The following is a 57671-nucleotide window of genomic DNA, read 5'->3' on the forward strand; positions in this document are numbered from 1 at the left end:
GGCCTTCTTCTTTGCGCGACGATTTGGTTAATGCGGCCCGTCGATGGACGATTAACTCGTGCGCGGACCGTTGCGCGAGCGCCCGGCCCGCGCCAGCGGCGCGGGCGTTCGCCGATGCACGCGCCAGGGGCGCGTAAGCCGCATCGGCTCACCCCATCCCGAACTCGGAAGTGAAACGCATATGCGCCGATGGCAGTGTGGCCTAAGCCATGCAAGAGCAGGTCATCGCCGGGGGCTTCATCCGAAGGCCGGTTCCCGAAAGGGGGCCGGCCTTCTTCTTTGCGCGAAACAATCCCGCTTAGTTAATACCGCCGTGCGGCGGAGTTAATCCCAGCGCGGCACGAACCTATCAACGCGCGAGCGCGAGGCGGACGTCGCGCCTGCGACGGCGTTCCCGATCGCCCCTGTAGGAGCGGCGCGAGCCGCGACCGCGATAACCCGATTACGGCGCCGCTCCATTGCCATCGCGGCTTACGCCGCTCCTACAGGGAGCGATCACGCGTGGGCCTTGGTTGCGCCAGGTGACTTGGATTGCGCCGCCGAGGCCTTGGCGCGGTCGCGGCTCGCGCCGCTCCTACAGGGGAGGGGCGATGGTGCTGCGGCTTGGCTGCTCCCGCGGGGAGGCGACGTCTCAGGCCCAGAAAGCAGCGATCTGCTCGCTACTGTAGCCGCGATCGCCATCACCCGAACTGCGGCGCCGCTCCAGTAACGCCGGCGTGGGCGTTTGTGGCGACCGCAAAGCGGAGGCGACGATCAGGCCGGGCCCATGAACCCACCCCTGTGGGAGCGGCGTAAGCCGCGATCGCCATAGCCCGAACTGCGGCGCCGCTCCATTACGCCGGCATGGGCGTTTGTGGCGACCGCAAAGCGGAGGCGAAGACCAGGCCGGGCCCATGAACCCTCCCCTGTGGGAGCGGCGTAAGCCGCGATCGCCATCACCCGAACTGCGGCGCCGCTCCATTATCGAGATCGCGGCTTACGCCGCTCCCACAGGAAGCGTTTTGGCGCAGGCCGCCGGGGTCTACGCCCGGTGACCCGGGCTGCGCCGCCGGTGCGTTGCCGCGGTCGCGGCTCAAGCCGCTCCTGCAGGGGACAGGCAGAGTTGCGTCGGATGGGGTTGGTACGGTCGCGGCTTGTCACGCCCCTATCCAAAGCCGATCGCGCCGAGGGCTCAACAAAAAGCGGATGGGCTGAAATGTGCGGATCCTGGCGTCTTGCCATCGCGGCTGCATCAATGCGCGCCTGTGAGTACACTCCGCCTGCAGTCGCGCGATCATGCGCGGCGCGCCAGCCGCGGTCGGACTCGACCCGCGGCCATACCGATCCCGGATCGGAACAGGAGAGGTTCCATGAAGTTCACCATCGTCGGCGCGGTCCACCGCTAAGTCCGCACACGTGGCCTGGTTTCAGGCCGCGCCAGGCAGACAGTCCGCAGACAGGGCCTGTTGTGGCCGCTGATCGCGCGCGCTCGTCCGCCGCCTCACTCCCGAATCGTTGATCCGGCGCCACTGGCGCCCGTTCGCCCCCGCGCGTTCGCTCGTGCGCCCGATCCAGGCGTGAGGCCGGGCGCGTGCGGCGGGAGTTTCCAAGTTCAAACAAGGCGCAACGCCATGATGATTTTTCGTTGGTTCGAATCCCTGATCGACCCGTTTCGCCCGGCCCCGGAGGTCATGCCTCCACGCACGGTGGCGGCGTTCTACTGGCATTTCGTACGCCAGGCCTGGCCGGTGTTCGCGGTACTGACCGTAGTCGGCTTCTTCGTCGCGATCGTCGAGGTGGTGATGTTCGACTACCTGGGCAAGGTCGTGGACCTGGTGAATACCGCGCCTCCCGGCCGGTTGTTCGCTCAGCACGGCAGCGAGCTGCTGTGGATGGCGGCGGTGATGCTGATCGCGCGGCCGCTCTTCCTGGGCTTGCACGACTTGCTGCTCAACCAGACCGTGCATCCCAGCATGACCAACCTGGTGCGTTGGCAGACCCACCGCTACATGCTCCGGCAGAGCCTGGGCTTCTTCCAGAACGACTTCGCCGGCCGCGTGGCCAACCGGATCATGCAGACCGGTCCGTCGCTGCGCGAATCGACCACCCAGGCCTTCGACGCGCTGTGGTACGTGGTGGTGTACTCGGCCTCGGCCATCTACCTGTTCGCGCAAGCCGATGCCTGGCTGGTGCTGCCGCTGCTGGCCTGGATCGTGGTCTACGTCGGGCTGCTGCGCTACTTCGTGCCGCGAGTGAAGCTGCGCTCGTGGCGGGCCTCGGACGCGCGTTCCAAACTGATGGGGCGCATCGTCGACGGCTACACCAACATCGCCACGCTCAAGCTGTTCGCGCACTCGCGGCGCGAAGAGGACTACGTGGCCGAGGCGATGCGGGAGCAGACCGGTCGCTCGCGCGAGATGACCCGTATGACCACGTTGATGGGCGTCAGCATCACCGTGGTCAACGGCCTGCTGATCGTCGGTACCTGCGGCCTGGCGCTGTGGCTGTGGCATCGCGGCGCGATCACGGTGGGCGCGATCGCGCTGGCCACCGGCCTGGTGATCCGCATCCACAACATGTCGGGCTGGATCATGTGGACGGTGAACGGCATCTTCGAGGACATCGGCACGGTGCAGGACGGCATCGAGACGATCTCGCGGCCGTTGACGGTGGTCGACCGCGAGGACGCGAAGGCGCTGACGGTCAGCCAGGGAGAGGTGCGTTTCGAGAACGTGCATTTCCACTACGGCCGCGACAGCGGCCTGATCGCCGACCTCGACCTGACGGTGCGGCCGGGCGAGAAAATCGGCCTGGTCGGGCCGTCGGGCGCGGGCAAGTCGACCCTGATGAACATCCTGCTGCGGCTGTACGACCTGGAAGGCGGGCGCATCCTGATCGATGGCCAGGATATCGCCGGCGTGACCCAGGAGAGCCTGCGTTCGCAGATCGGCGTGGTTACCCAGGACACCTCGTTGTTGCATCGCTCGATCCGCGACAATCTGCTGTACGGGCGTCCGGACGCGAGCGAGGCGGAGATGTTGGCGGCCGCGCGCGAGGCGCGTGCGGACGAGTTCATTCCGCGCCTGGTGGATGGCGAGGGGCGTCAGGGCTACGAGGCGCTGGTCGGCGAGCGCGGCGTCAAGCTCTCCGGCGGTCAGCGCCAGCGCGTGGCGATCGCGCGCGTGCTGTTGAAGAACGCGCCGATCCTGATCCTCGATGAGGCCACGTCGGCCTTGGACTCGGAAGCCGAGGCAGCGATCCAGGACAGCCTGGATTCGTTGATGCAGGGCAAGACGGTGATCGCGATCGCGCACCGTCTGTCGACGATCGCGCGCATGGATCGGCTGGTGGTGATGGACCAGGGACGGATCATCGAGACCGGCACGCACGAGGAGCTGATCTCGCACGATGGCTTGTATGCGCGGCTGTGGAAGCGGCAGACGGGCGGCTTTGTGGGGGTGGATGCGTAAGCGCTGAGAGCGGCCCTCGCCCCAACCCCTCTCCCGCGGTGCGGGAGAGGGGCTTAAGCACGGGGCTGCGCCGCCCTTGCTCCCGCTTGCGGGAGCAAGGGATCGGAGGGCGGATGAGGCCGACATTGGATTGGAGTGGCGCGCGTGCGCCGGCCCTCACTCCAACCCTCTCCCGCAAGCGGGAGCGAACGCGCAGGTCCGGAATGTTCAGAACAGCGAGCCCGTGCTCCCGCGCTCGCCATCGCCGGCTTGGCCGCGGCGTTTGCGGACCCAGCCGCCGACGCCCGAGGGCTGGTGCGTGGTCGCGGCGGCCGGTTTCGCCTCGCTGCGTTCGCGCGCCTGACGGTGCGCGGTTTCGGCCATCACGTTGAACTGGCGCAGGCGCTGCAGCCACAGTTCGTCCATGCTGGGGTCGGCGACCAGCGGCGCCGCGCCGAGGTCGGCTTCGGTGGCTTCGTCCGGGATGTGGCCGAAGGGGATGCGCATCGGCGCGGCGCCCTGCGCCAGGGCTTCGTGCATCGCGCCGAAGTACAGGCGGTTGTTGCCGTAGCGCTGATTGATCTGGTCCAGCACCCGGGTCAAGGCCTGGTTGCGATGGCGGTCGGCGAACAGCGCACCGGTCTCGGCGGCGCAGGGCTGCAGGTCGATCAGGGACACGGCCACCGACAGCGGCGGATGCCGTTGCAGGTTCCAGCGTCCGTTGGCGGCGGCGCGCATCAGCGGCGCCATGGTGTCGGCCAGCAACTGCAGCAGGGTCGGGGTGTCGTCGAGCGCGGCGAAGGACAGGCTGCGGTCGTAGCGTTGTTCGCGGCCGACGAAGCGCACGTGCAGGCTCAGGCCGCGCGCCTGGCAGCGCTCCTGGCGCAACCGCATCGCCGCCTTGGCGAGCAGTTTGAACATCACCGAACGCATGCCCTCGGCATTGCGCATCTGCGGGTCGAGCACGTGCGAGTGGCCGACCGAGCCGACCGCCTTGCGCTGGCGCGAGGGCGGTTCGATGCCGCGCAGCTGGGCCCAGAAACGTTCGCCTTCGATGCCGCCCCAGATCGCACGCAGGTGTTCGCGCGGCGCGGCGGTGAGCTGCGCGACCGTGCTCAGGCCGGCCTCATGCAGGCGCTGCAGCATCGACGGTCCGACTCCGCACAGGTCCTGCAGCTGCAGGCCGTGCAGGGCCTGCGGCAGGTCGGCCAGTTCGACCACGGTCAGGCCGTCGACCTTCTCGATGTCGGAGGCGGTCTTGGCCAGGAAGGTGTTGGGCGCGATCCCGATCGAGCAGCGGATCGCCGGGCTCAGGCCGCGCTCGATCAGGGTGCGCTTGATCCGTTGCGCGATCGCGATGGCGTTGTCGCGCTGGCGTTCGCGGCCCATCAGGCGGCAGGCGACCTCGTCGATCGACAAGGGCTTGCCGTCGATCGGAATGCAGTCCTCGATCGCGGCGATCAGCTGGTGATGCAGCTCGACGTAGCGCGCCGGCCGCGCCTGCACGATCGCGATGTCGGGGCAGCGCTCCAGCGCCTCGCGTACCGGCGTGCCGGTCTTGACGCCGTGCAGTTTGGCTTCGCGGCTGGCGGCGATGCAGCAGGTGGTCGCCGCCATCACCGGCACCACGCCGATCGGACGGCCGCGCAGGCGCGGCTCGTCGTATTGCTCGACCGAGGCGAAGTAGGAGTTGAAGTCGACGAACAGGCAGCGCAGGGTCATGGCGGCGGGCCACGCATGGGGATCCAGTATCGCGCTGCGCGACGGGCCAGGGGAGGCCGTCGGCCGGCGACCCGCCGAGCTTGTCGGCGGGCCGTCTCCGGTGTTGAGAATTGCCGTTGAATCAGTGTCTTACAGAACGATCGGCGGCTCGCCGCCGACGATCACCACGTCCGCCGGGCGACGCGCGAACAGGCCGACGCTGACCACGCCCGGGATCTGGTTGATCGCGGTTTCCAGCGCCACCGGGTCGACGATCGCCAGGCCGTGGATGTCGAGGATCCAGTTGCCGTTGTCGGTGACCACGTTCTCGCGCCAGACCGGCTGGGCGCGGGTCATGGCCAGGATCTCGCGCGCGACCAGGCTGCGCGCCATCGGCACCACTTCGACCGGCAGCGGGAACTTGCCGAGCACGTCGACGCGCTTGGCCGGATCGACGATGCAGACGAACTTGGCGCTGGCCTCGGCGATGATCTTCTCGCGGGTGAGCGCGGCGCCGCCGCCCTTGATCAGGCGCTTGTGCGGATCGCATTCGTCGGCGCCGTCGACGTACAGCGCCAGCGGGCCGGTGGCGTTGAGGTCCAGCACCTCGATGCCCAGCGCCTTCAGGCGCGCGGTGCTCTGTTCGGAGCTGGACACGGCGCCCTTGATGCGTTCCTTGTTGCGGCCGAGCGCGTCGATGAAGTAGGCGACCGTGGAACCGGTGCCGACGCCGACGATCATGCCGTCCTCGATGTAGTCGATGGCTTTTTCGCCGGCCAGGCGCTTGGCTTCAGTCATGAGTAGGGATTCGGGATTGGGGATTCGGGATTGGTTAGAGCGGGCGGCGGCGTGAATTTCGAGGATTCGTTCGAGTATCGAGGCGCTTTTGCGAATCCCGAATCTCTAATCGCGAATCCCGGCTCCACTACTCCATCGCCAACAACCGCTTCCATTGCGCCGCCGTCACCGGCAGCACCGACAGGCGGTTGCCGCGCCGGGTCAGGGCGAAGTCCTCGCCGAGTTCGTCGGCGTGGGCCTTGATCTCGTCCAGGGTGATCACGCGCTTGAGCTTGCGGTCGAAGGCGACGTCCACCAGCAGCCAGCGCGGGTCCTCGCGCGTGCTCTTGGGGTCGTGGTAGTCGGACTTGGGATCGAACTGGGTCGGGTCCGGGTAGGCGGGGCTGGCGATGGTGGCCAGGCCGGCGATGCCGGGCACGGCGGTGTTGGAGTGGTAGAACAGCACGCCGTCGCCGACCTTCATGCCGTCGCGCATGTAGTTGCGCGCCTGGTAGTTGCGCACGCCGTTCCAGGGCTCGGTGCGCACGCGCTCCAGGTCGTCGATGGAGAAGGTGTCGGGTTCGGACTTCATCAGCCAGTAGCGGCGGCGTGCGGTCATGGGGGCGTTCACGCGATCAGGGAATGTCGGCAGTCGTAGACGGCGGCGTCGCTGCACACGGCGTCGAGGGCCACGTCCCAGTCGGCGCGGTCGAGCGCGTCGATGCGCTGGACCTCGAACGCGGCGCCGACCAGCCAGGGCGGCGCGGGCTCGCGCTGGCGGAACGCGAAGCTGCGATCGTACCAGCCGCCGCCCATGCCCAGCCGGTGGCCGCGCGGATCGAAGCCGACCAGCGGGGTCACCGCCAGGGCCAGGTCGCGCGGTTCCAGCAGCGAGCTCGCGGCCACGTCGGGTTCGGGGATGCCGTAGCGGTTGCCGACCAGCGGATCGCCCGCGCGCCAGGGCGCGAAGCGCAGGGCGCCGTCGTCGCCGAGCACCGGCAGGCAGTAGATGCAGTCCGGCGGCAGCCGCAGCTGCCAGGCGTGCAGACCGATCTCGCCGTCCAGGGCCCAGTAGCCGGCCACGTAGCCGGTTTGCGGCGCGAACGGAAGGCCCAGCAGGTGCGCGGCCAGGCGCTCGGCGCCGGCGATGCGGTCGGCCGCGCTTAGCGCGCGGCGGCGCTCGCGCAGATCGCGGCGCAGCGCCGCACGGTCAGCCGTCATGCGGCAGGGCTTCCATCTGGGGGCGGCGCGCGCGAGGCGCGCCAAGAAGGAGCGGGCGCCGCGAGGCGCCCGTCCGGGATAAGTAGTCCTCCGCCAATGGCGATGCATGCCAAACGACCTTGAACCCGGGGTTCAAGTGGGGACGCTTGGCTGCCTTCGGGCTTCCCGCTACGAGGCGGACTTGCACTCCGGGCTTCCGCTGCGCCCCCGTGGTCGTCATTAAGGGACAAGGCGAATGTTTGTGCACGCCGTCGCGCACAGCAGAGGACGTGGGCAAAGTATAGCGCGGCGGCGCGCGCGCGCATGTCCGCTCGTCGGTAAGGCTGCGCTGCGATTCATCGAGGCCGTGATCGCGTGCGTGCAAGGCGCATCTCCGGGATTCACGCGCGTCGCTTGCGCGCGTGGGCTTCGCCGTCGCGCGGCGCATGGCGCCAAACGCGGATTCAGCGCGGCGCGGCGTCGAACAGGCCGTCGAGCTTGCGGTGCAGGTCGCCCAGGGTGCGCGCGAGTTCGCGGTCGCGGCTTTCGTTCTCGCCGCGCAGCTGCTGCAGTTCGTGGGCCAGGTTGAGCGCGGCCAGCACGGCCACGCGATCGAGCGCGGCCATGCGGTTGCCGCCGCGGATCTCGCGCATCTTGCTGTCCAGCAGCTTGGCCGCCGACAACAGGCTGTCGCGTTCGGACGGCTCGCAGCCGACCGTGTACTCGCGGTCGAGCAGGCGGATGCTGACGGGTTCGCTGGCGCTCATCGGCGGATGCTCAGGTGTGCTGCTCGAGCGACTTCAGCCGCGCGATCATCGCTTCGACGCGGGTGCGCGCCTGCTCGTTCTTGGCCAGCAGGGCCGAGCGTTCGCCGGCCAGCTGTTCCTGTTGCTGGCGCAGGCTGCGGTTCTCGTCGTGCAGACGGCGCGCGCGCTCGGCCAGCTCGTCGACGCGGTCGGCGAGCGATTGCATTTGGGCGAGCAGTTCGGCGCGGTCCATACGGCCACGATAGGCAGGGAGCCGGGAGCCGGTCAAGCCGGCCGTGGCGCGGATCGCGCCGGCAGGTGAACGGATGCGCCGGAGCGGGGCGGCGGTCTCAGTCCGGAGCGGCCGGGGGCGCTACCACGCCGGGCGTGCGCGCGAGGATGAAGGCCAGGCACTGGTCGACCTCCAGCGGGCGCGCCAGCCAGTAGCCCTGGATCTCGTCGCAGCCGTGTTCGCGCAGGAACTCCATCTGCGCTTCGGACTCGACGCCCTCGGCGACCACGTTCAGGCCCAGCGAATGGGCCATGGTGATGACGGTGCTGGTGATCGCCTCGTCGTCGGGGTCGCGGCCGAGGTCGCCGACGAATTCCTTGTCGATCTTGAGGGTGTTGATCGGCAGGCGCTTGAGGTAGGCCAGGGAGGAGTAGCCGGTGCCGAAATCGTCCACCGCCAGGCCCACGCCGAGGTCGCGGATGGCCTGCAGGGTGGTCGCGGTCTGCACCGCGTTGGCCATGATCACGCTCTCGGTGAGTTCCAGTTCCAGGCGCCAGGCCGGGATTCCGCTTTCGTCCAGGGCGCGTGCGACCGTGCGCGGCAGGTCGCTGCGCAGCAGTTGCAGGGCCGAGACGTTGACCGACATCGAGAGCTGGTCCAGGCCCTGCTGGCGCCAGCGCTCCAGGGTCCGGCAGGCTTCGTGCATCGCCCATTCGCCGATCTCCAGGATCAGCCCGCTTTCCTCGGCCAGGGGGATGAACTGCGCCGGCGAGATATCGCCGTATTCGGCGCTGCGCCAGCGCAGCAGGGCCTCGACGCCGGTGATGCGCTGTTCCGGCAGCGACAGCCGCGGCTGGTACACCAGGCGCAGCTCGCCGCGGTCCAGCACCTTGCGCAGGGCCGCGGAAATGGTCGCGCGGCGGCGGATCTCGACGTCCATGGCCTCGGTGTAGCGCATGTAGGTGCGGCGGCCGGCGGCCTTGGCCTGGTACATCGCGGTGTCGGCGTGCTTGAGCAGGTCGGTCGGGACCTGGGCGTGATCGGGATACAGGCTGATGCCGATCGAGGGCGAGATCGAGACGTCGTGGCGCTCGTCGAAATCCAACGGCGTCTCGAAGGCGCGCATCAGGCGGCGCGCGACCGCTTCGGCGTCCTCGGGGGTGTCGATGTTCTCCAGCACCACGGTGAACTCGTCGCCGCCGAGGCGGGCGACGGTGTGCTCGGCGCCCACCGTTTCCTGCAGGCGGGCGGCGGCGGCGCGCAGGATGCGGTCGCCGGCGGCGTGGCCGAGCGAATCGTTGATGTCCTTGAAGCGGTCCAGGTCCAGGAACAGCACCGCGATGCGGTGGCCCTGGCGGCGCGCGCGCACGATCGCGCGCGACAGCCGCTCCGACAGCAGGGTGCGGTTGGGCAGGCTGGTGAGGGTGTCGTAGTTGGCCAGGTAACGCAGTTCCTGTTCGGCGCGCTTCTGGTCGGTGATGTCGCTGAGCACGGCGACGTAGTGGCTGCGCTGGCCCATGGCGTCCAGCACGGCGCTGCTCTGCAGCCAGCACAGGAATTCGGCGCCGTCCTTGCGCGACTGCCAGATCTCGCCCGACCAGCGCCCGCTGCGCTGCAGTTCGGCGCGCATCTCCTGGTAGAACTCGGGGTCGTGCTGGCGGCTGTCGAGCAGGCTGGCCGAACGTCCGATCACCTCGGCGTCGCCGTAGCCGGTCATGTGGGTGAAGGCGGGATTGATCGAGACGAAGTGGAAGTCGCGGTCGATCACCGCCACCGCCTCGGCCATGCTGCGCAGGACCTCGCTGGAGATGCGGCGGTCGCGTTCGGCGCTGCGGCTGGCGGTGATGTCGCGCGCGGTGCCGGCCACGCGCAGGGCGTGGCCCTTGGGGTCGCGTTCCACCACCCGGCCGCGCGCGCGTATCCAGCTCCAGCCGCCGCTGGGATTGCGGATGCGGTGTTCGGACAGGAACAGCGCGGCGTCGCCGCGCAGGTGCTGCTTGAGCAACTCGAGCACGCGCTGCTGGTCGTCGGCGTGGATCTCGTGGTCGTCGACCACATGGGTCTGGACGCCGATGTCCGGGGTCTGCGCGTGCTGCTCGTCGACGCGCATGCGGTGCATCTCGCGCCGCGACAGGTCGTAGTCCCAGAATTGCTCGCCCGAGGCCCACAGGGCCAGCTTCAGGCGTTCCTCGCGTTCGCGGATCTGGCGGAAATAGCCGCGCTCGCGCTGGCGCGCGCGGTGCCAGCGCCAGCCCGCGCTGGCGAGCAAGGCGATCAGGGCCAGGGCCGCGGCCAGGATCACCATCGGGTGCCGCCACAGCGGCGGGGCGACGTGGATCGGGATCACCAGCTCGCGCGAGTTCCATATCCCGTCGCGGTTGGTGGCCTGGGCGCGGAAGGTGTAGTTGCCGGCGGGCAGGCGGGTGTAGGTGATGTCCTGGCGCATGCCGTTGTCGATCCAGCCGCGATCGAAGCCGTCCATGCGGTAGCGGTAGCGGATGCTGGAATCCGGCGCGAAATCCAGCGCGCCCACCCGCAGGCGCAGGATGCCGGCGGCCGCCGGCACGTCCAGGCGCGCCGGCTGCCACAGGGCGCCGCTGTCGACCGTGGCTTCGGCGCCGATCCAGGCCCCGAGCAGGCGCACCGGCGGGGTATAGCGCGAATCGACCATGCGTGCCGGCGAGAACAGGTTGAGGCCGCGCACGCCGCCGAACACGAAACGGCCGTCGCGCAGCTGGGCGACCGCGCCGCCGTTGAACTCCAGATCCTGCAGGCCGTCGGCCAGGCCGTAGCGGCGCACCCAGCCCGGCGCCACATCGAAGCGCAGGATGCCGGCGTCGGTGCCCAGCCAAAGGCGCCCGCTCGGGCCCTCGGCGATGGTGAACACCACCGGCACCGAGCGTTCGCCCAGGGCCGCGCCCAGCGGATGGACGAAGCGCAGCTCGGCGCCGCGCTCGACCGCGCGGCTGAGCCCGGAATGGCCGCCGATCCAGACCGTGCCGTCTTCGGACTGGTGCAGGGCGCGCACCAGGTTGCCGGGCAGGCTGTTCGGGTCGTCGGTCTGGTGGCGGTAGTGGCGCATGCGCCCGCTGGCGGGCTCCAGCAGGTCCAGGCCGTCGCCGGTGCCCAGCCAGATCCGGCCCAGGCGGTCTTCCAGCAGGGCATGCACCACCGGATGGCTGAGGCCCCGGGGATCGCCTTCGCGGTAGCCGTAGTGGGCGATCGTGCCGCTGGCGGGGTCGTAGCGCAGGGCGCCCGAGCCGGTGCTGCCGAGCCACAGCGTGCCGTCGCGGGCGACCAGCAGGCTGCGCAGCGCGGTCGCGGAGTAGGGCCCCAGGTCGATGCGTTCGAGTTGGCGCGTGGCCGGGTCCAGCCGGCGCAGGCCCTGGCTGGTCGCGACCCATAGCCGGCCGCGGTCGGCGCGGCCGAAGGCCATCACCCGCACGCCCTCCTCGACCAGGCGGGTGTAGTCCTCGAACCGGTCCTGCTGCAGGTCGTAGCGCAACAATCGCGCGTTGTCGCTGCCCAGCCAGAGCGCGCCGCCCTCGTCCTCGATGATGGCGCGCATGCTGTCGTCGGCGGCGGCGTTGCGCGGGCGGCCGCTGTCGATGTCGAGCACGTAGCTGAAACGGGTGCCGCGCGGGTCGGCCAGGGCCACGCCGCGGAAGGTGCCGCCGACCCAGAGCAGGCCGCCGCGGTCGACCATCAGGCTGGCGATGGTGTCCTCGGGCAGGCCGGCGCCGATGCCGGAATCCTCGCGCACCGCCTCGACCCGGCCGCTGTCGGGGTCGTAGCGGCGCAGGCCGTCGCCGAACGTCGACAGCCAGAGGCGATGATCGGGCGCCTCGACGATCGCGCGCACGTCCGTGGAAGGCACCGGCACCACCGCCTTGCCGGACTCGGGCGGCAGGGCGCGGATCAGGCTGCGGCCGTCGCTGTGCAGGCGGAACAGGCCGTCGTTGCGCCCGATCCAGATCTGGCCGCGGTGGTCGCGCAGCAGGCTGGCGACCGGCTGCGGGTCGATCCGCTCGACACTATCGTCCCCGCCGATCCGGTACAGGCCGGCGGCGTTGCCGTACCAGACGTTGCCGTCGAGGTCGGACACCAGCTTTTGCCAGGGCCGTTCGCGCGCGCTGTCGGGCAGCTTCAGCAGGGCCTGGCGGCGGCCGCTGACCGGGTCCATGCGCTCCAGCCCGCGCAGGCTGCCGATCCAGACCCGGCCGCCGCGGTACAGCAGGGCCATGACCTGGCGCGAGGCCTGGGCGCTGCCCGCGGCCGGATAGCGGCGGATGCGGCCGGTGGCCAGGTCCAGCCGGGCCACGTATTCGGAATAGGTGCCGACCCAGAGCGCGCGCTCGCTTTCCAGCGCCAGGGCGGTGACGTAGCTGTCGGGCAGGCTGGCCGGATCGCGCGGATCGTGGCGGTAGGGCACGAAACGCTGGCCGTCGTAGCGGTGCAGGCCGCCCTGGGTGCCGACCCAGACGAAGCCCTGAGTGTCCTGGGCCAGCGCGGTGACCGAGTTCTGGGCCAGGCCGGTCTCGCTGCCCAGGCGGGTGAAGTAGAAGTCCCGGGTCGCGGCTGCGGCCGGCAACACCATGCCCGCCAACGCCAGCAAGGCGCTGAGCAGACCGGCGAAGCGGATAGCGGCGATGGAGGATGGACGCACGGACACCGGGGCGCAGGGCGTGGCAGCACGCAGTGTAGGCAGGCGTCGTCCGCCGCAACAAGCCGCGTCGCGGCGTTGCTAAACTGGCGCAACCCCCACGCAGCCTTCCCCGTGCCCGCCATCGAACTGCCCGATCTGTCCGCCGTCGACGCCCAGAGCCGCCAACTCGCGCTCGCCGCCTCGTCTTCCGAACTCCATGGCGCCCTGTGCGGCTGGCTTGCCGGCGGCGGCGCCTCGCTGCGCGAATGGCCGGCCAAGGTCCTCGCCGACGACGCCATCGCCACGCCGGAGGCCGACAGCGCGCTGGATCGGCTGCGCCTGGCCAGCGCCGCGCAGCTGTCCGACCGCAGTTTCGATTTCGCCCTGCTGCTGCCCGATGCCGACGCCTCGCTGTCCGAGCGCAGCGGCGCGCTGTTCGACTGGTGCCGCGGCTTCCTCGGCGGCTTCGGCCTGGCCGGCGCCTCGGCCAACGCCTTGTCGGTGGAGGGCCGCGAGGCGCTGGGCGATCTGGCCAAGCTCGCCGTCGCCCAACCGCAGGACGACGGCGACGAGGAAGACGAGGAGGCGTTGGTCGAGATCGAGGAGTTCGTGCGCGTCGCCGCGCTGTTGCTGCACGGCGACTGCGTGCTGGCCACGCAGCATCGACAGCGTCTGAACTGACCGAGGCGTCGCGACGATGACTACCGCCGGCATCGCCAGCCAGATTTCCGCCAAGGCCTACGCGCGCCGTCGCAAGCAGCTCATGCGCATGGCCGGCGACGACGCCATCCTGGTGCTGCCGTCGGCCAACGAGCTGATCCGCAGCCGCGACACCCATTACCCGTACCGGCAGGATTCCGACCTGTGGTACCTCACCGGCTTCCCCGAGCCCGAAGCGGTGCTGGTGCTGGTGCCGGGCCGCAAGCACGGCGAAACCCTGCTGTTCTGCCGCGAGCGCGATCTCGAGCGCGAAGGCTGGGACGGCCCGCGCTTCGGTCCCGAGGGCGCGGTCGAGGCCTTCGGCCTGGACGACGCCTATCCGATCGCCGACCTCGACGACATCCTGCCCGGCCTGCTAGAAGGCCGCTCGCGCGTCTATTACCACTTCGGCCGCGATCAGGAGTTCGATCTCAAGCTCATCGGCTGGCTGAACCGGGTGCGCGCGATGGTGCGCCAGGGCGCGCAGCCGCCGCACGAGTTCCTCGAGCTCGGCCACCTGCTCGACGAGATGCGCCTGTTCAAGGACCGCGAAGAGCTCAAGCTGATGCAGCGCGCCGCCGACATCAGCGTGCAGGCGCACGAAGTGGCGATGCGCGCCGCGCGCCCGGGCGTGCGCGAGTACGAACTGCAGGCCGAGCTGGAACGCGTGTTCCGCATGCACGACGCCGAACCGGCCTACGGCAGCATCGTCGGCGCAGGCGCCAACGGCTGCGTGCTGCATTACCGCGCCAACAACGGCCTGGCCCGCGACGGCGACCTGGTCTTGATCGACGCCGGCGCCGAGTACCGCGGCTACGCCGCCGACATCACCCGCACCTTCCCGGTCAACGGCCGCTTCAGCGCGCCGCAGCGCGCGCTGCACGACCTGGTCGGCGCGGCCCAGGCCGCGGCCCTGGCGCAGGCGCGCCCGGGCGTGGCCTACGAGGCCGGCCACAACGCCGCGGTCGAAACCCTGACCGAGGGCCTGCTCAAGCTCGGCCTGCTCAAGGGCAAGCTCGAGAAGAACCTCGCCGACGGCAGTTACCGCCGCTATTACCGCCACAAGACCGGACACTGGCTCGGCCTGGACGTGCACGACGTCGGCGAATACCGGATCGAGGGCGAGTCGCGCCTGCTCGAGCCGGGCATGGTGTTCACCATCGAGCCGGGGCTGTACGTGTCGCAGGACGACACCAGCGTGGATCCGAAGTGGCGCGGGATCGGCATACGCACCGAAGACGATGTGCTGGTCACCAAGGACGGCTATCAGGTGCTGACCGACAAGCTGGCGCGCAGCGCCGACGAGATCGAAGCCTTGATGGCGAAGTGAGGAGGCTGCGCCTTTAGCGCCCTCCGCCGCACGAGGGGAGGTCCCGCGCGTTGGCGACTTCCACCCGCTGCGCGTGCGGGTCACTTTCTCCCGCCCAAGCCCCTTGTAGGAGCGGCGCAAGCGGCGACCGCGAACTCGGGCTGCGTCGTTGGTTTCGGGTGAGCTGGCTTTCTGTGGGAGCGGCGTGAGCCGCGATCGCGAACTCCGGCTACTGCGGTGGTCTGGCGCGCTGGGAGATTCGCTGTGGCTCTCGCTCCGCAGGGCTGCCACGAAGGTCAACGGCTTCCGCCCGCTGCGCGTGCGGGTCACTTTCTCTCCCCCTAGCTCCCTGTAGGAGCGGCGCAAGCCGCGACTGCGAACTCGGGCTGCGTCGTTGGTTTCGGGTGAGCTGGCTTTCTGTGGGAGCGGCGTGAGCCGCGATCGCGAACTTCGGCTACTGCGGTGGCCGGGCGCGCTGGGAGATTCGCTGTGGCTCTCGCTCCGCAGGGCTGGCACGAAGGTCAACGGCTTCCGCCCGCTGCGCGTGCGGGTCACTTTCTCTTGCTGGCCCAAGAGTCCGTCTGGATTCCCTTCGGTCAAAAGTAACCAAAGAGAAGGGTCGGTTGGCCAAACCTCCCCTGCGAGTTCGGTGGTTGCGTCGGGATTTTTCGAATGGACGTCCCTGTCCATTCGAAAAACGGCGCGCGTCCTGCGCGCCGCCCTTCGGGTCTACGGTTGATGGGCGAGTGCGGTGTTACGGATTCCAATGCCGGGGCAACAGCAACAGCAACAGCAACAGCAACGGCAACGAGGGGCGCTCAAGCGAATGGTCGTGCTGTCCAGACGCATGCGCCGGCGCGGTTGTGCCGCAGTTGCGGGCAAGCCTCTCCGGCTTGCTTTGGACTGGCGACCGCGTCGGCGGGGCGGCGCGCCTCAGGCCGCTTCGGCGAATCCGTCGCGGGTGAGGTTGATCGGCGCGCCATCGGTGCAGACCACGTCGTCCTCGATACGGATGCCGCCGTAGGGACGGAACTGCTCGATGCGGTTCCAGTCCACCGCGTCGGCGTGCGGGCCCTGCTTGAGGCCGTCCAGCAGCAGGTCGATGAAGTACACGCCCGGCTCGATCGTCACCGCCATGCCGGCTGCGAGCTCGCGGGTCAGGCGCAGGTAGGGCTGACCCTCGGGCTTGGCGATCGTGCCGCCGCGGTCGGAGGCGGCGAAGCCGGCCACATCGTGCACCTGCAGGCCGATGCCATGGCCGATGCCGTGCGGGAAGAACACGTTGCTGACCCCGGTCTCCAGCGCCGACTCCGGCGAGAGCTTGATCACGCCGAAGTCCTTGAGGATGCCCGACAGGGCCAGGTGGGCGTCGAGGTGGATGCGCTTGTAGTCGTGGCCGGCGCGGACCTGGTCGCACATCGCCAGCTGGGCGGCGTCGACCGCGTCGATCAGGGCCTGGAATTCGCTGCCGGCGTCGGCGGCGTAGGTGCGGGTGATGTCGCAGGCGTAGCCGTGGTGGCTGGCGCCGGCGTCGATCAGGAAGCTGCGCAACTGCGCCGGCGCCTCGCGATCGAGTTCGGTGTAGTGCAGTACCGCGCCGTTCTGGTTCAGGGCGACGATGTTGTTGTACGGCAGTTCGGCGGCGTCCTGGCGCGCGGCCGCGCAATAGGCCAGGTGGATGTCGAACTCGCTGCCGCCGTCGCGGAACGCGGCCTCGGCGGCGCGGTGCGCGCGCACGCCGCGGCGCGTGGCGGCGCGCATCATCTCGATTTCGTAGGGGGTCTTGTAGGCACGGTGAAATTCGAGGTAATCGATCGCCGGCTGCGGGTTGTTGGGCACGTAGGCGCCCAACGCGCTCTGCGGCTCGCCGAGGATGGCGCAACGCGCGGGGTCGGCCGGCAGATGGGCCAGGGCTTCCTCGGGCTTGCGGATCACCACGATGTCGTAGTGCTCGACCCAGTAACCGTTCGGCGCCTGCGGGACCACGTGCCAGTAGTCGAACGGCTGCAGGTAGATCAGCTTGGGTTTGCGCCCCGGCGTGGCGACCAGCCAACTGCCGGGATTGCGGGTCAGCGGCAGCCAGGCCTTGAACTGCGGGTTCACGGCATACGGGTAATCGCGGTCGTCGAACACCTGATAGTGCGAGGTGCCGCTGGGCACGACCAGGTGATCGAGACCGGCGCGCTCCAGGGCCTCGTGGCTGCGGCGTTGGAGCTCGGCGAGGTGGGCGGGGTAAAGGCTCGCTGGATCGTGGCGCATCGTGAACGGTCTCGTGGGGTCGGGTCGTCCCGGGATTTTGACGGATTCCGTCCATCGCCGCTGGCCGTTGCCGCGCGCTCGGGCGTGCGCGGCTTTGCCGGATCGGTCGATGAAGCAAAACCCGTCGCTGCCGCCCGCCGGTCGACGGTATGGACCGGGCCGAGCTACGCCGGCCGGGCACGCCAGTCGCACACAAAATGCTGCGCCGCCGCATCCTGCGTCCTATCGGGAAATCGGGATTTCGCCGGGGAAAAACGCCGGTTCACGCAGTCCCATCGGTGCCCGCGTGCGCGTGTACACGAGCGCTGGCCCGACGGAGTATGCTGCCGGCCTGCGCATACCAACGCGTATGGGGAGGGGACTCGATGGCCGATCCTGCGCCGTCAACGCGCGAACCGGCATCGCTCGCCGACTACGGCGAGGATTGCGCCAGCCAATGGGAGAACATCTCCCTGCAGTACCGCGCCCCGCTGCGCGGCTTCTTCTCCAAGCGAGTCAAGGATCCTGCCGAAGTCGAAGACCTGACCCAGGAGGTGTTCCTGCACCTGGTCCGGCGCGCGCGCGGCGGGCCGATCGAACACGTCAAACAGTACGTATTCCAGATCGCCGCCAACGCGTTGCGCGACTGGGGCCGCCGCCGCCAGGCCCGCGACCAGGACGCGCACGTGTCCTTCGACGAAGAAATTCATCAACCCGCTACGGAAATCTCGCCGGAGCGCGTCTTACTGGGGGAAGAGGCGGTGAAATTGGCTGTCGCCGTCTTACGCGCGCTGCCGCAGCGCACGCGCGACGTGTTCGTGTTGCGCACCATGGAGAAGCGGAAATATATGGAAATTGCGGACATGTTGGGGATTTCCGTGCGCGCCGCCGAGAAGCACATGGCCAAGGCGCTGGCGCAGTTGGGCCGCGCCATGGACACGGAGATGCCGGAATGAGCCGGAGCGTACGAATCCGGGCCTGCGCCACGACCGCACGCACCTGCGCGGCCGGGCCGGGCCGGTCGGGGAGGGGCCTGGCATGAAGTGGAAAACCACCCCCATCGCGAACGGGCCGGGCCCCTTGCCGGACGACATCGACGAAGCGGCCGCGCGCTGGAGCGAAGTGCTGAGCGATGCCGAGCCCGGCGCCGACGACGCCCTGCGCGCCGCCTTCGAGGCCTGGCGCGGCCGCTCGCAGGCGCACGCCGCCGCGTTCCGGCGCGTGGAAACCGCGCGCGCCCTGGCGCAGGCGGTGGCCGATGCGCCCGACATGCTGGCGCTGCGGCGCGAGACCCTGGCGCGCGCTTCGAAATCGCGGCTGTCGTGCGCGGCCCGCACCTACGCTTATTCGATCGCGGCGTCCTTGCTGGTCGTCGCCGTGACCGGGCTGCTGATCCTGCGGCCCGATGCGCCGGGCCGCATGGTCCAGGGCGTGCAGGACGCGATCGCCGGCAATGTCCACGAAACCGGTATCGGCGAGCGCTCGGTGGTGACCCTGGCCGACGGCTCGGTGCTCACCCTGAACACCGATAGCCGGGTCTCCGTGCATTACGAAGGCAAGATGCGCGCGGTGACGCTGGAGCGTGGGCAGGCGCTGTTCAAGGTGGCCAAGGACCGCAGCCGGCCCTTCGTCGTCACCGCGGACGGCCGCCAGGTGACCGCGCTGGGCACCGAGTTCGAAGTGCACATGTCCGAGCGCCTGTTCGAGGTCACTCTGCTGGAAGGCCGCGTCAGCGTGACCCGCGAGCGTTCGCGGCCGGCCGCGATCGCCGCCGCGCCCACCGCGGAGCTGCGGCCGGGCCAGCAGTTCGTGGCCCTGGCCGCGACCGTGCCGCGGGTGCGCGCGGCCGACGTGAAGCGCGCTGTGAGCTGGCGCCACGGCCAGGTCGTGTTCGAGAACGAAAGCCTCGCCGACGCCGTCGCCGAGATCAATCGCTACTCGCGCCACCGCATCGTGCTCGGCGATACCCGCCTGGCCTCATTGAAGATCAGCGGCGCGTTCAACACCGGCGACACCGACACCTTCGTCGACGCCGTGACCGCCTACTTCCCGATCGAGCGCGCCGCGGACAGCAGCGAGGCGATCGTGCTGAAACCGCGGTCGCCCGAGCGCGGCTGAAGCCCGGGATGTCCACCAACCATGCGCGGCGCAGCAATGCGCCGCGCTCGACATCGTGCCCGGCCTGCGCGGGGCGCGGCATGACGATGCGTTCGGCCCTTGCGACGATGTCGACCGACCCCGCGCCGGCGCGATCGCGCGCGCTACGCCGCAGCGCAACATGCGCGATTTTTTGTTGCGATGCAAAACGCGACGCAGGCGAAACACGCGCCATTCGCGGCCGCGATCGCGTGCCGCAGCCGGATCGTGCGGGTACGGGTTCGGGTTTTCGAACGCGCTGCGTCCCTATAGAGACCAGGCCACATGAAGTCGGCCCGCAACCGGAGGGGAATCGATGCGAGTGCGAGACCAGAAGGGACTGTCGAGACGTGTACTCCAACCCTGCGTGCTGCTGTTGGCGCTGTTGCCCTGTCTGACCGCGTATGCGCGCGGCGATGCGGCCACCGCCCGATTCGACATCCCGCAGCAGCGTCTCGACGCCGCCTTGTCGGAATACGCGCGCCAGAGCGGCCAGCAGTTGCTGTACTCGCCCGAACTCGCGGTCGGCAAGACCGGACGCGCGGTGCGCGGCGAGAAGCCGGCGCTGCAGGCCCTGGACGAACTGCTCGCCGGCACCGGTCTCCAGTACTCCACCAGCGCCTCCGGCGCGATCCTCATCAACGGCAGTGCGGGCGGGTCGCCGGCGGCGGGGGACGCCAAACCGGCCGTCGCCCCGGCTCCACCGGGAAACGCAGAGGGGACCGCTGACACGCAGCCGGCAGCGGATTCCCAGGCAGAGCCGCAAACGGCGCCCGAATCCGCCCCCGTCAAAGGGCAGGCGGCGACCAACCTCGACACCATCGTGGTCACCGCGCAGAAGCGGGTCGAGCGCATCCAGGACGTTCCGATCGCGATCACCGCCTTCAGCGGCAGCGACCTGGGCGACCGCAAGATCGAAACCGGCGGCGACCTGGTGACGGCCACGCCGAACGTCAGCTTCAGCAAGACCAACTTCGCCAGCTACAACTTCCAGATCCGCGGCATCGGCACGCAAGCGCTGTCGGTGACCACCGATCCGGCGGTGGCGATCAGCTTCAACAGCACGCCGATGATCCGCAACCGCCTGTTCGAACAGGAGTACTTCGACGTCGACCGGGTCGAAGTGCTGCGCGGGCCGCAGGGCACGCTGTACGGCCGCAATGCCACCGCCGGCGTGGTCAACATGATCCCAAACCTCGCCGATCCCAGCGCTTTCGAGAGCTGGCTCAAGGTCGAGGGCGGCAACTTCGAGAGCAAGCGCTTCAGCGGCATGGTCAACCTGCCGATCAACGACGCGCTGGCCTTCCGTATGGCCGGCGCCTGGACCGATCGCAGCGGCTATATCGAGAACACCGCCACCGGCAAGGACGTGGACGATCGCAGCCTGTGGTCGTCGCGCGCCTCGCTGGTGTTCAAGCCCAGCGAGGCCACCAACCTGAGCCTGGTCTGGGAGCACTTCGACGAGGACGACCGGCGCGCGCGTACCGGCAAACAGCTGTGTCACACCGATCCCGGCGCCACCGACGTCGACGGCACTGCGCCCAACAGCTTCGACCGCAACTTCATGAGCCAGGGCTGCGCGGACGGCTCGCTCTACGACCGCGGCGCTTTCGGTCTGCCCAACGGCGGCAGCCTGCCCTGGGTGCTGGCCAGCGGTACCTTCCCCGGCACGTTGGCATCCGCGCTGGATCCCGACGGCAACTTCGTCGGCCCGATCTACCTGATCACGCCGGGCGTGAACCCCTACGAGGGCCGCACCCAGTCGACCGACCTGCGTCAGATCGAGACCACCTATGACCCACGCTTCCAGGCCAAGAACGATGTCGTCCAGCTCAACTTCGACACCGAGTTCAACGACCTGAAGTTCGTTTCGCAAACTCTGTACACGCGCGACAAGTACTACTCGACCCAGGATTACAACCGCTTCCAGTCCAACGCGGTGTTCACCGACACCGATCCGCTGGTGCAGATCACGCCCAACGGAGACCTGGCGCCGGCCTATCCGCTGGCGCCCAAGGGCGTGCTCTGCGATCCGCAGCTGGGGTGCTCGGACCGCATGCTCGGCGTCGACCTGGTCGATTCCTACAGCAAGCAGTGGTCGCAGGAGTTCCGCCTACAGTCGATGTCGGAAGGGCCATTCAACTTCAGCATCGGCGCCAACTACCTGTACTACTCGGTGGACGAGAGCTACTACGTCTTCAACAACGTCTTCACCGCGATCGCGCGCAACTTCAACAACACCGCCGGCGTCGGCCTCGGTTCCGGCAACACGCCGGTGGATTGCCCGCAGGGCAACGGCGGCGCGACCGTCAACGGCCTGGCCGGCTACCCCTGCGTCTACATCGACCCGAATTCGCTGGACAGCATCAACGGCCAGGGCCATAACTATTTCCGCAGCCGCAACGTCGCCAAGACCAAGTCATCGGCACTGTTCGGCGAGGCCTATTGGCAGATGTCCGACACGGTCAAGCTGACCGCGGGCCTGCGCCTGACCCGCGACATCAAGATCACCACGCCCTATCCGAGCCAGACCCTGCTGTCGGCCACCAAGTCCGGTCCGCCGTACTACTCCTTCGTCGGCGCCGGCTTCGTCAACAGCGGCTATCCGGCCCTGCCCGACGTCCGCCAGACCTGGAACGAGCCGACCGGACGCCTGGTGCTGGACTGGAAGCCCGACCTGGCATTCACCGACAGCACCCTGGTGTACCTGTCGGGCTCGCGCGGCTACAAGGCCGGCGGCACCAACTCGCCGGCGATCGGCGCCGATCCGGAATTCCTGAGCTTCACCCAGCGCGATCTCGAATTCGATCCGGAGTTCGTCAACGCCTTCGAACTGGGCATGAAGAACGTGATGGCCGGCGGCAAGCTCAATCTCAACGCCACCTTGTTCTACAACGACTACCGCGGCTACCAGGTTTCGCAGATCCAGGACCGCGCCACCTTCAACGAGAACTTCGACGCCAAGACCTGGGGCGCGGAGATCGAATTCGCCTGGCGGCCGACGCAGTCTTTCGCGCTCAGCGGCAACGTCGGCTTCCTGCGCACGCGCCTGAATGACAACCAGTACTCGATCGACGTGATGAACCGCACCCAGGGCAATCCCGACTGGGTGGTGCTGCGGCCGTGGGTGCAGCAGGCCTCCAACTGCATCGCGCCGCGCGACAAGGTCGCGCAGGTCATGAACATCATCTACGCCGGCGGCGACGTCACCTCCAACGCCGGCATCATCCTCAACAGCTTCTGTTCGCTGAACTATCCGGTCGCGGTGGGCGGCTTCACGCCAGGCGGCTCCTGGGGCGATGCGTTCGGCTTCTTCTACGATCCGCGCACCGATGCGCCCAACGGCGGCCAGGGGTTCTCGGCCGATGTCGGCGGCCACGAACTGCCGAACGCGCCGCACATCACCGCCAGCCTGAGCCCGCAGTACACCTTCTTCACCGCCCATGGCGACTTCACCGTGCGCGCCGACCTGTACTACCAGGGTAAGAGCTGGGCACGCATCTACCAGGACGAGATCGACCGCCTGCACGACTGGGGCAACGTCAATCTGTCTTTGACCTGGGAGAAGCCGGAAGCCGATCTGACCGTACAGCTATATGTCAAGAATCTGCTCGACGGCGAGGCGATCACAGGTACCTTCCTCAACAGCGACGACAGCGGCCTGACCGCGAACGTGTTCACCCAGGACCCTCGCATCATCGGCATCTCGTTGCGCAAGGGCTTCTATTGAAGCCGGATACGCGATTCACCCGGCGCGGGTCCCCTCGATGCGCGCAGGAAGCTCCCAAGCCCCCCGGAGTCGTCAGCGCGAACCGGTAGGGAGTGTCGCCACGACACGCGCGGTTCCTCGTGGCAAACCCGCCTGGCGCATCGCGCGCCAGGCGATTCCGGTAGTACTCGTACAAGGAGAGTTGAATACCATGAAGCTTAAGTCAGCCATCCTCGCGGCATGCGTTGCGGCAGGCGCGTTCTGCTCCACTTCCGCTTTCGCCGGTTGGGAAATCTACGACGCCGGCACCGGCACCTGGGGCGACGGTACGGTCACCCTGTCGGGCCCGACCTCGGCCACCGTCAACGGTATTCCGGCGCCGTGCACCGCCAATTTCACCCTCACCGTGACCGGCGGCGTGGCCGTGGTCTCGGCCGCGACCTTCACCGGCAGCTCGACCTGCACCAACATCACCTCCACCGCCGCAACCCCGCCGCATTGGTCAGTTTCCGGCACGGCCTCGGGCACCTCGGTGGCCACCACCGTCGGCGGCATCAGCATCACCATTCTGGGCAAGACCTGCACCGGCAGCGTCGGCGGCACGCTGACCAACGCGCACCCCTACACGGCGCCGGTGCCGCCGAACACGACCCACAACTCGTTTACGTTCCCGGTCACCAGCCTGCCGGTCACCGGCGGCGGTACTTGCACGGTCAAGTCGAACCCGGCGCTGACGTCGAGCAAGCCCATCCAGCTGACGCCCTGAATGCGGAAGGCCGTGCGATCAGATTTCCGGTGCAGGTCGTAACGCGGTTGCCGCGTCGGTAGCCGATCGCGTCCAGGTACGGGCCATCCCCGCCGCCACGAGCACGGACCGCTCAAAGCATGGATCGCTTTAAGCGGCGCGGGATGCGCCCACCGCCGTCCACGCCTCGCGTAGATGGCGGACGGACGTATCGCTTCGATTCCAACAGCTGCCGTCGACAGCGCCGCGAACCCCACCCCTGGTTCGCGGCGCATCGGGGTCATGGTCGCAACGGCCGTCCCATCCAAACCAGGAGTTCCATCATGTTCAAGACGACGCTTTCCGTGGCTTTCGCCACGGCCTTAGCCGGAATCGCCGTCACGTCTGCCGCCTCCGCGGCGGTACCCACCGGTCCTTACGCGATCTTCAAATACTGCCCGTACAACAATCCGCAAGTCGGCGCCTGCGTGGTCAACAACACCACCTCCGGCACGCTCGCGATCGGCTCGACCACCCTGCCGATCACCCAGCCGATCGTGCTGCAGGGCGGCGTGATCGACACCGGCCCCTCGCCGCTATTCGACGCGGTCGGTGCGGCGACGCTGTCGTCTCCGCCGGCGAAGGTGCCCGGCGGCCTGCTCGGCATCACCAACCCGCTGCCGGAATGGCCATTGCCGCTGTGGGTCGCGTTCTGGAACATCGTCGGTACGGTCAACGACGTGACCGCGACCATGGAGCCGGTCGACACCATCCAGACCAACTTCGGCAATGCACTGTTCCCGCCGGACGACGGCAGCGACCCCACCGCCGCGGCGCTGAAGGTGCGCGTGCGCCTGCAGAACCCCTTCCTCGGCAACGGCTGCTATATCGGCTCGGCGCAGGATCCGATCACGATCAGGTTGCAGGCCGGCACCACCGCGCCGCCGCTGCCGAACCTGCCGATTTCCGGCAATCCGGGTACCTACGATTTCGAGACCACCGATCCGGACAACGGTTACAGCGTGCTGCACATCAGCGGAAATACCTTGGTCGACAACTCGTTCGCTGTGCCGGCTGCGAAGGGCTGCGGCAACATCGCGCTGGGCTTGCCTATCATCACCCAGCTGCTGGACACCCTGGTTTCGGGCGCGGTGAATCTGAAGGTGGGCCTGCCCTCGGTCTCGGGCAAGAACACCGCGATCATGAGCGGCAACGCCCACATCGCCGGTACGCCGTCGGTGCTGTCCAGCGTTCAATAAGGTGACCGATACGCGCGGCAACGGTTCCCACGCAGGGCGGCTCGAAAGAACCGCCCTGCGCTATCATCGCGGCATGAATCGTGGGGTCCTGTGGGTGGCGTTGATCGCGACGGCCATGGCCGTTGGTGCGTATTGCTTCGAACGTTTCCGCGATCACGGCGGCGCCATGGCGAATCCGGCGCAGGCCGCGACCCGGCACGCCGCGGCGGGCGCGCCGGCCGCCGGACGCTCGGATGAGGCGGCGGCGCAGCCGGTATCGGCCTTGCCGGGCGCCGCCGCGATACCCTTGAGGGACGCCTACGCGCAGTTGCGCGCGCGCGCCGAAGCCGGCGACGTCGCCGCTGCGACCCGTTTGTACCGCAATGTTGGTTTCTGCAGCCGCCTGCCCGCGCTGGACGCGATGCTGACGCGCACGGCAGACGAACTGCTGGCCGAGAAGCCTGCCGCGATGAGCGCGCAGCAGCTGCGCGACTACAAGATCCAGCTCGACGCCATCGAAGAGCGCAAGCCGGTCATGCAACGCTTCCACGAGCTTTGCGGCGGCGCCAGCGAGGACATGCTCGCCAGTCTGGTCCCCAGCATCCAGCGCGCCGCCGAGCTCGGCGATGTCGATGCGCGCGCCTGTTACCTCAAGCAGGGGCCCAACCTGGACCCGCGAAGTTTCGCGACGCGGCCGGAACTGTTGGACGGCTATCGCCGCAGCGTCAAGTCCCTGATCGACTCGGGCATGGCGGCGGGGGACTGGAAAGTGGTCGATATCGTGCGCAACGCCTCGCGAGTGGGCTCGGAGAGCCTGCTGTCCGGGCTGCTCGGTTCCGACCCCGCGCTGCACTACCGCTATCTCAAGCTGTACCGGCTCGGCATGGGCGCGCGCGAGGGCGCCCGCCTGGATCTGCAACTGGATGCCGCGGCCGCATCGCTGTCGCCGGCGCAGCGCATGGACGCCGACGTCTGGGCGCAGACCGCCCTGCACAAGCATTTCAGCGGCCACTCGGCGCAGGACGCGCCCGAGGGCTGGGACCCTTGCGGGTTCTCCTACGAATGAATCCTTCCATCGGCGCTGCGGCGGCGACTCCGTCCAGATCTTCGACATGAGCAAATATCGATTCCTACTCTTGGTTTGCCTGGCGCTGACCGCCGTCGTCGCGGCCTATCTGTTCGGCCGCAAGGACGGCGCGGCGGGGCCCGGCGTTTCGATGGCGGGCGCACGCGCGGCCGAGTTCGCCGGGCCGGCGCCAGGCAGCGAACTGCCGATCGTGGCCAAGGCAGCGATCGACTTCGACCGCGGCGCCTCGATGCCGCCGCTGGGCACGCCGCTGAAGAACGTTTACGCGCGCTTGCAGGCGCAGGCGAACGCCGGCGACGGTAGGGCCGCGGCGCGCCTGTTGCGCGACCTCAACCGCTGCAGCCGCCTGCGCGCGACCGAGTGGTCGACCATGCGCGCGGCCGCCGACCTCACCGAGCACAAGACCGAGAACTTGAACGCGGCGCAGCTGCGCACCTATCAGACCCTGCTGGAGTCCGCCGAAATCCGTCAGCGCGAACTCCAGGAGGAGCGCACGATGTGCGAAGGCGTGGGCGACGAGATCCTCGACACCTTGAACGCGAACCTGGCCCAGGCCGCGCGGCTGGGCGACGCCGACGCGCGCGCCTGCTATCTGAGTCGCGGGCCGCTGTACGACCAGCGCGGCCTGCTCAAGCAACCGGGGGCGCTCGGCGCCTACCGCCGCGAGGCCGCGACCTTGATCGAGACCGGTCTGGCGGCCGGCGACTGGCGCGTCGTCGACCTGCTGCAGAGCGCTTACGAACCGGGCGCACAAAGTCTGCTGGCCGGCCTGGTCGGCGCCGACGTCTATCATCACTACCGTTATCTCAAGCTCTATCGTCTCGGCGCGGAGAATTTCCGCACGCCCCAGCTCGACCGTCAACTCGCTCTGGTCGCGACCAATCTGAGCCCGGCGCAGCGCACGCAGGCCGACGAATGGGCGCAAACCACGCTGCGCGAGAACTTCAACGGCGACTCCACCGCCGGTACGCCGCAGGGCTGGGACGCCTGCGCGGCCTTCGGCGGCTGATCCGCCCCTGCGACGACCAAGCCTGTGCGTCGCGCAAGGCGAGGCACAGGCCCTTCGCAGGGCCGAAGCAGGCGAGGCCAACCTAGAATCCGGCCGCGATGCCATTTCAGCCGGTTGCGCCGAGGTGGCGACGCCGCGCGTAGCGCTGCCTACGTCACAAAATCCGATATCCGCGACAGCGCGATGCGCACGCGGGCCATCGCCGATGGCCGCTCGTATCGCCCGGATTTCGTAAGGGTTCTTGTAGACGTGCGGAAACGCGGGGCAGTGCGCTCGGGCTTCGTGAACGCAACGTCGAAGCTCGCCGAGGTGGGCGGGGTATAGGATCGCTGGATCGTGGGACATCATGGAGGGTCTCTTGGGGACATCCAGGGATTCAGAGCACGCCTCTTCGTCCTCGCTGGCCGGCCCGGTGGGCGGCGGTCGCCGCTTTACCGGCGAAGCCGAGCCCACGCCCGGCAGCGTGCCCGAGCGGATCGCGCCGTTGGGAATCCCGGCCTGGGCCTGGAGCCTGCTCGCGCTGGCGTTCGGCGTCGGCCTGACCCTGTGGCTGGGCGGCGCGCAGCAGCGCCGCGTGGTCGACGACCGCACCGCCGCGCTCGACAGCAGCGCCGAGCGCGGCTACCACGCCATCGTCGATCGCCTGCAGGCCTGCGAACTGCTGTTGCGCTCGGTCCAGACCCTGTTCCTGACCTCGGACACGATCACCGCCGAGGAGTACGCCAATCTGTACGCCAACGTGCGCCCGCGCGAGCGCTTCCCCAGTCTGCAGGCGATGGCCTATTCGCGCCGCGAGCCGCGCGTGGACGGCGATCACTACATCACCGACCTGGTCGCGCCGCTGGCCGGCAACGAGCGCCTGATCGGGCTGGACGTGAACCTGCAGCCGACCAACCTGGTCGGCGTGCTGAACTCGCGCGACAGCGATCAGGTCGTGCTGTCGGCGCCGTTCCGTCTGGCCCAGCAGGGCGAAGCCGACCCGCGCCGCGACGGCGTGACCATGCGCCTGCCGGTATTCACGACCGGTCCGCCGCCGGCCACGCCCGAGCAGCGCCGCGCACGCATGCGCGGCTCGATCGCGATCTCGTTCCATGCCGGGCGGCTGATCGAAGGCAGTTTGGGCGAGGACGCACGTCGCGAGCTGCAGGTCGAAGTCAGCGACGTCACCGACGGCGCGGTCGGATTGTTCGCGACCGGCCCGGCGCCGGCGACGCCCACCGGCTATCGCTTCGAGCGCGAGCTCGACTACGGCGGCCGCCGTTGGCGGGTGCGCATGCACGCCCTGCAACCGATCGCGGACGCGGCCAGCGAACGCAATTGGATCCTGCTGCCCGGGCTGCTCGCCAGCGTGCTGCTGGCCTTGCTGGTGTGGTCGGTCGCGCGCACGCGCCGGCTCGCGCTGGAACTGGGCTCGCGCATGAGCCGGCGCTACCGCGAAAGCGAGGAGCGCTTCCGCGCCCTCAACGAATTGCTGCCGGCGCTGGTGCTGCTGGCGCGCCGCGACGACGGCCGCATTTCCTACGCCAATCAGGCCTCGCGCGCGCGCCTGGGCGAGACCGTGTATGAAGTGCCGTTGCCGGAACTGTTCGAGGACGAGCTGTTGCGCGACAAGCTGCGCGCGGCCGATCTGGTCGACTGCGCCAACGCCGAGGCCATGCTGCGCAGCGTGAACGGCGATCGCTTCTGGGCCAACGTCTCGATCACCAGCGTGGTGCTGGAGGGGCACGCCAGGCTGCTGATGGTCGCCTCCGACATCTCCGAGCAGCGCCAGCTCACCGAACTGCTGACCTACCAGGCCAGCCACGACACCCTGACCGAGCTCTACAACCGGCGCGAGTTCGAGCGCCGGATCGAGCGCGTGCTGGCCGGCGTGGCCGCGGGCGGGCCGCCCTGCGCGCTGCTGTACATCGACCTGGATCAGTTCAAGCTCATCAACGACACCTCCGGCCACGTCGCCGGCGACCAGCTATTGAGCCAGCTGGCGACGATGATGAGCAGCCATCTGCGCGGCGGCGACGTGCTCGCGCGCCTGGGCGGCGACGAGTTCGGCGTGCTCGCGACCGAGGTCCACGACCAGGCCGGCGCGGCGCTGGTGGCCGAGCGCCTGCGCGAGCACATCGACGGCTACGTGTTCGTGTGGGAGCAGCGCACCTACACCGTCACCGCCAGCATCGGCGGGGTGATGCTGGACCGCTCCAACGTGACCCTCAAGGATCTGCTGTCGCAGGCCGACACCGCCTGCTACATGGCCAAGGAGAGCGGCCGCAACCGCGTGCACTTCTATTCCGAGCACGACGACAACGCCGCGCGCCGGCGCAGCGAGATGGAATGGGCCAACCGGCTGCGTTGGGCGATCGACGAGGGGCGCTTGCTGCTCAAGTACCAGGAGGTCTGGCCGTTGTCGCCCAGCGCCGAATCCGGACTGCACCTGGAACTGTTGCTGCGCTTCCGCGACGAGCAGGGTCGCCTGGTGGTGCCCGGCGCCTTCATTCCCGCCGCCGAGCGTTACGGCTTGATGCCGATGATCGACCGCTGGGTGATCGAGACCGCGCTGGCCAATTTCGACCGGCTGCATCCCTCGGGCGCGCAGTTGCGCACGGCCACGATCAACCTGTCCGGCGCCAGCATCGAGGACGAAACCCTGGCCGATCTGATCCTGGAGCTGCTCAAGCGCCATGCGGTCGCGCCCGAGCGGGTCTGCTTCGAAATCACCGAGACCGTGGCGGTGCGCAACCTCGCCCAGGTCGCGCGCTTCATCGAGCGCCTGCGCGCGGTAGGCTGCCGCTTCGCCCTGGACGACTTCGGCGCGGGCATGTCCTCGTTCGGCTATCTCAAGAATCTGCCGGTGGACATCATCAAGATCGACGGCGCCTTCATCCGCGATCTGCTCACCGATCCGATGAGCCATGCGATCGTGAAGGCGGTGACCGACATCGGCCACCAGCGCGGCTTGAAGGTCATCGCCGAATGGGTGACCAGCGACGAGATCCTGCTGGAGCTGGGGGCGATGGGCGTGGACTACGCGCAGGGCTATGCCTTGCATCAGCCCGAGCCGGTGCCGTTTCATCGGCGATAAGCGGGTTCACGCGAGCGTAGTGGACGGCGATGGTGCGGTTATCGCCGCACCCCGCGGCGGAGCGCTTGCGAAGCAGGATGCGGTGAGCCGAAGGCGAGCCGCATCCTCGCGCGCCCCCGAACCGCGCCGGCGACCGCAGGGACGGAACGAACCTGGGCGAGCCTAGCCAACCCCGCTCGCTCCTCCACGCTCACTCCTGCTTCACTCGTACGTGCCGCCCGGCGAATCCAGCCACTGCCGCAGCTGCAGCATCTCGCTTTCCAGCATGGTGATGAAGCGGAAACCGGTCCAGGTCTGTCCGGGCATGCTGGTGCGGTCCTGCCACAGCAGGTGCGCGCCGACTTCGATCGGCGAGGTGCGGTGCGGGGCGTCGCGCAGGCTGAAGCGCAGCTGGTACAGCGCGTCGTCGACCAGCGGCGCGTTCGCGATCAGCAGCATGCCGGTCTCGGACAGATTGCTGAGCTGGCCGATCGCGATGTCGGTCATGGTGTCGACGACCTGCACGGTATCCTGGACGCGGCGACGGCGCACGCGGCGGAATTCCTCGCTCATGCCTGCGCCTCCTCGGCCTTCTGGCCGCCGCTGACGAAGCCGCGCAGCACGCTCAAGGCGGCGTTCCAGGCCCGGTCGACCAGGCGGCCCTTCTCGGCGGTGACCACGCGCGCCTGGCCATGCGCCATCATCCGCGCCAGGCTGTCCAGCGACTGTTCGCCGATGCGCTGGCCGCGCTGGTTCACGAACAGGGCGTTGTCGGTGACGGTGCTGAACCACGACAGCCGCCTGCGCACCGCATCGCCCTGTTGATTGGTGACGAACTCGAACCAGGTGCCGAAGGGCAGGGTACGGATGTGCTCCCAGCAGCTCTGCTCCTGCTCGCTGCGCGCCGGCAGATCGCGTTTGACCGTGCCGCTGTCCTCGCCCAGGCGCGCGCGCGCCTTGAGCTTCATCGCCAGCTCGGTGCGCGAGGCGATGTCGTCGTTGGCGGCGGTGGCGCCGACGGTGAGCTGGCGCGAAATCGCGTTGGCCTCGTCGGCGTGGTAGCCGACCAGGGTCAGGGCGTGCTCGATGTCGCCGTCCAGGCCGCCGGGCGCCTGCTCGCCGCCACCGACCACGTTGGCGGAGACGATCTGCCGGGTCGCTTCGACCTGGCGCCGCCATTCATCGGATTCCTCGCCGTGGCGCAGCAGGGTCAGGGTCAGCACGTCGGACCAGGCCTGGGTCAGCAGCGCCTGCACGAACTTGGGCAGCGACTGGCCGTGGATCGCCGACTGGATCGCCTCGCTGGCCTGTTGCTTGGCCATCTCCAGCTTTTCCTTGCCGCGCGCGGCCTCGACGTGGCGGCGTTCGGCGACCTCGGCCTTGCGCGCCATCGCGCGCAGATGGTCCTGCAGGCTCTGGTTGGCCGCCTCGAACACGGCGGCGTCCCCGTCGTAGTGCTCGACCACGTGATCGACCGCGCGCCGCAACTGATCGTTGAGCAGGGGGTCGGACTCCTCCTTCGGGGTCCAACTGGCGCCGGCTTCGGCGACCGCGTTCAGCAGTTGCCGCGCCGGATGCTGGCTGCGCACGAAGAAGGCGCGGTCCTGCAGCGCCAGGCGCAGCAGCGGCACCTGCAGGCGCCCGAGCAGGCCGGAAGTGGCGGCGTCGCCGCGCAGCTCGCGTTCGATCTCGCCGTAGAACAGGTCCAGCAGCTCGAACGCGTCGCTGTCTTCGCGCGACAGGCTCGCCGCCTCGCCGCGCTGCTGGCGGGCCTGGGCGAGCAGGGTCTGGCGCAGGTCGGCGACGCTGCGTTGCGCCGGCGTCGCGTGCGCGGGCGTGGCCTGGAGCGCGCGCAGGGAGTCGATGAGATCGTCGGTGGCCAGCGGCGGGCGCGCGGCCGGCTGTGCGCCGGGGCGCAGCTTGCCGAGCAGCTCGCGGCGCCCGGACAGCAACTGCTGCAACGAGGCGTAGTCGCCGCTCTCGTCGCCGCCGGCCGCGATCGCGGCGGCGTCGGTCTGGCCGGTCCAGGCGGTATAGGGACGCGCGCCGCGCGGCGTGCGTGCGCCGTCCTCGCGGGCGCTGCGCGGGTCTTCGCCGCGCTCGACGTTCTGCGCGGTCGGACGCGCGCGGATCGGCACGAACGACAGACTGGGCAGCACGTTCTCGCGCGCCAGCAGGGCGTTCATGGTCTCGACCAGTTGCGCGTAACCGGTCATCACCTGCTGGTCGTAGATGCGGTACAGATCGAGCTTGGCTTCCGGGCTGATCTGCAGCACCGAGCAGGCTTCGGCCAGGATCCGGCCCAGGCTGTGCGGTCCCAGCGGCAGGCGTTCGGCGTCGTAGGCGGGGGCGCCGGCGAGCACGCCGAAGCGCTGGCCCAGCAGCATCAGGGGCAGGCCGGCGCGCGCTTCCTGACGGGTCGCGATCGCGCGCAGGGCGGTGTGTTCGTCGACTTCGTGATCGTCGACCAGACGCAGGTCGCGGAACGTCGGCAGGGCCTGCGCGTCCTCGCTCGTCGCCACCGGCTCGCGCACCTTGGTGAGCGCGGTTTCCAGCCCGACCAGGTAGCGCGGGACCAGGTCGACCCGGTTCAGGCGCACCAGGCGCAGGGTCTCCAGGTGCACCGATTGCAGGCTGGGGTTGCGGGCCTGGTCGGCCTGGCGGAACAGCTGCTGCTCGTACTCGATCAGCATCAGGTCCAGCGCGCGCGCCATTTCGTCGGACACCAGGGCGTACAGGTGCTCCAGCACCCGCCGCACGCGCTTGGGCATCGCCGCGGAGGCCAGCGTAGGCCGCGGGAACGATTTGCCTAGCGGTTCGAACGTCGCTGACATGCGGAGCTCACCAATACCGGATCGGGCGATCTAATCACGCCCCCTTGAGACCCGCCAGCCCTGTCGCTGCCAAGCGGCCGGAATGGAGCGACCACCGATTCGAACGCGCCACGGGGCGGCGCGCGGCCAGCGCGCGGCGGCGGGCGCTGGCCGCCATGCTGCGGGACAGCACGGCGCACGCGCGAAACCCGCGCCGGCGCGGGCGCTCAGTCCTCCAGGAACAGCGCGACCACGTCGTTGGTGTAGCGCCGGCCGAGCTCGGTCGGGCGCACCCGGTCGCCCTCGCGTTCCAGCCAGCCCTGCGCGTAGGCGGCCTGCAAGGGCGCGGCTATGGTCGCCAGGGACAGCCCGGTGCGCGCCTCGAAGTCGTTCACGGCGAAGCCCTCGACCAGGCGCAGCGCGTTGAGCATGAATTCGAACGGCCGCCGTTCCGGACCGATGCGGTCGTCGCCGCCGATCGCCTCGGCGCTGCCGGCGCGGGCCAGGTACTGGGTCGGATGCTTGATCTTCCAGCGTCGCAGCACCGCCTGCTCGGCGCCCAGGGTGATCTTGCCGTGGGCGCCGGCGCCGACGCCAAGGTAGTCGCCGTAGCGCCAGTAGTTGACGTTGTGCGCGCAGCGCCGGTCCGGGCGTGCGTAGGCGCTGACCTCGTACTGGGCGTATCCGTGCGCGGCCAGCAGGGCCTGGCAGTGCTCCTGCATGTCCCAGGCGCCGTCGTCGTCGGGGATGCCCTGCGGCGGGCGCGCGGCGAACACGGTGTTGGGTTCCAGGGTCAGCTGGTAGTGCGAGACGTGGCTCGGATCCAGCGCGAAGGCGCGTTCCAGATCGCGCTCGGCCATCGCCAGGCTCTGCTCGGGCAGGGCGTACATCAGGTCGAGATTGAGATTGTCGTAGCCAGCGTCCTGGGCCAGCTTGACCGCCGATTCGGCCTCACCGCTGTCGTGGATGCGGCCCAGGCGGCGCAGGCAGCCGTCGTCGAAGCTCTGGATGCCGAAGCTCAGGCGGTTCACGCCGGCGGCGCGGTAGAGCTCGAAGCGGCCGTGCTCGGCGGTGCCGGGGTTGGTTTCCAGGGTGATCTCGCAGCCCGGCGCGAAACGCAGGCGCGCGCTGGCGGCCTGCAGGAAGCGGTCGATCGCCTCGGGCGGGAACAGGCTGGGCGTACCGCCGCCGAAGAACACCGTCTGCACGGTGCGGCCCCAGACCAGCGGCAGGTCGTGGTCGAGATCGGCGAGCAGGGCGTCGACGTAGTCGGCGAACGGCAGCGGGCCGCGGCCTTCGTGCGAATTGAAATCGCAGTAGGGGCATTTGCGCACGCACCAGGGCAGGTGCACGTACAGCGACAGGGGCGGCAGCGAGAGCATGCGGCGGTTTACCGGGCCGCCCGCGGCTGGCGCGCGCTCAGGTCGATGCGGTAGTCGACGATGCGGATGCCGTAATCGCGGCGCATCGACAGCGGGTCCAGCAGCGCCGCGTCGTCGGCCTCGCCGGCGTCCTGGCCGATCACCACGTAGGACGGCTGGTCCTGGCCATGGTTGACCAGCAGTTCGCAGTCGCCGGGGTCGTAGGCGACCTGGCGACCCTTGCGCGGCGCGCCCAGGCCCACGTACAGGCCGCGCCCCTGCGCCATCGACATGCTCCAGCGATTGGAGTTGTCGCAGTCGCCCAGGTATTCGCGGCCGCGGTAGACGCAGACCAGGCTGTTCTCGACCACGCCGCGGCGGCCGTCCTGTTCGTACTCGATCCGGAACGGGAACGCGTAGCGGCGCTGCGCGGGCGTGGCGTCGCCCTGTTCGCGGATTTCGTCGCGGCTGCAGGTCAGCGGCGACAGGGCGTCCAGCGAGCGGCAGCCGGCGAGCGTCAGCACCCCGGTCAGGGCCAGGGCGGCGGTGCGGAGGGGGGAGGTATGCGGCATGCGGGTCGGATTCGGTTCGATGGGGCGGGCGCGCCGGCCCGGCGATTAGACCAGGCGGTGGCGATCAGGATACGCGCGCGGGCGGCGAGGGCCGGTGACGCCTGCCCGGGTTCCGGCGCCGGCCTTCACAGGCCGCGATAGCGGCCGACGCGGCGCTCCGACAGGGTCAGCGCGTCGCCGCGCGCGTCGATCTGCGCGTAGCGCGGTTTCGCGGCGGCCAGGCAGGCGTCGTAGTCGGCCTGCGAGGCCCAGCGGTCGATGCTCAGGTATTCGCCGTCGGCTTCGCCGCGCAGCAGTTCGGTGCCCAGGTAGCCGGCGTACTCGCCAAACAGCGCGACCCAGCCGCCGTCCGGGCCGTACAGCGCCTCGAACTCGGCTTCGCGACCGGGACGCACCTGGTACTGCCAGAGCACCGCGAACATGCCGGCCGCCGCCATGGCCGTCAGCGGATCGCGTCGAGCAGCTTTGCGCGCAGCGCGGCCAGGGCGCGGCCGCGGTGGCTGAGGCGGTTCTTGAGCTCGGTGTCCATCTCGGCCGCGGTCAGGCCGTAGTCGGGGTCCAGGAACACCGGGTTGTAGCCGAAACCGCCGCTGCCGCGACGCTGGTCGATGATCAGGCCCGGCCACACGCCTTCGGCGATGATCGGTTGCGGGTCGCCCGGATGGCGCAGCAGCACGATCACGGCGTAGAAATGCGCGGCGCGCTGGCCCTCGGGCACGTCCTTCATCGCCAGCAGCAGCTTGTCGATATTGGCCTGGGCGTCGCCATGCACGCCCGAGTAGCGCGCCGAATACAGGCCCGGCGCGCCGCCCAGGGCGTCGACGCAGATGCCCGAATCGTCGGCCAGCGCCGGCAGCCCGGTGATCGTGCAGGCGTGGCGGGCCTTGAGCAGGGCGTTCTCGACGAAGGTGCTGGCGGTTTCCTCGGCGTCGTCCACGCCCAGGTCGCTCTGCGCGACCAGCTCGATGCCGGTGTCGGCCAGCAGTTCGCGCAGTTCGACCAGCTTGCCGGGGTTGCTGCTCGCCAACACCAGTTTCATCGCTTCAGCTCCAGCAGGTCCCAGCGGTTGCCGTACAGGTCCTCGAACACCGCCACGGTGCCGTAGGCCTCGTGGCGCGGCGCTTCCATGAAGCGCACGCCGCGCGCGCTCATCGCCGCGTGATCGCGCGCGAAGTCGTCGGTGTGCAGGAAGAAGCCGACCCGGCCGCCGGTTTGGCGGCCGATCGCGGCCTGTTGCTCCTCGCCGACGGCCTGGGCCAGCAGCAAGGCGGTCTCGTTGCCCGCCGAGGGCGACACCCGCACCCAGCGCTTGCCGCCGCCCTGGTCGACGTCCTCGAGCAGGACGAAGCCGAGCGCGCCGGTGTAGTAGGCGATCGCCTCGTCGTAGTCGCGCACCACCAGGGTCAGGCTGCCCAGCGTGCGCTGCGTCGCCGTGCCGCTCATCGCGCCAGGGCGTCGCGCTGGTGCTGGATCAGTTCGGCGATGCCGGCTTCGGCCAGGGCCAGCAGGCCGTCGAGTTCCTCGCGCCGGAACGCATGGCCTTCGGCGGTGCCCTGCAGCTCGATGAAACCGCCGCCGTCGTTCATGACCACGTTCATGTCGGTGTCGCAGTCGCTGTCCTCGGCATAGTCCAGGTCCAGTACCGGAACGCCGCGGTAGACGCCGACCGAGACCGCGGCGACCGCGCCGAAGATCGGGTCCTTGTTGATCTCGCGGTGCGCCTGCAGCCAGCGCACCGCGTCCACCAGGGCCACGTAGGCGCCGGTGATCGCGGCGGTGCGGGTGCCGCCGTCGGCCTGCAGCACGTCGCAGTCCAGGGTGATGGTGCGTTCGCCCAGGGCCTTGCGGTCGATGCAGGCGCGCAGGGCGCGGCCGATCAGGCGCTGGATCTCCAGGGTGCGCCCGCCCTGCTTGCCGCGCGCGGCCTCGCGGTCGCTGCGGGTGTGGGTGGCGCGCGGCAGCATGCCGTACTCGGCGGTGACCCAGCCCTCGCCCTTGCCGCGCAGGAAGGCCGGCACCTTGTTTTCGACGCTGGCGGTGCACAGCACCCGGGTCTGGCCGAAGCTGACCAGCACCGATCCTTCGGCGTGGGCGGTGTAAGCGCGTTCGATGCGGACTTCGCGCATCTGCCCGGGCGTGCGCCCGCTGGGACGCGCGAAGGCGTCGTTGGGGGCGGCGGAAGTGCCGGTCATGGCCATGAGTTACCGTTTTGGTGGCCGGCGAGTTTACCATTCGCTCCCTGTAGGCCTTGGACCACCGCATGATCCGCAGCATGACCGCCTTCGCCAGCGGCGAACGCGTCACCGAATGGGGCACGCTCGGCTGCGAGCTGCGCTCGGTCAACCACCGCTTCCTCGAGCTGGGCCTGCGCCTGCCCGACGAGTTGCGCGCGCTGGAGCCGGCGCTGCGCGAACGCATCGCCAGCCGGGTGAGCCGCGGCAAGCTGGATTTCGCGCTGCGCCTGCGCGCGCCCGAGGGCGCGGCGGCGCTGCAGCTCAATCCCAGCCGCCTGCGCGAGCTGGGCGAACTGGCGATCGACCTGCAGGCGCGCTTCCCGGGCCTGCGCACCGAACTCACCGACCTGTTGCAGTTCCCGGGCGTGCTGCAGACCCCGGCCACCGACCCGGCGGCGCTGCAGGTCGCGGCGCTGGAGCTGTTGGACGGGGTGCTGGACGAATTCCTGGCCGCGCGCGAGCGCGAGGGCGCCAAGCTGGCGGCGGTGATCGCCGAGCGCGTGGACGGCATCGCCGCGATCGCCGGCGAGGTGCGCGGCATGATGCCGGGCATCCGCAGCGGCCAGCGCACCAAGCTGGAAACGCGCCTGGCCGATCTGGCCCAGAACAGCGGCGTCGGCGGTTTCGACCAGGGCCGGGTCGAGCAGGAACTGGTGCTGTGGCTGCAGAAGCTGGACGTGGACGAGGAACTGGACCGGCTCGACTCGCACGTCGCCGAAGCCCGCCGCGTGCTCAAGCTGCGCGAGGCGGTCGGCCGCCGGCTCGACTTCCTGCTGCAGGAATTCAACCGCGAGGCCAACACCCTGGGCTCCAAATCGGTCGACGCGCGCAGTTCGGCGGCGGCGGTGGAGCTGAAGGTGCTGATCGACCAGGTCCGCGAGCAGATCCAGAATATCGAGTAAGGCCGGGATTCGGGATTGGGGATTCGAGATTGGCGAAAGCCGTCGCGAATCGGCCGAGCGCTCTGATCCCGCTGCTGGTTCGCCGTTGCTAATCCCGAATCCCCAATCACGAATCCCAGCCTAATGCGTGGAACCCTCTACATCGTCGCAGCCCCGTCCGGTGCCGGAAAATCCAGCATCGTCAACGCGGTGCTGGCGCGCGACCCGAACATCAGCCTGTCGATCTCGTTCACCTCGCGCCAGCCGCGGCCGGGCGAGCGCCACGCCGAGCATTACCACTTCGTCAGCGCCGCCGAATTCGAGGGCATGGTCGAGGCCGGCGATTTCTTCGAGCACGCGCGCGTGCACGGCGACTGGAAGGGCACCGCCCGCCAATCGGTGGAGCCGCAGCTGTCCGGCGGCCGCGACGTGCTGCTGGAAATCGACTGGCAGGGCGCGCGCCAGGTCCGGGCCAAGGTGCCCGGTGCGGTCAGCGTGTTCATCCTACCGCCGTCGCGGCAAGCGCTGGAATCGCGCATGCGCACCCGCGGCCAGGACAGCGAGGAAGTGATCCTGCAGCGGCTCGCGGCCGCGCGCGAGGAGATGTCGCATTACGGCGAGTTCGACTACGTGATCGTCAACGAGCACTTCGACACCGCCGTCGACGAGATGTGCGCGATCTTCGTCGCCAGCCGGCTGCGGCGCGAGCCGCAGGTCGCGCGCCATTCGCGCCTGATCACGGCCTTGCTGGCCGACGAGGGCTGAGCGCGGCGGGGTTCGGCCGGCCTTCCCGCCTTGGGCAGGAGCGGCGTGAGCCGCGACCCGGCGGCCATAAACCTGGCCATAGCGACGCCTTTGCCCACTGGGGCGGTCGCGGCTTGCGCCGCTCCTACAGTCGCTGCACCGATATGGCGTGGTTAAGTGTTTGATTCATAATGCAGAAAGGCCCCGAATCTTGCTCTGCGCCGCTGGCGGGGCTAAACTTCCCGGTCCCCATCCGCTGTAAAGACGGCCGCACCGGCCGCCAGGAGCCCCATGGCCCGCATTACCGTCGAAGATTGCCTGGAAGTGGTCGATAACCGCTTCGAACTCGTCATGCTGGCCGCCAAGCGCGCCCGTCAGCTGGCCAACGGCGTCGAGCCGCAGCTGGACAACAGCGAAGCCAACGACAAGCCGACCGTGTTGGCGCTGCGCGAAATCGCCGCGCGCCAGATCAACCCCGAATACATCGACGCGGTCGAGAAGTCCGAGCGCGAGCGCAAGGAGCGCGAGGCGCTGGAATGGGCCGCCGCCGAAGTGGTCGCCGACGACGACCTGTCCAAGGGCGACGACTGATTCCGGCCGCGGCCCCAGGGCCGCGCCCGCGAGACCTACGGCCCCGCCTCGGCGGGGCCGTTTTCGTATGGGGCGCGTCGCTGCGGCGGCTCATCGGTACGGGGCGCCGATCCCGGCTTCGTGCGGGAGCGGCATAAGCCGCGATCGAAGCCCGAGCCGAGGCCTCGCTATCGCGGCTTACGCCGCTCCCACAGGAATCCCGGAGTGCCCTCACGGCCGCCGTGAACGGGCTCCCCCTGGCCTCGGAATATCGGTCTTGCGGATACGGATTCCGATAATCGCCACCATATTCATGTTTCCGGCGGCGGATTCGCGCGCGAGCGCGTTGCCAGCCGCGCCGCCGCCCGCGTAGATTGCTCTTATGACCCCCGCCGAGCCCGCGCTGCAGTCCTATCCGGTCCCCGCCCACGACGACGCGGACCTGCCGGACTATGTGCGCGAGTTCGAGCAATCGGCGCACTACCTGCCCGAAGCGCAACGCCAGCTGCTGCGCCGCGCCTGGGCGATCGGCGCCGCCGCGCACGCGGGCCAGACCCGCAAATCCGGCGAGCCCTACATCACCCATCCGGTCGCGGTGGCCAAGGTGCTGGCCGACCAGGGCCTGGACGTCGAGACCCTGATCGCGGCGATCCTGCACGACACCATCGAGGACACGCCGCTGACCCGCGAGGGCCTGGCGACCGAGTTCGGCGAGACCGTGGCCGAACTGGTCGACGGCGTCACCAAGCTGGACAAGCTGCAGTTCCGCGACCGCCAGGAAGCGGCCGCCGAGAGTTTCCGCAAGATGCTGCTGGCGATGGCGCGCGACTTGCGCGTGATCCTGATCAAGCTCGCCGACCGCCTGCACAACATGCGCACCCTGGGCGCGCAGAGCGCCGAGGCGCGCGAGCGCATCGCCCTGGAAACCCTGGAGATCTACGCCCCGATCGCGCAGCGCCTGGGCATGAACCTGATCAAGGCCGAACTGCAGGACCTGGGTTTCCGCGCCCTGCATCCCTGGCGCCACGCGGTGATCGAGAAGCGCATCCGCACCCAGCCGGTGGTGCGGCGCGAATCGTTGGTGCAGATCGAGGCGCACCTGGCCCAGCGGCTGGCCAAGGAGAAGCTGCCGCATCGCCTGATCAGCCGGGTCAAATCGCCGTGGAGCATCTACACCAAGATGCACCACGAGCATAAGAGCTTCACCCAGGTCATGGACGTGTTCGGCTTCCGGGTCGTGGTCAAGAACGTGCCGGACTGCTACCACGCGCTGGGCGTGGTGCATTCGGCCTACAAACCGCTGGACGCGCGCTTCCGCGACTTCATCGCCATCCCCAAGGCCAACGGCTACCAATCGCTGCACACGGTGCTGTTCGGCCCCTACGGCTCGCCGGTGGAAGTGCAGATCCGCACCGAGGAAATGGACCTGATCGCCGAGCGCGGCATCGCCGCGCATTGGTCGTACAAGCACGGCGGGGAAGGCCCCAACAGCGCCCAGACCCGCGCCCACAGCTGGATCGCCAGCCTGGTGGAGTCGCAGCGTTCGACCGGTTCCTCGCTGGAGTTCCTGGAGAACGTCAAGGTCGACCTGTTCCCGGACGAGGTCTACCTGTTCACGCCCAAGGGCGACATCCTGTCGCTGCCGCGCAATTCCACCGCCCTGGATTTCGCCTACGCGGTGCACACCGACGTCGGCAACCGCGCGGTCGCCGCGCGCGTCGACGGCAAGCTGGTGCCCTTGCGCACCAAGCTGGCCAGCGGCCAGCGCGTGGAGATCATCACCGCCAAGTCCTCCACGCCCAAGCCGCAGTGGCTGGAGTTCGTGGTCTCGGGCAAAGCGCGCACCTCGATCCGCCAGCAGCTCAAGCAGCTCGAACACGAGGACGCGGTCCAACTCGGCCATCGCATGCTCGACCGCGCGCTGGAAGCGCTGGAGACCTCGCTGGACCGGGTACCGGCGCTGCGTCTGGAGAGCTATCTGGCCGAAAGCCGCTACCCGCGCCTGGAGGCCCTGCTGGCCGACATCGCGCTGGGCAACCGCATGCCCAACCAGGTCGCGCTGGCGCTGGCCCGCGAGACTCCGGGCAAGCCGCGCGGGCGCCCGATCGACCGCCCGCGCATGACCGAGGACAAGATCCTGATCACCGGCGCCGAGCGCGGCGTGATCAGTTTCGCCAACTGCTGCCTGCCGCTGCCCGGCGACGAGATCATGGGCTACCACACCGCCGGCAAGGGCATCGTGGTGCACCGGCTGGACTGCCCCAACGTCGCCGACTACCGCAAGTCGCCCGACCGCTGGGTGTCGATCGGCTGGGACCGCCAGGTCAGCGGCGATTTCGGCGCCGCCCTGCGCATCGAGGTCGACAACCGCCCCGGCGCGCTGGCCCAGGTCGCCGCGGCGATCGCCGAGGCCGAGTCCAACATCGACCGCGTCGAGTACCTGGAGCGCGATTCCAACATCGCGATCATGCGCTTCTCGATCGAGGTCGCCGACCGCCGCCACCTGGCCGACGTGATGCGCAAGGTGCGCCGGCTCAACGTGGTGCTGGGTGTGCAGCGCATGTAACGCGCCGACGCGCGCGCCGCTGCGGTTCGCCTACGGCTCACCGCATCCTACGGGCCGCGCGTAGACGACAGAACGATGCGCAGTGCGGCGCAATTCGTCGCGCTCCGAAGCGCGGAAGACAAGCCAACGCGCAGGGCATCCTCGATTCGTCATCCCCGCGAAGGCGGGGATCCAGTGACTTCAGCGCTTCGTCGCGCTTTGCTGCGAATGGTGGTTAGCCAAGTCACCGGCTTCCGCCCGCTGCACATGCGGGTCGCTTGCTCTTGCTCGTCATCCCCGCGAAGGCGGGGATCCAGTGACTTCAGCGTTTCGCGGGTGTTGCCGCGAATGGTTGATAGCAAGGTCAACGGCTTTCGCCCGCTGCGCGTGCGAGTTACTTTCTCTTGCTTGCCCAAGAAAAAGTAACCAAAGAGAAGGGCAGTGTCTCGCCAAACCTCCCCTGCGAGAGCGGAGTGGGCGCCGGGATTTTTCGATAGGACATCCCTGTCCTATCGAAAAACGGCGCGCGTCCTGCGCGCCGCCCTCCGGGTCTGAGATGGGGCTGGGCGAGTACGGCGCTATGGATTCCAATGCCGCGGCAACGGCAACGGCAACGGCAACGGCTTTGCTGTCATCCCCGCGAAGGCGGGGATCCAGTGACTTCAGCGCCATGCCGCCAAAACCGTCGGCGCCACGGTTCCGAACCCGCGCACCACACCCCCAAACGCAGACGCCGCCCGAAGGCGGCGTCTGGCGCATCGCGCTCCAGGCCGGCGGGCTTAGTCGGCGTTGCGGTCCTGGTTGTCCAGCGCCGACTTCTCGCCCGCGAACGGGTTGAGCTTGCGCCAGTTGGCCGGGTAGTCCGGCCATTCCCCACCCGTCAGGTAGGGGTGGTTGGGATCGTTCTGCTGCAGCACGCGCTTGGCGTCGGCGGCCAGGGTGTCGTTGCCCAGGCCGGTGTAGGCGACCGCCAGGGTGGCGACGGCGTCGTTCTGGTACTTGCTCTGCGGGTAGGTCTCGAGCAGGTACTTGGCGCGCTCGGCCGCGGCCACATAGGCGGTGCGGCGCAGGTAGTACAGAGCGACGTCGAGCTCGTGGCGCGAGAAGGTGTCGCGCAGCGCCATCATGCGCAGGCGCGCGTCGGCGGCGTAGCGGCTGTTCGGATAGCGGTCGGCGACGATCGCGAAGTCGTTGTAGGCCTGCATCGGCGTGGCCAGGTCGCGGCGGCTGGAGTCCAGGCGCCACACGCGCTGCAGGAACACCGTGTCGCGGCTGGAGTTCACCAGCCCGCGCAGGTAGTACATGTAGGAGGCGTAGCGGTGGGTCGGGTAGGTACGGATGAAGCGGTCGATGCTGCTGATCGCGTCGTCGTGCTTGCCGGACTTGAACTGGGCGTAGGCGGTTTCGACCAGGGCCTGCTCGGTGTAGGGGCCGTAGGGATACTGCGCGACCAGGCGCTTGAAGGTGCTCTCGGCGGCGGCCCAGTTGCCGTTGGTCATCGAGGTGTGGGCTTTGTCGTACAGCGCCTCCACCGGCTGGCCCTCGTCCGCGTCCTTGTCCTTGAACATCTTGCCCAGGCGGCCGCAACCGGACCCGGCGAGTACCACGATCAGCAGCAGGGACAGCAGTCGGACGAGGCGGTGTGAACGGGCGAAACGAAGGGTCATGGCAAGGTTCGCGGGCGCCGGAGGCACGAAGCGCCGATAATAGCAGTCCCCGCGCCCAGCCCCTGAATCCTGCCCATCCGATGAACGAGTCCGTAACCCCCCTCCAGGCCACCGTGCCCGACAGCGCCGCCGGGCGCCGATTCGACGCGGTCCTGGCCGAGCTGTTCCCGGACTATTCGCGTTCCCGGCTGGCCGCCTGGATCAAGTCCGGCGACGCCCGCCTCGACGGCCGCGAAGTCCGCCCGCGCGATCCGGTGCGCGGCGGCGAGACCGTCACCCTGAGCGCCGTGCTCGACGTCCAGACCCATTCCGAGCCCGAAGACATCGCGCTGGACGTGCTCTACGAAGACGAGCACGTGATCGTGATCGACAAGCCGGCCGGCCTGGTCGTGCACCCGGGCGCCGGCAATCCGGCCGGCACCCTGGTCAACGCCTTGCTGCACCGCGACCCGGGCCTGGCCGCGCTGCCGCGCGCGGGCATCGTCCACCGCCTCGACAAGGACACTTCGGGCGTGATGGTGGTGGCGCGCACCCTGCCGGCGCACACCGCCCTGGTCGAGCAGCTGTCCTCGCGCGAGGTGCATCGCCAATACCTGGCCGTGGTGGTGGGCGCGCTGGTGTCCGGCGGCACCGCCAACGCGCCGATCGACCGCCATCCGCGCGATCGCATCCGCATGGCGGTGCGCGAGGACGGCCGCGACGCGGTCACCCACTACCGCCTGCGCGAACGCTTCCGCGCCCACACCCTGCTGGAATGCCGGCTCGAGACCGGGCGCACCCATCAGATCCGCGTGCACATGGCCCACCTCAAGCACCCGATCGTCGGCGATCCGTTGTACGGCGGTCCGCTCAAGCTGCCGCGCGGCGCCACCGCCGAACTGGTCGATGCCCTGCGCGGTTTCCGCCGCCAGGCCCTGCATGCCGAGACCCTGGAGTTCGTCCATCCGGTCAGCGGCGAGCCGGTGCGATGCAGCGCGCCGATGCCGGCCGACATGCGCGCGCTGATCAAGACCCTGCACGACGACACCGTCGCGGCGGCCGAAAAGGCGCGCTGAGCCATGTCCGATCGCGACGCCTGGTTGCCCGCCGACTGGCCCGCGCCGGCGAACGTGCGCGGCTTCACCACGCTGCGCACCGGCCCCGGGGTGTCGGCGCCGCCGTTCGACCGCTTCAACCTGGGTTTGCGCGCGGGCGACGAGGCCGAGGCGGTGCTGCGCAATCGCGCGGCGCTGATCGAACGCGCCGGCCTGCCGTCGGCGCCGCGCTGGCTGCGGCAGGTGCACGGGGTCGGCGTCGTGCGTTTCGACGGTCCGCTTCAGTTGCAGGATGTTCAAAGCGAAGCGGCGACGCTGCCGCCGGCCACCGACGCTCGGCCCACCGCGACGTCAGCGCCCCCTCTCCCGCCCGCGGGAGAGGGCCGGGGTGAGGGCCCCCCGGAACCCGAGGCCGACGCCTCCGTCACCTCCACCCCCCGCACCGTGCTCGCCATCCTCACCGCCGACTGCCTGCCGGTGCTGTTCGCGGCCGACGACGGCAGCGAGGTCGGCGCCGCCCACGCAGGCTGGCGCGGCCTGGCCGCGGGCGTGCTCGAAGCCACGGTCGCGGCCATGCGCACGCCGCCGCAACGCCTGATCGCCTGGCTGGGGCCGGCCGCCGGTCCGCAGCGCTACGAAGTGGGCGCCGAGGTTTACGACGCGTTCGTCCATCAGGACCGCGCCGCCTCCCACGCCTTCGTCGCGACCCGCCCGCAGCATTGGCGCGTCGACCTGTACGCGCTGGCGCGCCGCCGCCTGACCGCGGCCGGGCTGGATCCCGGGCGGGTCCACGGCGGCGGGCTGTGCACGATTTCCGAACCGCAACGCTTCTATTCGCACCGCCGCGATCAGCGCGGCGGGCGCATGGCGAGCCTGATATGGATGAGTCGATGAGCGTTCCTAGCCGGTGGTGTCTGCTGTCCTTCGTGGCCCTGCTCGCGGCGTCGCCGCTGGCCGCGCCGGCGGCCGCGGCCGATTGCCAGTCGCGCGTGTACGCCCTGCTCCTGGCCGCCTATCCCGGCGCCGCCGGCGAGACCGGGGACAACGGCGAGTTCCTGCGTTTGCCGGGCCCGGCTATGCGCTGGATCAACCTGGAAGACGTGGTCTGCAAGGTCTGGCCGGCCGCGCCGGACCGGACCCTGCTGGCGGTCAAGCTGCGCCACGAAGCCGCCGACGGCGGCGACGAGGACCTGGCCGACCTGGACCTGCTGATCGCCGATTCCACGCAGACGCGAATCCTGCAGCGCTACCACCAGGCCAACGCGCTGGACTCCGACGCGATCCGGGTCAGCGGCCTGAGCCTGGACACCGCGCGCTACCGCCTCGACGACCGCACCACCGCCTTCGGCCTGCGGGTGAACTACAGCGGCTCTTCGCGCGCCAATCCCTACAGCAGCACCTCCTTGAGCCTGTACGTGCCCGACGGCGCGACCCTGCGCCCGGTGTTGCGCAATCTCGAGGTGGCGCTGGATCGCGGCGAATGGGATACCCAGTGCGTGGGCGAGTTCGAGAGCGTGCAGCGCACCGTCGCGATCGACGCCAAGCGCGACCATGGCTACGCCGGGCTGCTCGTGGCCAGCAGCGCCAGCACCAGCCGCAATGAGCCGCAGGACGAGGAGTGTTCCAGCTCCGAGACGCCTGTCGTCAAGAGCCGCGAACGCCTGCGCTACGACGGTCGCGAGTACGTGGTGCCGGCGCCGCTGCGCGGACTGGACTGAGGCATGCCTCCGCTGCGGTCCGCCGCTTTCGCTGGCCCGCCGCGGCTGCGCGCGTGCGTGGCGGCATCGCCCGGCAGAGCGTCGATGCGGGGGCGGCGCCGATGAGCGTCGCGGCGCCCTCCCTGTACCGGCAATTGCTGGGCGCGCGCTACGAGCGGCTGCCGCCGAGCGTGCGCGCGCTGCACGAACGCGCCGGCCTGCATCGCTATCGCGGCCAGGTCGACTCCGTACGCGGTAGCGGCTGGCTGTCGCGCCTGTGCGCCTGGGCGACGCGCCTGCCGCCGGCGACGTGCGAGGCGATCGAAGTCGAGATCACCGCCGATCCGCAGTCCGAACGCTGGCTGCGCCGCTTCGCCGGCCACGACATGCCCTCGCGGCTGTGGGCGCAGGACGGTCTGCTGTGCGAGCGCCTGGGCCTGGTGCGTTTCGGCTTCGCCCTGGACGTGGAGGACGCCACGATCCGTTGGCGTGTCGCACGCGTCAGCGCACTGGGCCTGCCCCTGCCGGTGCGTTGGTTCGACGGCGTCGGCGCGGTCGAGTCCGAGCGCGAGGGACGTTACCGCTTCGACGTGCGCGCGGCGCTGCCGCTCGCGGGCCTGCTGGTGCATTACCGGGGCTGGCTCGATGTCGATTGAGGCCGACAAGCGCGCGACCATGCAGACGCAGCGCGAGCCCGCGGCCGGCGAGCGCCACGAGGCGACGATCGTGTTCGACGGCGTGTGCGCGCTCTGCAACGGCTGGGTGCGCTTCCTGCTGCGCCACGACCGCCGCCAGCGTTACCGGTTCGCGGCGATGCAGGGCGAACGCGGCCGTGCCCTGCTGTCCGCGCACGGATTGGACCCCGACGATCCGATGTCGTTCCTGCTGATCGAGGACGGCCGCGCCTGGACCGACACCGACGCGATCGTGCGCGTGCTGGTCGGCCTGGGCGGCATCTGGCGGCTGGCGGCGATCGCCCGTTGGCTGCCGCGCGGCCTGCGCGACCCGCTGTATCGCCTGATCGCGCGCAATCGCTACCGCCTGTTCGGCCGCTACGAACACTGCCTGCTGCCGACCCCGGAACAGCGCTCGCGCTTTCTGGATTGAGCGACGCACGGGCGCGTAGTGCGGGCCCGCCTCCATGGCCGCGAATCGCGGCCCACGGCCGATCGTTCTGCGCAGCGCTTTTTGCCTCCCCCTTTGGAATAGGGGGATTGAGGAGATTTGCTTTGCAGCGGCGCAGGCCCGCCGTCCCTGATTCGACAGACTCACCACGAACGGCTTCTGGATTCCGCGACCGCCCCGGCTTGTCCTCCCCTTTTGGAAAAGGGGGATTGAGGGGGATCTGCTTTTGCGCCGGCGCAGGCCCGACGCCGCCCATGGTTCGACCGGCTCACCACGAACGGCTCGGGCGAAGGCGCCGCTCGTGGTGTGCGGGGCGAGAACGGCGGAAGCCCGGCTCGCCGAAACTCCCGCCACGCTTGCGTCGCCGCGCCCGCGCGGCAACCATGTCTCGTCCGCCCCGGAGTCCGTCCATGCCTCGTGGCCTTGCGCTGTCGCTGTGCCTGGCCCTGGCCGCCTGCGCCAGCATCGCGCCGGGCGCGGTCGATCCCGCCCTGCGCGGCGACGCCGCGCGGCCGGCGGCCGCGCAGGCCTGGATCCGCAGCGAGCTCTATTTCAGCGTCGGCACCGAGGGCCGGGCCCAGACCACGATCGACGAAGCGCAATGGCGCGCCTTCCTCGACCGCGAAGTGACGCCGCGCTTCCCCGACGGCCTGACCGTGTTCGAGGGCTACGGCCAGTGGCTGTTCCGCGGCGCCGCCGCGCCCGAGCGCCAGCGCGCCAAGGTGCTGGTGGTGCTGCACGAGGACAGCCCCACGCGCAGCGCCGACATCGAGGCGATCCGCGCCGCCTGGAAGCGCATGAGCGGGCATCAGTCGGTGCTGTGGTCGCGCCAGCGGGCGGACGTTTCGTTCTAGCGCCGGCGCTGTTCGCGCGGCCCGTCCAGCCCGCACAATCCCAGCTCGTCCCCGCGTTCGCCAGGATCCGCCGATGACCGCTTCCTCTCCACGCCGCTGGTTCGTCGCCGGCGACTTCAACGGCTTCTTCGGCCTAGTCGTGGACAACCTGTCCATCCTGGGCTTCATCGCCGCGGCCCTGATCGGCATTTTCGGCTTCCCGGCCGAGGTCGTGTACACGCGCATGTTTCCGGGCACCGCCTTCGGCGTGCTGGTCGGCAATCTGATCTACACCGCGATGGCGCGGCGTCTGGCCGCCAAGACCGGTCGCGACGACGTGACCGCGATGCCGCTGGGCCTGGACGCGCCGACCAGCATCGGCATGGCCCTGCTGGTGCTGGGCCCGGCGTTCGTCGCCTACAAGCAGTCCGGCCTGGACCCGCAGGCCGCCGCGATCGCGACCTGGCAGTTGGGCATGGCCTCGCTGATCGTGATGGGCCTGCTCAAGTTGGTGCTGTCCTTCGCCGGCGATGCGGTCACCCGCCTGATCCCGCGCGCCGGCCTGCTCGGCTCGATCGCCGGCGTGGCCCTGGTGCTGATGGGCTTCCTGCCGCTGGTCGAAACCCTGCGCTCGCCGCTGGTGGGCTTCGTCACCCTCGGCCTGCTGCTGTACGTGCTGATCGCCAAGGGCCGCCTGCCGGTGAAGTTGCCGGGCGTGTTCGTGGCCTTCGTGTTCGGCACCGTCCTCTATTACGGCCTGGGCGCGCTCGGCCTGGGCGCGCCGGGCTTCCATTGGCCGGAAGCGGTGCCGCCGACCCTGGTGCTGCCGTGGCCCAGCCTGGGCTTCATCGAGGGCCTGCCCGCGACCGTGCCCTACCTGCCGCTGCTGCTGCCGTTCGGCCTGCTGATGGTGGTCGGCGGCATCAACGTCAGCGAAAGCGCGCGCGCGGCCGGCGACGACTATCGCACCCGCGACATCCTGCTCGCCGAGGCCTTCTCGACCCTGGTCGCGGGCTTCTGCGGCGGCGTCGCCCAGACCACGCCCTACATCGGCCAGCCCGCCTACAAGCACATGGGCGCGCGCAGCGGCTACACCCTGCTGACCGGCCTGTTCGTGGGCCTGGGCGGCATGCTCGGCATCGTCTCCGGCCTGGTGCAGTGGCTGCCGCTGGCGGTGCTGGCGCCGATCATCGTCTACGTCGCGCTGGACATCACCACCCAGGCCTTCCAGGCCACGCCGAGCAAGCATGCCACCGCGATGGTGTTCGGCTTCCTGCCGTCGGTGGCCTACATGCTGGCGATCAAGACCGGCAACCCGGGTTGGATCGCGCCCGAGCACCACGCCCAGCTGATGAGCGCGCTGGACGGGCACGGCCTGCCGGAACTGGCGGTGATCGTGACCCTGGGCAACGGTTTCATCATGACCTCGATGATCTGGACCTCGGCGGTGGCGGCCATGGTCGACGGACGCTTGCTGCGCGCCTCGGCCTTCCTGCTTGCGGGCGCGGCGCTGGCGCTGTTCGGCATCATCCATTCGGTCGATCCGCGCGGCGGCATCTATTTGCCGTGGGCGCTGGAAGGCCTGCCGCGCACCATCGCCTGGCAGTTCATCGGCGCCTACCTGGCCTTGGCGGCCCTGATGGCGCTGCTGTCCCTGCAGCGCCAACCGCGCCGGGACGACGCGGCGGCTTGAGCCCGCCGCCGCGCGTCCTCATATCCACCGTTCCCCTTTCGAACCGGCCCCGCCATGTCCCTGCAGACCGAACTCGACGCCGTGCCCGGCGTGACCGCCCGGCCCGAGGCCGACACCCGCGACTTCGTCTTCAACCACACCATGCTGCGGGTCAAGGACCCGGCCAAGGCGCTGGATTTCTACACCCGCGTGCTCGGCTTCACCCTGGTGCGCAAGCGCGATTTCGCCGAGGCCAGGTTCAGCCTGTATTTCCTGGTGCTGGTGCCGGACCCGGCGCAGATTCCGGCCGAGGAGCCCGCGCGCGGGCAATGGCTGCTGAGCCAGCGCGGCGTGCTCGAACTCACCCACAACCACGGCACCGAAGACGAAGCCGGTTTCGCCTACCACCACGGCAACAGCGAGCCGCGCGGCTTCGGCCACATCTGCGTGTCGGTGCCGGACGTCGAGGCCGCCTGCGCGCGCTTCGAGCGGCTCGGCGTCGAGTTCCAGAAGCGCCTCAGCGACGGCCGCATGAAGGACATCGCCTTCATCAAGGACCCCGATGGCTATTGGGTCGAGATCCTGCAGCCGACCAGCCGGGTTTGATTCCATCCTCGACCGTTCCCCCTTTCTGATTCCAATGCGCCCAGTTCCCCTTTGACAAAGGGGCTAGGGGATTTGCTTTCGCTTCTTCGTCGCAACGGCACCGGCAAATCCCCCGCGCGCCAGCCCCCCGGCACCGGAAAGCCGTCCGGCGCTCGCCCCTTTTTCAAAGGGGGCAATGGTTGGCGCCCGACTTGCCCAACCGGATGATTCCGATGCTGTTCCCCCTTTGAAAAAGGGGGCTAGGGGGACTTGCTTTGCCTCGCCGCCGCAACGGCAACAGCAAATCCCCCGCGCGCCGGCCCACCCCTGCACCGGAACGCCGCCGGGCGCTCGCCCCCTTTCCAAAGGGGGCATCGGTTGGCGTCCACTGGCGCGCCTAGCCTTCCGGCGGCTGAAGCCGCGGCCGCCACCGTCTCGCCGAGTCTTGAAACACCCGTCCCAGCCCGCATTAACAGGTCATTCGCGGCGCTAGCGCGACACTCGCACCGGGCCGCCACACCTTTCGGAGAACCCTCCATGCGGATGGACAAGCTCACTTCGCGTTTCCAGCAGGCGCTGGCCGACGCGCAATCGCTGGCGGTCGGGCGCGATCACAGCGTGATCGAACCCGCGCACCTGCTCAGCGCGCTGCTGGATCAAAGCGGCGGCAGCACCAAGCCTCTGCTGGCGCAAGCCGGCATCAACGTGCCGCTGTTGCGCGAGCGCCTCGGCGAAGCGCTGGAAAAGCTGCCCAAGGTCAGCGGCCAGGCCGGCAACGTGTCGGTCGGCAACGATCTGGCGCGCCTGCTCAACGTCACCGACAAACTGGCCCAGCAGCGCGGCGATGCCTTCATCGCCAGCGAACTGTTCCTGCTGGCCGCGCTCGACGACGGCGGCGAAGTCGGTCGCGCGCTCAAGTCCGCGGGCGCGAACAAGGCCAAGCTGGAGCCGGCGATCGACAAACTGCGTGGGGGCGAGAGCGTGCAATCCGAGAACGCCGAAGAACAGCGCCAGGCGCTGGAGAAGTACTGCATCGACCTGACCGCGCGCGCCGAATCCGGCAAGCTCGATCCGGTGGTCGGCCGCGACGAGGAGATCCGCCGCACCATCCAGGTGCTGCAGCGCCGGACCAAGAACAATCCGGTGCTGATCGGCGAGCCCGGCGTGGGCAAGACCGCGATCGTCGAGGGCCTGGCCCAGCGCATCATCAACAACGAAGTGCCCGAAGGCCTGCGCGGCAAGCGCGTGCTGTCGCTGGACATGGGCGCCCTGATCGCCGGCGCCAAGTTCCGCGGCGAATTCGAGGAGCGCCTGAAGGCCGTGCTCAACGACCTGGCCAAGAACGAAGGCCAGGTGATCCTGTTCATCGACGAACTCCATACCATGGTCGGCGCCGGCAAGGCCGAAGGCTCGATGGATGCGGGCAACATGCTCAAGCCCGCGCTCGCGCGCGGCGAGCTGCACTGCATCGGCGCGACCACCCTGGACGAGTACCGCAAGTACGTCGAGAAGGACGCCGCGCTGGAGCGCCGCTTCCAGAAAGTGTTCGTCGGCGAGCCCTCGGTCGAGGACACCATCGCGATCCTGCGCGGCCTCAAGGAGCGCTATGCGGTCCACCACGGCGTGGAGATCACCGACCCGGCGATCGTCGCCGCCGCGACCCTGTCGCATCGCTACATCGCCGACCGCCAGCTGCCCGACAAGGCCATCGACCTGATGGACGAGGCCGCCTCGCGCATCCGCATGGAGATCGATTCCAAGCCCGAGGAGCTCGACCGCAAGGAACGCCGCTTGATCCAGCTCAAGATCCAGCGCGAGGCGCTGAAGAAGGAGAAGGACGCCGAATCCAAGCAGCGCCTGGCCGATCTCGAAGCCGAGATCGCCACCCTGGAGCGCGAGTTCAACGACCTCGAGGAAGTCTGGAAGGCCGAGAAGGCGACCCTGCAGGGCGCGACCAAGATCAAGGAGCAGATCGAGCAGGCCAAGCTGGAACTGGAAGCCGCGCAGCGCACCCAGGACTACGCGCGCATGAGCGAGATCCAGTACGGCACGCTGCCGGAGTTGGAGAAGCAGCTCAAGGCCGCGCAGGAAGCCGAGACCCAGGGCTTCAAGCTGTTGCAGGACAAGGTCACCGCTGAGGAGATCGCCGAGGTGGTCGCGCGCTGGACCGGCATTCCGGTGTCGAAGATGCTGGAAGGCGAGCGCGAGAAGCTGCTCAAGATGGAACAGGCGCTGCACCAGCGCGTGGTCGGCCAGGACGAGGCGATCCGCGTGGTCTCCGACGCCGTGCGCCGTTCGCGCGCGGGCCTGTCCGATCCCGACCGGCCCAGCGGTTCCTTCCTGTTCCTGGGTCCGACCGGCGTCGGCAAGACCGAGCTGTGCAAGGCCCTGGCCGAGTTCCTGTTCGACTCCGGCGACGCCATGGTCCGCATCGACATGAGCGAGTTCATGGAGAAGCACGCGGTCAGCCGCCTGGTCGGCGCGCCTCCGGGCTACGTCGGCTACGAAGAGGGCGGTTACCTGACCGAGGCGGTGCGGCGCCGTCCCTACAGCGTGATCCTGCTCGACGAGGTCGAGAAGGCGCACCCGGACGTGTTCAACATCCTGCTGCAGGTGCTGGACGACGGCCGCCTCACCGACGGCCAGGGCCGCACCGTGGATTTCCGCAACACCGTGATCGTGATGACCAGCAACCTGGGTTCGCAGATGATCCAGGAGCTGGCCTCCGACGGCAGCGCCGAGAGCTATACCCAGATGAAGGCCGCGGTGATGGGCGTGGTGCAGGCGCACTTCCGCCCGGAGTTCATCAACCGCCTCGACGACATCGTCGTGTTCCATCCGCTCGACAAGGGCCAGATCCGCGAGATCGCCAAGATCCAGATGCACGGCCTGGAAAAGCGCCTGGGCGAGCGAGGCCTGAAGCTGTCGCTGTCGGACGCAGCGCTGGCGCTAATCGGAAACGTCGGTTTCGACCCGGTCTACGGTGCGCGTCCGCTCAAGCGCGCGGTCCAGCAGCAGTTGGAGAACCCGCTGGCGCAGAAGATCCTCAGCGGCGAATTCGTCAGCGGCGACGTCATCCAGGTCGAGGCCGAGGCCGGGCACCTGGTGTTCCGCAAGGGCTGACGTTCGCGGCCATGGCGGGGAGACCCGCCATGGCCGTTCTCTCAACGCGGGCAGTAAGGCCGGTCGAAGCTGGGCTCCAGGTCCAGGCCTACGCGGTTGTCCGCGCCTTCGCGATAGACCTCCAGGCGGCAGGCCTGATCGCGCATTTCCAGGTTGACCAGGTACTGGTGGCCGGCGTCCGGTACGAAACTCATGCCGGCCGTGCAGGTCCAGTACGACTGGTAGCCGCCGATATAGACGAAGGAATTCACCGCGATGCGCTTGCCGACCGGGACGCGTGCGCGCTGCTGTTTGTCGGGCACGAATTTGTAGTTGGTCCCTCCGACGCAGAAGAAGGGCGAAGGCACGTCGCTCAGATTCACCACCGCGCTGGGTTCGCCCGGCTGAAACGGATAGGGCGACAGCGAGGAGCAGGCGGTCAGCGAGGCGGCGGCCACAAGGCCGGCGACGATCGCGCGGCTCACGGCGCACCCGCCGGCTTGTCGGTCGGGGCCTTGGCGACCTTACGGATATGCGCGTACTTGGCCAGAACCTCGGCCGTGACCAGGGTGCCCGGCTTGGCCTCGTCTTCCAGCAGCAGGTAGGCGACGCCGGAGGTGCCGCCGGTCAGCGGCGTGACCAGGTCGCGGGTGTGGCGCTGGCCGATGATGGCCTCGGCGATGCTGCCGTAAATGGAAAAATACGGCTTGTTGCGTTCATGCGCGACTTCCGCGCAGCGCAGCATCAAGTAGTCCTCGACCTTGGCTTCCTTGCTGTAGCCGTTGCCGGCGAAGCCGACCTTGATCAATTCGCCCGGCCCCGGGCGATCCCAATAGCCGCCGGTCCAGCCCAGCAAGGGATTGCTGACGCTGTGATAGCCGGTGGCGCAGCCGCTCAGCAGCGATGCCGTCAGCACCGCCGTCGCGATCGCTCGCGTCATGCGCAATCCCCCTTGCTGGAGCCTCCCCAGGCTCGCGGCGCAAGTGTAATGACGTTCGCGGCACGCTCCAAGGCGCAGCCCTGGGGGAATGCCGCAGCCCGGTCGCGGGCTGCGGCGAACCGGTGGAGGATCAGGGGGCAGCCTTGCGCGGCACGATCCCCAGCGCCTGCTCGATCTCGCCCGGGTCGTAGCGCTTGCCGCCCTTGAATACCGCGTCGACCTTGCGGATATCGCGCATGTCGGCGAGCGGGTCGCCGTCGATCAGTACCATGTCGGCGAGCTTGCCCGGCGCGATCACGCCGCGGTCCTTGTCCACGCCCAGCACCTGGGCCGGCGTCAGCGTCGCCAGGCGCAGGACTTCGGCGTTGGGGATGCCGGCGCGCGCATACACCTCAAGCTCGGCGTGCAGCATGTAGCCGGCCAGCGCATCGGTCCCGGGCAGGATGGTCACGCCGGCCTCGTGCACGGCCTTGAGCAGTCGCAGCATGCTCGGGAACGCCTGCTTGTAGGCCTCCTCCTTGCCGTGCGGCGGCTTCAGTGCGCCCCAGCTCAGGCCACGCTGGGCCTGCGGCGGGAAGCGTTCGGCGACGCCGCGCAGGCCGGGCGGGGTCTTGCTGTCGGGATCGCCGCCGTACAGGTCCTCGGCCAGGGCCATGGTCGGATCGAGCACGACATGGCGGCGCTTGAGGAAGGCGATGAAGTCGCGCACTTCGGGCTGGTCGGGCGTGAACTCGTAGGCGTGCTCGCCGACTTCGGTCAGGCGCGCCTTGGTGCGGGTGTCCTGCACGCGCGGGTACATGAAGTTGAGTTCGACGAACAGGAAGTGCTGCAGCTCGTCGGCCCCTGCTTCGATGAACTGGCGCGCCGACATGAAGGCCGGGACATGCCCGCTCACCCGCAGGCCGCGCGCATGGGCGCGGTCGGCGATCAGCGGGAACAGCTCGGGTTTCAGCGAGGAATAGGTCTTGATCTGCATGTAGCCGCGGTCGGCGTAGAAATCGACCGCCTTGAGCGCTTCCTCCGGCGTGTCGACCAGCATCTTGGTCGGGCCGGCATAGGGGCCGGGGCCGTCGATGAAGCCGGCCATCATCACCCGCGGGCCGATCTCGGTGCCGGCCTCGAAACGCTGCACGCGCTGCGGGAAGGTGTCGGTGTTGTTGGCCACGTCGCGCGCGCTGGTGACGCCGGCGGCGATGTCGAGCGCGCCGTCCTGGATCGACGCGTAGTGCTTGTGCACGTCCCACAGGCCCGGCATCAGAAATCGGCCGCGTGCGTCCACGACTTCGGCGTTCGCCGGCGCCTTGACCTGCGCGTCCGGCGCCACGCGCACGATGCGTTCGCCTTCGACCAGCACGCTGGTGCCCGCCGTCGCGCTGAGGTCGCGCGGGTCGTACACGCGCGCGTTGCGGATCAGCAGCGGCCCCTTGGGCGCATGGGTAAGCCGTTGCGCGAGTTCGGCGCCCCAGCTGGCGTCGGCGCGCTCCTGGATCTCCAGCAGCTTGGGCAGCACGTCCTGCAGTTCGGTATCGATGACCACGAACCAGCCCGAGGCGTAGATCGCGGCCGCGGTCGAACCGTCGCTACGCAACCACAGCGAACCCGGGGTGAAATCCAGCCCGACCAGGCGTTGCAGGCTCAGCTTGACCGGGCCGTTCTTGCCGACCACCTCGTGCTCGCCCAGGGTTTCGATGCGCGCCTCGCCGGCGGGCAGAATCGCCAGCTTGCGCTCGGGCGCCTGCAGCAGCGCGCGCGCGAGCGCGCCGCCGAGTTCCGGCGCGGCCTGCAGCGGCAGGAAGAACGCCGGCGCGGTCAGCGCCTTCTCGCCCTGCTCGCTGGGGTTCTTCCAGCTCGCGCGCCCGTCCTTGACCTGATAGCGCTCCTCGAAAGGATTGAGCAGGTAGTCGTTGCCGCTGCCGGAGTAGTCGGCCAGGGTGCCGTCGGCGTTGAGCGTCCAACGCGTCTTGCTGCGGTCGCCGCGGCCGCGGTCGGTGAAGTGGTACTCGACCTGCACGCCGCCGTCGGCGGCGGTCTCGACCACCTGTTTGCCGGCGACGTTGCCCTGCATCAGCACCACCTGTTCGCGGCGGGCGGCGAGGGCGTCGGAGATCGAAAGCGCGAGTACGGCGGGCAATGCGAACGACAGCAGCAGCGGTCCGGCTAGGCGCATGGCGGCCCTCCTTGGGCTCGTCGGGGCCGCGAACGGCTCCGATGAGCAGAGGCCTGGCGCGGCGGGGTCACCCCTTATAGCCGATCCGGACGCGCGTGAATGCGCCGCTTACGACAGATGGTTTCTCCGCCGCGTCGAACCGTTGCGACGACGGCGGCCATGCTCGCCCGTGCCCTGCGCCGCGCCAGCGCGAGGCGTCCGGCCCGCGTCCGGCCGTACCGGTGCCGAGCCTGCCCGAGGGACGAAAAAGCGACGGCCCGCAGTTGCGGGCCGTCGGGTCCTGCCTGGCGTTCGCGCGGGCGGCTCAGCTCACCACTTGTAGCCGGCCTTCAGATACACGAACGCGCCGTTGAAGCCGAACGGCGAGGCGGTGTTGTAGGGCAGATAGTTGCGCGTGCCCAGCACCAGCTTGGACTCGTCGGGGTACTCGTCGAGCACGTTGTCGCCGCCGACGGTGAAGTCCCAGCTGCCCAGGTGGTAGGTGGCGGCCAGGTCCAGCGTCCACTTCGCGCTGAAGGTCTGGTCCAGCAGCGGGTTGGTCGCGTGCAGTTCGGTGAATTCGCCGTAGCGGGTGGCGGTGGCGTTGAAGCTCCAGTTGCCGGTGTCCCAATCGCCGGCCAGGAAGAACTTGTCCTTGGGCGCGCCCTTGGTGATGCGGCCGATCTCGGTGCGGCCGATGCGCACCGCGGCCGGATCGATCGCGGCCAGGCGCGCCGGGTTGGGCGCGATCTTCTCGATCTCGGTCTTGGAGTAGTTGTAGCCCAGGGTCAGGTTGAACTTGCCCGATGCCAGCTCCCAGGCCTGGGTCGCGACGATGTCCACGCCCTGGGTCTTGGTGTCGACCGCATTGGTGAAGTAACGGCCGCCGCCGATGCCCGGATAGCCGTTGGCCTGCAGGTAGTTGCGCACCGCGGCGCTGGTGAGGTTTTCCGACAGCAGGATGCGGTCGTCGACCTTGATGTGGTACGCGTCGACGGTGATGTACAGGCCGTCGCTGGGCTGCAGCACCAGGCCCAGGCTGTAGTTGGTGGACTCCTCGGCCCGCAGCGACTCCGAGCCCAGCGCGATCGCGGCGGGGTTGTCGACGCGGAAGGTGCCGATCTCGTAGGGAACGCCGCTGATGAAGTTGGTGGCGATCGACTGGAAGAACTGCTGCTGCAGCGACGGCGCGCGGAAGCCGGTGGAGGCGGTGGCGC

General features: G+C 69.3%; 45 protein-coding genes and 1 other RNA gene (1 of these 46 running past the window's edge). 24 read left to right on the forward strand and 22 right to left on the reverse strand.

Annotated elements, in window-relative coordinates; genetic code table 11:
* Positions 1-1616: 1616 nt before the first annotated feature.
* Positions 1617-3449: an ABC transporter ATP-binding protein gene (locus tag V1318_RS18360; protein ID WP_332941256.1), complete on the forward strand. Its 1833-nt coding sequence runs from the start codon at positions 1617-1619 to the stop codon at positions 3447-3449.
* 207 nt (positions 3450-3656) lie between these two features.
* Here V1318_RS18360 and V1318_RS18365 read toward each other — a convergent pair whose 3' ends face one another.
* From V1318_RS18365 to V1318_RS18400, 8 genes are all read right to left on the reverse strand, one after another.
* Positions 3657-5150: a hypothetical protein gene (locus tag V1318_RS18365; RefSeq protein ID WP_332941201.1), complete on the reverse strand. Its 1494-nt coding sequence runs from the start codon at positions 5148-5150 to the stop codon at positions 3657-3659.
* Between the two features lie 129 nt (positions 5151-5279).
* Positions 5280-5927, reverse strand: coding sequence for a ribose-5-phosphate isomerase RpiA (gene rpiA / locus V1318_RS18370; RefSeq protein WP_332941203.1), 648 nt, complete (start codon positions 5925-5927; stop codon positions 5280-5282).
* 127 nt (positions 5928-6054) lie between these two features.
* The gene (locus tag V1318_RS18375) at positions 6055-6525 is read right to left on the reverse strand and encodes an EVE domain-containing protein (RefSeq protein WP_332941205.1); all 471 of its coding nucleotides are present in this window, start codon (positions 6523-6525) and stop codon (positions 6055-6057) included.
* Positions 6526-6533: 8 nt separating this feature from the next.
* Positions 6534-7127: a 5-formyltetrahydrofolate cyclo-ligase gene (locus V1318_RS18380; RefSeq protein ID WP_332941206.1), complete on the reverse strand. Its 594-nt coding sequence runs from the start codon at positions 7125-7127 to the stop codon at positions 6534-6536.
* 83 nt (positions 7128-7210) lie between these two features.
* Positions 7211-7397: non-coding RNA, 6S RNA (gene ssrS / locus V1318_RS18385), on the reverse strand.
* Between the two features lie 173 nt (positions 7398-7570).
* Positions 7571-7873, reverse strand: coding sequence for a cell division protein ZapA (locus tag V1318_RS18390; RefSeq protein WP_332941207.1), 303 nt, complete (start codon positions 7871-7873; stop codon positions 7571-7573).
* A 10-nt stretch (positions 7874-7883) separates the two neighbouring features.
* The gene (locus tag V1318_RS18395) at positions 7884-8105 is read right to left on the reverse strand and encodes a TIGR02449 family protein (protein WP_055900271.1); all 222 of its coding nucleotides are present in this window, start codon (positions 8103-8105) and stop codon (positions 7884-7886) included.
* Positions 8106-8202: 97 nt separating this feature from the next.
* Positions 8203-12750 carry an EAL domain-containing protein gene (locus V1318_RS18400; RefSeq protein ID WP_332941208.1) on the reverse strand — a complete coding sequence of 1516 codons (4548 nt, stop codon included), beginning with the start codon at positions 12748-12750 and terminating at the stop codon, positions 8203-8205.
* A gap of 120 nt (positions 12751-12870) precedes the next feature.
* Between V1318_RS18400 and V1318_RS18405 the strand changes: the two genes are divergently transcribed.
* Positions 12871-13410 carry a UPF0149 family protein gene (locus V1318_RS18405; RefSeq protein ID WP_332941257.1) on the forward strand — a complete coding sequence of 180 codons (540 nt, stop codon included), beginning with the start codon at positions 12871-12873 and terminating at the stop codon, positions 13408-13410.
* A 16-nt stretch (positions 13411-13426) separates the two neighbouring features.
* Positions 13427-14758, forward strand: a complete 1332-nt coding sequence (locus V1318_RS18410) for an aminopeptidase P N-terminal domain-containing protein (protein ID WP_332941209.1) — start codon at positions 13427-13429, stop codon at positions 14756-14758.
* 912 nt (positions 14759-15670) lie between these two features.
* Here the strand turns inward: V1318_RS18410 and pepQ are convergent.
* Positions 15671-16996 carry a Xaa-Pro dipeptidase gene (gene pepQ / locus V1318_RS18415; RefSeq protein ID WP_332941210.1) on the reverse strand — a complete coding sequence of 442 codons (1326 nt, stop codon included), beginning with the start codon at positions 16994-16996 and terminating at the stop codon, positions 15671-15673.
* A 365-nt stretch (positions 16997-17361) separates the two neighbouring features.
* On the opposite strand from pepQ, the gene V1318_RS18420 reads away from it, so the two are divergent.
* The 8 genes from V1318_RS18420 to V1318_RS18455 all read left to right on the forward strand — a co-directional run bounded on the left by V1318_RS18420 (position 17362) and on the right by V1318_RS18455 (position 29954).
* Positions 17362-17931, forward strand: a complete 570-nt coding sequence (locus V1318_RS18420) for a sigma-70 family RNA polymerase sigma factor (protein WP_332941211.1) — start codon at positions 17362-17364, stop codon at positions 17929-17931.
* An 82-nt stretch (positions 17932-18013) separates the two neighbouring features.
* Complete coding sequence (locus V1318_RS18425; protein ID WP_332941212.1) at positions 18014-19093, forward strand: FecR domain-containing protein; 1080 nt, start codon at positions 18014-18016, stop codon at positions 19091-19093.
* A gap of 385 nt (positions 19094-19478) precedes the next feature.
* The gene (locus V1318_RS18430; RefSeq protein WP_332941213.1) at positions 19479-22841 is read left to right on the forward strand and encodes a TonB-dependent receptor; all 3363 of its coding nucleotides are present in this window, start codon (positions 19479-19481) and stop codon (positions 22839-22841) included.
* A gap of 190 nt (positions 22842-23031) precedes the next feature.
* The gene (locus V1318_RS18435) at positions 23032-23586 is read left to right on the forward strand and encodes a hypothetical protein (protein ID WP_332941214.1); all 555 of its coding nucleotides are present in this window, start codon (positions 23032-23034) and stop codon (positions 23584-23586) included.
* Between the two features lie 302 nt (positions 23587-23888).
* Positions 23889-24803, forward strand: a complete 915-nt coding sequence (locus tag V1318_RS18440) for a hypothetical protein (protein WP_332941215.1) — start codon at positions 23889-23891, stop codon at positions 24801-24803.
* Between the two features lie 73 nt (positions 24804-24876).
* Entirely contained in the window at positions 24877-25848 is a 972-nt protein-coding gene (locus V1318_RS18445; protein WP_332941216.1) for a hypothetical protein, read from the forward strand.
* 46 nt (positions 25849-25894) lie between these two features.
* Positions 25895-26878, forward strand: a complete 984-nt coding sequence (locus V1318_RS18450; protein ID WP_332941217.1) for a hypothetical protein — start codon at positions 25895-25897, stop codon at positions 26876-26878.
* A 358-nt stretch (positions 26879-27236) separates the two neighbouring features.
* On the forward strand, positions 27237-29954 hold the full coding sequence (locus tag V1318_RS18455; RefSeq protein WP_332941218.1) for an EAL domain-containing protein: 2718 nt from the start codon (positions 27237-27239) through the stop codon (positions 29952-29954).
* Positions 29955-30155: 201 nt separating this feature from the next.
* Here V1318_RS18455 and V1318_RS18460 read toward each other — a convergent pair whose 3' ends face one another.
* From V1318_RS18460 to rph, 8 genes are all read right to left on the reverse strand, one after another.
* A complete protein-coding gene (locus V1318_RS18460; protein ID WP_332941219.1) occupies positions 30156-30506 on the reverse strand; it encodes a PilZ domain-containing protein in 351 nt (116 codons plus the stop codon).
* Positions 30503-32767 carry a DUF1631 domain-containing protein gene (locus tag V1318_RS18465; protein ID WP_332941220.1) on the reverse strand — a complete coding sequence of 755 codons (2265 nt, stop codon included), beginning with the start codon at positions 32765-32767 and terminating at the stop codon, positions 30503-30505. The genes V1318_RS18460 and V1318_RS18465 overlap by 4 nt, the downstream gene beginning before the upstream one ends.
* A 206-nt stretch (positions 32768-32973) precedes the next feature.
* Entirely contained in the window at positions 32974-34128 is a 1155-nt protein-coding gene (gene hemW, locus V1318_RS18470; protein ID WP_332941221.1) for a radical SAM family heme chaperone HemW, read from the reverse strand.
* Between the two features lie 8 nt (positions 34129-34136).
* Positions 34137-34679 carry a hypothetical protein gene (locus V1318_RS18475; RefSeq protein ID WP_332941222.1) on the reverse strand — a complete coding sequence of 181 codons (543 nt, stop codon included), beginning with the start codon at positions 34677-34679 and terminating at the stop codon, positions 34137-34139.
* 125 nt (positions 34680-34804) lie between these two features.
* Positions 34805-35116: an antibiotic biosynthesis monooxygenase gene (locus tag V1318_RS18480; RefSeq protein WP_332941223.1), complete on the reverse strand. Its 312-nt coding sequence runs from the start codon at positions 35114-35116 to the stop codon at positions 34805-34807.
* Between the two features lie 5 nt (positions 35117-35121).
* The gene (gene rdgB / locus V1318_RS18485) at positions 35122-35718 is read right to left on the reverse strand and encodes an RdgB/HAM1 family non-canonical purine NTP pyrophosphatase (protein ID WP_332941224.1); all 597 of its coding nucleotides are present in this window, start codon (positions 35716-35718) and stop codon (positions 35122-35124) included.
* Entirely contained in the window at positions 35715-36122 is a 408-nt protein-coding gene (locus V1318_RS18490) for a VOC family protein (RefSeq protein WP_332941225.1), read from the reverse strand. The genes rdgB and V1318_RS18490 overlap by 4 nt, the downstream gene beginning before the upstream one ends.
* Entirely contained in the window at positions 36119-36871 is a 753-nt protein-coding gene (gene rph / locus V1318_RS18495) for a ribonuclease PH (protein WP_332941227.1), read from the reverse strand. Before rph ends, V1318_RS18490 begins: the two co-directional genes overlap by 4 nt.
* A 68-nt stretch (positions 36872-36939) precedes the next feature.
* On the opposite strand from rph, the gene V1318_RS18500 reads away from it, so the two are divergent.
* The 4 genes from V1318_RS18500 (at position 36940) to V1318_RS18515 (ending at position 41674) form a co-directional block, all read left to right on the forward strand.
* Positions 36940-37815: a YicC/YloC family endoribonuclease gene (locus V1318_RS18500; RefSeq protein WP_332941228.1), complete on the forward strand. Its 876-nt coding sequence runs from the start codon at positions 36940-36942 to the stop codon at positions 37813-37815.
* 123 nt (positions 37816-37938) lie between these two features.
* Complete coding sequence (gene gmk, locus V1318_RS18505; protein ID WP_332941229.1) at positions 37939-38559, forward strand: guanylate kinase; 621 nt, start codon at positions 37939-37941, stop codon at positions 38557-38559.
* Positions 38560-38829: 270 nt separating this feature from the next.
* On the forward strand, positions 38830-39129 hold the full coding sequence (gene rpoZ / locus V1318_RS18510; RefSeq protein WP_055900332.1) for a DNA-directed RNA polymerase subunit omega: 300 nt from the start codon (positions 38830-38832) through the stop codon (positions 39127-39129).
* A 361-nt stretch (positions 39130-39490) separates the two neighbouring features.
* Positions 39491-41674, forward strand: coding sequence for a bifunctional (p)ppGpp synthetase/guanosine-3',5'-bis(diphosphate) 3'-pyrophosphohydrolase (locus V1318_RS18515; RefSeq protein WP_332941230.1), 2184 nt, complete (start codon positions 39491-39493; stop codon positions 41672-41674).
* Positions 41675-42432: 758 nt separating this feature from the next.
* Here the strand turns inward: V1318_RS18515 and V1318_RS18520 are convergent.
* The gene (locus tag V1318_RS18520; RefSeq protein ID WP_332941231.1) at positions 42433-43320 is read right to left on the reverse strand and encodes an outer membrane protein assembly factor BamD; all 888 of its coding nucleotides are present in this window, start codon (positions 43318-43320) and stop codon (positions 42433-42435) included.
* 80 nt (positions 43321-43400) lie between these two features.
* On the opposite strand from V1318_RS18520, the gene rluD reads away from it, so the two are divergent.
* The 9 genes from rluD to clpB all read left to right on the forward strand — a co-directional run bounded on the left by rluD (position 43401) and on the right by clpB (position 53389).
* A complete protein-coding gene (gene rluD, locus V1318_RS18525; protein WP_332941232.1) occupies positions 43401-44375 on the forward strand; it encodes a 23S rRNA pseudouridine(1911/1915/1917) synthase RluD in 975 nt (324 codons plus the stop codon).
* 3 nt (positions 44376-44378) lie between these two features.
* Positions 44379-45248: a peptidoglycan editing factor PgeF gene (pgeF, locus tag V1318_RS18530; RefSeq protein WP_332941233.1), complete on the forward strand. Its 870-nt coding sequence runs from the start codon at positions 44379-44381 to the stop codon at positions 45246-45248.
* Complete coding sequence (locus tag V1318_RS18535; RefSeq protein ID WP_332941234.1) at positions 45245-46072, forward strand: hypothetical protein; 828 nt, start codon at positions 45245-45247, stop codon at positions 46070-46072. The genes pgeF and V1318_RS18535 overlap by 4 nt, the downstream gene beginning before the upstream one ends.
* Before the next feature lie 101 nt (positions 46073-46173).
* Positions 46174-46707, forward strand: coding sequence for a DUF4166 domain-containing protein (locus V1318_RS18540; RefSeq protein ID WP_332941235.1), 534 nt, complete (start codon positions 46174-46176; stop codon positions 46705-46707).
* A gap of 19 nt (positions 46708-46726) precedes the next feature.
* Entirely contained in the window at positions 46727-47158 is a 432-nt protein-coding gene (locus V1318_RS18545; protein WP_332941258.1) for a thiol-disulfide oxidoreductase DCC family protein, read from the forward strand.
* A gap of 428 nt (positions 47159-47586) precedes the next feature.
* Positions 47587-48030 (forward strand): DUF3574 domain-containing protein, encoded by a 444-nt coding sequence (locus V1318_RS18550; protein ID WP_332941236.1) that lies wholly within the window; start codon positions 47587-47589, stop codon positions 48028-48030.
* Positions 48031-48103: 73 nt separating this feature from the next.
* Entirely contained in the window at positions 48104-49702 is a 1599-nt protein-coding gene (locus V1318_RS18555; protein ID WP_332941237.1) for a hypothetical protein, read from the forward strand.
* A 54-nt stretch (positions 49703-49756) separates the two neighbouring features.
* Entirely contained in the window at positions 49757-50287 is a 531-nt protein-coding gene (gene gloA, locus V1318_RS18560; protein ID WP_332941238.1) for a lactoylglutathione lyase, read from the forward strand.
* A gap of 516 nt (positions 50288-50803) precedes the next feature.
* On the forward strand, positions 50804-53389 hold the full coding sequence (gene clpB / locus V1318_RS18565) for an ATP-dependent chaperone ClpB (protein WP_332941239.1): 2586 nt from the start codon (positions 50804-50806) through the stop codon (positions 53387-53389).
* 41 nt (positions 53390-53430) lie between these two features.
* On the opposite strand, the gene V1318_RS18570 is transcribed toward clpB, so the two are convergent.
* The 4 genes from V1318_RS18570 to V1318_RS18585 form a co-directional block, all read right to left on the reverse strand.
* Positions 53431-53853 (reverse strand): hypothetical protein, encoded by a 423-nt coding sequence (locus V1318_RS18570; protein WP_332941240.1) that lies wholly within the window; start codon positions 53851-53853, stop codon positions 53431-53433.
* Positions 53850-54308: a hypothetical protein gene (locus V1318_RS18575; protein ID WP_332941241.1), complete on the reverse strand. Its 459-nt coding sequence runs from the start codon at positions 54306-54308 to the stop codon at positions 53850-53852. Before V1318_RS18575 ends, V1318_RS18570 begins: the two co-directional genes overlap by 4 nt.
* A 130-nt stretch (positions 54309-54438) precedes the next feature.
* Complete coding sequence (locus V1318_RS18580) at positions 54439-56475, reverse strand: amidohydrolase family protein (RefSeq protein WP_332941242.1); 2037 nt, start codon at positions 56473-56475, stop codon at positions 54439-54441.
* A gap of 309 nt (positions 56476-56784) precedes the next feature.
* Positions 56785-57671 carry the 3' portion of a TonB-dependent receptor gene (locus V1318_RS18585; RefSeq protein ID WP_332941243.1) on the reverse strand. The gene runs 1498 nt beyond the window's last position, so the window shows 887 of its 2385 coding nt (coding positions 1499-2385); the start codon falls outside the window, past its right edge; its stop codon occupies positions 56785-56787.

It is taken from the genome of Lysobacter sp. CCNWLW3, assembly GCF_036697405.1.
Classification (GTDB): Bacteria; Pseudomonadota; Gammaproteobacteria; order Xanthomonadales; family Xanthomonadaceae; genus Lysobacter.

Bases quoted from the DNA above. Each gene is read 5' to 3' on its own strand.
- V1318_RS18365 (WP_332941201.1), bottom strand. From the start codon at position 5,150: ATGACCCTGCGCTGCCTGTTCGTCGACTTCAACTCCTACTTCGCCTCG.
- rpiA (WP_332941203.1), bottom strand. From the start codon at position 5,927: ATGACTGAAGCCAAGCGCCTGGCCGGCGAAAAAGCCATCGACTACATC.
- V1318_RS18375 (WP_332941205.1), bottom strand. From the start codon at position 6,525: ATGACCGCACGCCGCCGCTACTGGCTGATGAAGTCCGAACCCGACACC.
- V1318_RS18380 (WP_332941206.1), bottom strand. From the start codon at position 7,127: ATGACGGCTGACCGTGCGGCGCTGCGCCGCGATCTGCGCGAGCGCCGC.
- V1318_RS18390 (WP_332941207.1), bottom strand. From the start codon at position 7,873: ATGAGCGCCAGCGAACCCGTCAGCATCCGCCTGCTCGACCGCGAGTAC.
- V1318_RS18395 (WP_055900271.1), bottom strand. From the start codon at position 8,105: ATGGACCGCGCCGAACTGCTCGCCCAAATGCAATCGCTCGCCGACCGC.
- V1318_RS18410 (WP_332941209.1), top strand. From the start codon at position 13,427: ATGACTACCGCCGGCATCGCCAGCCAGATTTCCGCCAAGGCCTACGCG.
- pepQ (WP_332941210.1), bottom strand. From the start codon at position 16,996: ATGCGCCACGATCCAGCGAGCCTTTACCCCGCCCACCTCGCCGAGCTC.
- V1318_RS18420 (WP_332941211.1), top strand. From the start codon at position 17,362: ATGGCCGATCCTGCGCCGTCAACGCGCGAACCGGCATCGCTCGCCGAC.
- V1318_RS18425 (WP_332941212.1), top strand. From the start codon at position 18,014: ATGAAGTGGAAAACCACCCCCATCGCGAACGGGCCGGGCCCCTTGCCG.
- V1318_RS18435 (WP_332941214.1), top strand. From the start codon at position 23,032: ATGAAGCTTAAGTCAGCCATCCTCGCGGCATGCGTTGCGGCAGGCGCG.
- V1318_RS18440 (WP_332941215.1), top strand. From the start codon at position 23,889: ATGTTCAAGACGACGCTTTCCGTGGCTTTCGCCACGGCCTTAGCCGGA.
- V1318_RS18445 (WP_332941216.1), top strand. From the start codon at position 24,877: ATGAATCGTGGGGTCCTGTGGGTGGCGTTGATCGCGACGGCCATGGCC.
- V1318_RS18450 (WP_332941217.1), top strand. From the start codon at position 25,895: ATGAGCAAATATCGATTCCTACTCTTGGTTTGCCTGGCGCTGACCGCC.
- V1318_RS18460 (WP_332941219.1), bottom strand. From the start codon at position 30,506: ATGAGCGAGGAATTCCGCCGCGTGCGCCGTCGCCGCGTCCAGGATACC.
- V1318_RS18465 (WP_332941220.1), bottom strand. From the start codon at position 32,767: ATGTCAGCGACGTTCGAACCGCTAGGCAAATCGTTCCCGCGGCCTACG.
- hemW (WP_332941221.1), bottom strand. From the start codon at position 34,128: ATGCTCTCGCTGCCGCCCCTGTCGCTGTACGTGCACCTGCCCTGGTGC.
- V1318_RS18475 (WP_332941222.1), bottom strand. From the start codon at position 34,679: ATGCCGCATACCTCCCCCCTCCGCACCGCCGCCCTGGCCCTGACCGGG.
- V1318_RS18480 (WP_332941223.1), bottom strand. From the start codon at position 35,116: ATGGCGGCGGCCGGCATGTTCGCGGTGCTCTGGCAGTACCAGGTGCGT.
- rdgB (WP_332941224.1), bottom strand. From the start codon at position 35,718: ATGAAACTGGTGTTGGCGAGCAGCAACCCCGGCAAGCTGGTCGAACTG.
- V1318_RS18490 (WP_332941225.1), bottom strand. From the start codon at position 36,122: ATGAGCGGCACGGCGACGCAGCGCACGCTGGGCAGCCTGACCCTGGTG.
- rph (WP_332941227.1), bottom strand. From the start codon at position 36,871: ATGACCGGCACTTCCGCCGCCCCCAACGACGCCTTCGCGCGTCCCAGC.
- V1318_RS18500 (WP_332941228.1), top strand. From the start codon at position 36,940: ATGATCCGCAGCATGACCGCCTTCGCCAGCGGCGAACGCGTCACCGAA.
- gmk (WP_332941229.1), top strand. From the start codon at position 37,939: ATGCGTGGAACCCTCTACATCGTCGCAGCCCCGTCCGGTGCCGGAAAA.
- rpoZ (WP_055900332.1), top strand. From the start codon at position 38,830: ATGGCCCGCATTACCGTCGAAGATTGCCTGGAAGTGGTCGATAACCGC.
- V1318_RS18515 (WP_332941230.1), top strand. From the start codon at position 39,491: ATGACCCCCGCCGAGCCCGCGCTGCAGTCCTATCCGGTCCCCGCCCAC.
- V1318_RS18520 (WP_332941231.1), bottom strand. From the start codon at position 43,320: ATGACCCTTCGTTTCGCCCGTTCACACCGCCTCGTCCGACTGCTGTCC.
- rluD (WP_332941232.1), top strand. From the start codon at position 43,401: ATGAACGAGTCCGTAACCCCCCTCCAGGCCACCGTGCCCGACAGCGCC.
- pgeF (WP_332941233.1), top strand. From the start codon at position 44,379: ATGTCCGATCGCGACGCCTGGTTGCCCGCCGACTGGCCCGCGCCGGCG.
- V1318_RS18535 (WP_332941234.1), top strand. From the start codon at position 45,245: ATGAGCGTTCCTAGCCGGTGGTGTCTGCTGTCCTTCGTGGCCCTGCTC.
- V1318_RS18540 (WP_332941235.1), top strand. From the start codon at position 46,174: ATGAGCGTCGCGGCGCCCTCCCTGTACCGGCAATTGCTGGGCGCGCGC.
- V1318_RS18545 (WP_332941258.1), top strand. From the start codon at position 46,727: ATGCAGACGCAGCGCGAGCCCGCGGCCGGCGAGCGCCACGAGGCGACG.
- V1318_RS18550 (WP_332941236.1), top strand. From the start codon at position 47,587: ATGCCTCGTGGCCTTGCGCTGTCGCTGTGCCTGGCCCTGGCCGCCTGC.
- V1318_RS18555 (WP_332941237.1), top strand. From the start codon at position 48,104: ATGACCGCTTCCTCTCCACGCCGCTGGTTCGTCGCCGGCGACTTCAAC.
- gloA (WP_332941238.1), top strand. From the start codon at position 49,757: ATGTCCCTGCAGACCGAACTCGACGCCGTGCCCGGCGTGACCGCCCGG.
- clpB (WP_332941239.1), top strand. From the start codon at position 50,804: ATGCGGATGGACAAGCTCACTTCGCGTTTCCAGCAGGCGCTGGCCGAC.
- V1318_RS18575 (WP_332941241.1), bottom strand. From the start codon at position 54,308: ATGACGCGAGCGATCGCGACGGCGGTGCTGACGGCATCGCTGCTGAGC.
- V1318_RS18580 (WP_332941242.1), bottom strand. From the start codon at position 56,475: ATGCGCCTAGCCGGACCGCTGCTGCTGTCGTTCGCATTGCCCGCCGTA.